Origin of the sequence: Mesorhizobium sp. LjNodule214 (assembly GCF_964252735.1) — a bacterium.
Classification (GTDB): domain Bacteria; phylum Pseudomonadota; class Alphaproteobacteria; order Rhizobiales; family Rhizobiaceae; genus Mesorhizobium.
In genome coordinates, this window is sequence record NZ_CAXUPE020000004.1 from 228,444 (window position 1) to 286,114 (window position 57,671).

Below are 57,671 nucleotides of genomic sequence, written 5' to 3' on the forward strand. Positions count from 1 at the left end.
CAAGGCCGGATTGATATAGAGGTTCTCGCGACCAGCCTTGACTTCTTGCAACAGGCCATTGTCGACGAGGGCCTTCAGATAGACCGATGCCGCCTGTCGTTTCGCTATGCCGGATGAAACCAGGTCGCCGATCCGGCAGTACGGATTGACGAAGATTATCTCGGCAAGCTCTCGGGAGTAGATTTTCGGGAGGTCTCGGCGCAAGCGCTCGGCGGTCTGGTCGAGCAGGTCGCGGATCGCGCGTATACGGGCAGTTGACCAGCCAGCAGTCTCAGTTACCGCGGCGAGCATGTAGAGGATCCAACTTTCCCACGCGCCCTCCGTCGTCACGGCGAGAAGGCGATCGTAGTAGGCTCCTTTGTTTCGGATGATATAGCGGCTTAGATAGAGCACCGGGATATCCAGGAGGCCCTTGTCAACCAGATAGAGCAGGTTCAGCACGCGGCCTGTTCGGCCATTGCCGTCGACAAACGGATGGATGGCCTCGAATTGGTAGTGCATCACGGCGAGGCGGATCAACGGATCGATGTCCTCGGCCTCATGGATGTAGCGCTCCCAGTTCGCCAGCTTGTCGCGCAGGAGGTTCTGTCCCTCGGGCGGGGTGTAGACAACCGCACCCGTCGCCTGGTTGACCAGGGCCGTGCCGGGCGTCGACCGAATGTCCAGTTCGACGCCCTTGATGGTGCGGCACACCGCGACTGCCGTTGATGTCGTCACAGGACGCTCTTGCAGAGTTCGGAAGCCCTGATTGAGCGCGGTGCGGTAGCGCAGCGCCTCCTTCGTGGCAGCATCAGCGAGATTTCCGGCTTCATTGGCGAAGCGAAACAAGCGGTCCGTCGTCGTGACGATGTTCTCTATTTCGGAACTTGCCTGGGCTTCTAGGAGCGGGATAGAGTTGATGAGGACTGCTTGGTTCGGGATAAGCTGACCCGATACCCTGAGCTCTGCCAGGGCCGCGCGCGCCACTATGCAGGCCTTGAGCACCACCTTCGTTTCAACATCCTCCTTTGGGGGCAGGGGAGGGAGGTCATTGTAAGGCCGGTCAGCCTGAAACGTCATGTCGCTGGTTCCCTGTTCGATCGACATGTCGGGGTTGATATGTCGTTGGCATCGACACATTGCCAAATCATGTCGATAGAACCGTAATCTATCGACATATTGTGATTGCAGCAAGGCGATCGCGCAAACGGAGTTTATTGGCCCTTGGTAGGGGCGGGCTTCCTCTAAAGGGGCGTTTACAGCCCGCTTGCCTTGGTGAGGTTGATCCGAAACCGGTCGCGCCGGCGCTGATAGCGACGGGTCATTTCCGCAGAAGCATGGCCGAGCTGCTTCTGCACGTAGCGCTCATCGACCTCGGCCGAGGAAGCGAGGCCGGCGCGCAGCGAATGCCCAGAGAATTTGGTCCCGCGCTCGCCTTCCGACAGATCGCCACGAACGCCGGCGGCGAGCGCGGTGCGCTTGACCAGCCGTGCCACCTCCTGGTCGTTCAATCGCTCGGCGCCCACTTTTTTGCCTTGCCCAGCCACCCTGCGAAACAGGGGGCCATGGCCGATCCGGGAAAATTTGAGCCAGGTCTGCAGCGCGACAACCGGGCAGGTGGCATCGGACGAGCCGCGGCCGATTTCGACCTCGCGCCAGCCGGTTTTGCCCCGCAGCGTCACCAAAATACCTTTGTCGAAAATCTCGACCCAACCGCGGCCGTCCTCCGTCTGATCCCTGGCAACGTCGAGCCCGACGATCTCGGAGCGGCGCAAGCCGCCGGCAAAGCCCAAAAGCAGCATGGCGCGGTCGCGCAAGCCACGCAGGGTTCCCCTGTCGAGGGTTTCGAGCATCGCAATGAGATCCTCGGGCAGGATGGCTTCCTTCTGCACCGGCGGTTTTGCGTGGCTGTTGCGAATGCCGGCCAGCACGGTGGCGATGTGGCGGTCTTTTCTATCCAACGGTTGGCCGCGTTGCGTATAATTCCACGTCAAGGAGGACAGACGGCGCTCGATCGTCGCCACGGAGTTCGGCTTCTTGTCCCCCGTTAGCTTGCCGGACGCGCAGGCGGTGATGTAGAGGCCGACGGTCTGGGGGTCGGGGGGCAACACCTCCAGATTCTGGCGGCGTGCCCAGGTGCAGAAATGCTTCCAATCGGCGGCGTAGGCGCGGCGGGTGTTGGCCGAACTCGCCGCCTCGACATAGTCGCGGGCACGATCGGCGAGTTTTTCCAGATGCGCCGGCACACGCCTCTGGCCGCTGATCGGCAGGGCAGGGGAGGGGGCTTGCGCAGGCTCGTCTTCCGGCGCCTGATCCATCGCCATGACGATCGAGACGATGTCCGGCAACTCGTTGTCGAGACCGCCGCTGTCGAGACAGTCGCCGGCAATCGGCGCTGACGGCGCGGCCGGCGTTGGGGCGGCGGAAAGTTCGACGGCGGCCGCCGTGCTATGGGACGTTGCGGAACTTCGCTGAGCGTGATTTCCGGGCTTGCGATCGATGAAAACGGCCATTTCCTCTATAGACAGCAAAACGAACGATAATGCAACATTATCGTTCGTTTATCTGGCACGACAGGCGCAGCGCTTTCTATCCATTTCGGTTGCCAAAAGCGCCGCCGTGATTCATCGTGCTTGCGATGATTCTGCGTCCCAAACCCTCTCCGCACCACTACATCGCGCTTGCCGGTGCCCCTTCGACCGCGCCGATGGCGACTGTGCCGGCCTGGCTGCGCCGCGCCGCGCCGGATGCGCAAAGCCTTGCGGGCAAAGATGTTGAAGACGTCGCGCTCACCGCTGGCGCCGCCATCGGCGCGCTCGATGCGGTGGTCCGCCGGCAGGAGCGGTGGGCCGGCGCCTGGCGGCAGCGGCTGGCGCTTTCGGCGGCCGCGGCAACGGCAAAACAGGCCGGCCGCGTCGAGGATGAAAGCGCGCTGCGCGACGCCGTGCTGCTCACCCGGCTCGGCGACAATGTCGGCCCCGCCGGCCGTTTTCTCCTCGCCTGGCGCCGGCTGGCAGCACGGCCCGCGGAGGAGCTGCTGACGAAGAAAAACCTCGCCGCCGTCCTGGAAGAGTTCGGCTACGCCCCGGACGATGAGGTGGTCAGCGAACTGGCAGATGATCTTCGACAGCTTTCCGCAGGCATCGGAATGGTCGGCATGTTGACCGGTGCGTTCACGGCCGCCGAACGCCGTGGCTTCGCACGCGCCGTTGGAGCTTGGCTCGCCGACGCCCTGCGGGCGCAGCGGCTGGGTTGGGCATACGCCATGCCGCTGCTGGGCGCCGAGGCAGCCTTGGGGACAGGCGCCCGCACGCCTCGACTGGCAGCCAGCTCCGTGGCGACAGGCATTGAGACAGATCCTGATGAGCGTGCGAAAGGCCTGCTGGCCGCGCAGGCGCGCGCCGCGCTGCGCGCCATTGATTTATCCGTCGAGCTCGAGCGCCGCGCGGACCGGCTGCTTGCGGTTGCGCCGAAGCTCAGGGCCAAGGCAGCGCAGGCCGTTGTCGAAAGACTCCTGTCCGACGATGCGATCGTGGCGTCGGAAAACATCGCAGGCATGAGTGACCGCGGTCTGCGCCGCCTGTTCGACCGATTGGTTGAACTCGGCGCCGTGCGCGAACTGTCCGGCCGGCCAACCTTCCGCTTCTACGGGATCTGAAAGCGATGGCGGAAGCAGCGCCCAGACGAGGGAAGGGGCGGCCAGATGACGGTCGATCAGCTGACCAGCTGTTTGACCGGGAGCTGGATCACCTGCCGCCGGAGGCCCGCTGGCGCGAATGGATGCATCGCGTCGAGGCAACGATTTTTGCGGCCAGCGAGCCGGTCAACCGCGAAACGCTCGCCCGCATCGTCGGAAAAAGCTGCAGCATTGATCTCCTCATCGACGACATCCGCGAAGAACTGCGCGGCCGTCCCTACGACCTCGTCGCCGTCGCCGGTGGATGGAAGCACCTGACCCGGCCCGCCTATGCCGATGCCATCCGCAGTGCATTTGGCACGGCCGTCGGCGGCAACGGGCGTGACGTCGAACTCACGCAGTCGGAGGTGCTGGTGCTGATGTGTGTCGCCTACTTCCAGCCGATCACTCGCGCCGAGTTGTCGTCATTCTTTGGCAAGGAGATCAGTCGCGATTTTATTGGTCATCTGCGCGGTGCTGGGCTGATCGCTTCCGGCCCGCGTAGCCCGACGCCCGGTGCGCCCTACACCTATGTCACGACCAAAGAATTCCTGCTGGAGTTCGGGCTTGATACGCTGCGCGATCTGCCGGACTTCGAGGCGCTCGAGGATGCAGGCCTGCTGTCGAAGGACAAGTTTCTGGGCGGTGACGTCATGCCCGACTTTGCCGCGGGCCAAGAGGACGTCGGAGACGAGACGAGCGAATAGCCGCGCGTTGACGACGGAACGACGGCAGCGTTTGCTGGTACCTGATCAACAGATCGATCGGCGGTATGCGGTGGGGAGGCCGACAGTCGTGTAGGCATTGTCCGAAATTTGTAGGCATATTTCGGATATGGATCGAAATTTCAGCCGGATCTCGTTGGGTCCGGCCTTAGGGCATCGTCGCTTAGCTGTGAGCTTGCAGAGGTTGTCCGTTCGGACCGGACCGAGGAGACTGGGGTCAAGACAAGATAGCGCTGGCGGGGATAGGAGGCGGTTTTCCAAAGACCATGCAGCGCGGGCGTATGGGGTATCGGCGAAGATCGTAGCTCGCTGGGTCGAGTGTTACGGAGCGGAGGGCAGCAAAGGCATGGCCGACCGCTCTTCGCGGCCCACCGTCATGCCTGGGCAAGACCGGAAAGGCCGTGGCCGTCGCCTTGCATTGTCTACTGCTGACTGGCAAGCACATCGCCATGGATATCGGCGTCTCGCCGCCACTGTCAGCCGAGTGCTCAAGCGTGCCGGGCTGTCGCGGCTGAGGGACATCGAGTCGGCCTAACCATCCGACGCTACGAACGCGAGAACCCCGGCGAGATGATCCATATCGACATCAAGAAGCTCGGCCGCTTCAACCAGGTCGGCCATCGCTTCACCGGCAATCCGCAAAAGTTGAAATCGACGATGCTTCCCGCGTCGCCTTCGCGCAGATCCTGCCCGACGAGAAAAAGGAGCGCGCCATCGCGTTTCTCAAGGCGGCGGTCGCCTACTACTCCAAGGTATCCACCCCGACTTCGATCTTGACGAGATGGGGCGTTTCATCGAGCTGACTGAGAGTCGGCAGAATGAGGTCGTTCATTGGTTGCGTCTTCTTCCCTCCATGAGATCAAGGACCGCACGCGCCGCGTCGAGCACGTTCGTGCCAGGGCCAAAGACGGCCGCCACGCCTTTGTCAGTGAGGAACTGATAATCCTGGCGCGGGATGACGCCACCGACCACCACAACAATGTCGTTGGCACCCTTGGCCTTTAGCGCCTCGACGAGTTGCGGCGCGAGCGTCCTGTGACCGGCCGCCAGCGAGGACACTCCCACCACATGCACCTTCTCCTCTATTGCTAGCTGTGCGGCCTCGTTCGGCGTCTGAAAGAGCGGGCCTGCCACTACGTCAAAGCCGATGTCGCTTAAGGCGGACGCGATAACCTTGGCGCCGCGGTCATGCCCATCCTGACCAAGCTTCGCCACCATGATGCGCGGCCTTTGTCCAAGGGTGCGAGTGAACTCATGGATTCGCGAGACAAGCGTTTGAAATTCCGGCTCGTGGTCATAGGCTGCACCGTACACCTTCGTGACCACTTCCGGCTTTGCCAAATGATCGCCAAAGGCCATGCGAAGTGCGTCCGAAATCTCACCGACTGTGGCACGCGCTCGCGCCGCTTCGACGGCTGCTTCGAGAAGATTGCCCTTGCCGTTGACCGCGATCTTGCCAAGTTCGGCAAGGGCAGCGTCGACGCGCTTGGGTTCGCGTTGGCGTTTTGTTGTTTCGATTCGAGCGATCTGCAATGAGCGTACGGCAGCGTTGTCGATATCAAGGATGTCGATATGGTCCTCTGTCTCCAAGCGGTATCTGTTGACGCCAACAATGACCTCTTCGCCCTTGTCGACGGCTGCTTGCCGGCGAGTCGCGGCCTCTTCGATCATGCGCTTGGGCAGGCCGCTTGCCACGGCCTTGGTCATGCCGCCGATGGCCTCGATTTCTTCGATCAGCGCCCACGCCTTATCAGCAAGTTCGGAGGTCAGGCTTTCGACGTAATAGGAGCCGGCCAGTGGATCGACGACCTTGGTGACGCCGGTCTCGTGCTGAAGAATGAGTTGCGTGTTGCGGGCAATGCGAGCCGAAAACTCAGTCGGCAGTGCGATCGCCTCATCGAAGGAGTTGGTGTGAAGCGACTGCGTGCCACCGAGAACCGCGGCCAACGCCTCGTAGGCGGTGCGCACGATGTTGTTGTAGGGGTCCTGCTCCTGCAGCGACACGCCCGATGTCTGGCAGTGCGTGCGCAGCATCAGCGATGCAGGCTTCTTCGGTTGGAACTCTTCCATGATACGCGACCACAGAAGTCGCGCCGCCCGCAACTTGCCGGCCTCCATAAAGAAATTCATCCCAATCGCGAAGAAGAACGAGAGCCGTCCGGCAAAATCGTCGACATCGAGGCCTTTCTTCAACGCGGCACGAACATATTCCCGCCCGTCGGCCAGTGTGAAGGCGAGTTCCTGCACCAGCGTCGCGCCCGCCTCCTGCATGTGATAGCCGGAGATGGAGATAGAGTTGAACTTCGGCATCTCCTTTGTGGTGTACTCGATGATGTCGGCGACGATTCGCATCGAGGGTTCGGGCGGGTAGATGTAGGTGTTGCGGACCATGAACTCCTTCAGGATGTCGTTCTGGATGGTCCCGGAAAGCTCGGCGTGCGAGCAGCCCTGCTCTTCGCCAGCGACGATGAAGCAGGCGAGGATCGGGATGACAGCACCGTTCATCGTCATGGAGACGGAAATGTCCTTGAGCGGTATGCCGTCGAACAAGACCTTCATGTCCTCGACGGAGTCGATCGCTACGCCGGCTTTGCCGACATCCCCCTCCACGCGAGGATGATCTGAATCGTATCCACGGTGGGTGGCAAGATCAAAGGCTACTGACAGACCCTTCTGGCCAGCCAGCAGCGCCTTGCGGTAGAAGGCGTTGGATTCTTCCGCTGTCGAGAAGCCAGCATACTGCCGGATGGTCCACGGACGCCCCGCATACATGGTTGCCCGCGGCCCGCGCAGGAAGGGTTTTATCCCGGGCAGCGTGCCGAGGTGGCCGGCCGTATCCAGATCGGCCTCGGTGTAGAGCGATTTGACCGCAATGCCTTCCGGCGTATTCCAGACCAAGTTGTCAGGCGACGCCTTGATTTCGTGCTCGGCGAGTTTTCGCCAGTCCCCGTAGGCTGCGCGGTTGGTCATTTGTCTTACCTTCATTCAAATTCCATGATCAGTTCATCGACAGCCATGTTCATGCCGGCAGTCGCGACGACGCGCTTCACAGTGGCCTTGCGTTCGGCGCGCAGCACGTTCTCCATTTTCATCGCTTCCACCGTTGCAAGAATCTGGCCAGCCTCCACCGCATCGCCCTCGCCAACGGCAATCGCGGTGATCACGCCAGGCATCGGGCAGAGCAGCATCTTGGACGTGTCCGGTGGGAGCTTCCTCAGCATTAGGCGCGCCAGTTCGGCCGCGCGCCGAGAGCGCACATGGGCCAATACGTCCATCCCGCGCCAGCGCAGGCGATGGCCGGTTCCGGACGTGGCGGTCTTCACGCCGATCGATGCGCCGTCAACCAGGAACCGCGCGTGGTGGCTGCCCGGCGCCCAGTTGCTGGTGACCCGCAAGGCAGGACCGTCGCTGAAATCCACCAGCATTGCGCTCGCCTGCTGCACCGTGATGATCGGTAGCGCAAACTCTGCGAGCGTCACAACCCATGTAGTTTCGATCTGGCGGCGATGATTGTCCATAGCGCCGGAAATCTGCACGTCGCGCCACTGCCGTCTTATCTCGACAAAGGCGGCGACTGCGGCAAGCACTCTTGCATCTGACTCGGTCGGCACAACGCCGGAAAATCCATCTGGATATTCCTCCTTGATGAAGGCGGTTGTCAGCCGGCCATCCCGAAAACGGGAATGGTCCATAACCGCCGACAGGAACGGCAGGTTGTGGCCGATGCCCTCGACTTCGAAATCGTCGAGCGCTTTGCCCATCGCATCGATCGCGGTCTGACGCTCGGGGGCCCAGGTGCACAGCTTGGCGATCATCGGGTCGTAGTACATCGAGATCTCGCCACCCTCAAAGACGCCGGTATCAATGCGCACGACGGTGCCGTCGTCGCGCCGTCCCTCGACAGGAGGTCGATAGCGCGTCAACCGCCCGATGGACGGCAGGAAGTTGCGATAGGGATCCTCGGCATAGAGCCGGCTTTCGATTGCCCAGCCGTTCAACTTCACATCATCCTGCTTGAGGCGAAGCGGTTCGCCGGCAGACACGCGGATCATCTCCTCGACAAGGTCGATGCCGGTGATCAGTTCCGTCACCGGATGCTCGACTTGCAGCCGCGTGTTCATTTCTAGGAAATAAAATTGCTTTTGCGCATCGACGATGAATTCGACCGTGCCAGCGGAGAAATAGCCGACCGCCCTGGCCAGCGCGACAGCCTGCTCGCCCATGGCCCTGCGAGTCGCGGCGTCAAGGAAGGGGGACGGCGCTTCTTCGATGACCTTCTGGTTGCGGCGCTGTATCGAGCACTCACGTTCGCCAAGATAGAGCAGGTTGCCATGCTGGTCGCCGAGCACCTGGATCTCGATATGGCGCGGCTGGGTGACGAACTTCTCGATGAAGATGCGGTCGTCGCCGAAGGAGGATTTTGCCTCGTTCTTCGATGACTGAAAACCCTCGCGTGCCTCGACGTCGTTCCAGGCAATACGCATGCCTTTGCCACCACCGCCGGCCGAGGCCTTGATCATAACCGGATAGCCAATCTGGGTGGCGATCTTCACCGCCTCGTCCGCGTCTTCGATCAGCCCCATGTGACCAGGCACCGTGGAGACGCCTGCGGCTGCCGCGATCTTTTTGGAGGTGATCTTGTCGCCCATGGCCTCTATGGCGACCGGCGGCGGGCCAATGAAAGCGACACCCGCCGCCTTGAGTGCTTCGGCGAAATTGGAATTTTCCGACAGGAAGCCGTAACCAGGGTGAACGGCATCCGCGCCGCTTTGCTTCACCGCATCAAGGATCTTGCCGATGACGATGTAGGACTGGTTCGATGGCGAGGGGCCGATATGCACGGCCTTGTCGGCCATCTTGACATGCAGTGCCTCGCGGTCGGCATCCGAATAGACAGCGACCGTGGCAATGCCAAGTTTTTGCGCTGTCTTGATGACACGGCAAGCGATCTCGCCACGATTGGCGATGAGGATTTTCTTGAACATCGAAATCTACCGCTCAACCGTGAATTTCTTGGAGTTGTGAGCCTGCTCTTATTTCAAGCCGGCCCGGTTCAGGGAGTTCGGTAAGTCGATGAGTGCAAAGGCACCGATCCATTTCCCCGACGTGCTCCAGCCAAACCAGGCCTTCCGGTTCGCCGATGACATCGGAAAGCTGTCTTGGCGTCGTATAAGTCCGCTCACCGCACGACACGTGATTGCACATCGTTTCACCTTTATAGCGGGATCGTGTCGTGCTTTTTCCAGCGCGTATCGACGCTCTTGCCGCGCAGCGCTGCGAATGCGCGGGCGATGCGCTTGCGCGAGGAATGCGGCATGATCACCTCGTCGATGAAGCCGCGCTCGGCCGCCACGAACGGATTGGCGAAGCGTTGCTCATAATCCTTGGTGCGGGCGGCGATTCTTTCCTTGTCGCCCAATTCCGATCGATAGAGGATTTCTGTCGCGCCCTTGGCGCCCATGACGGCGATCTCGGCGGTTGGCCAGGCATAGTTGACATCCGCACCAATGTGTTTGGAGGCCATGACGTCATAGGCGCCGCCATAGGCCTTGCGGGTGATCAGGGTGACCATCGGCACGGTGGCTTGGCTATAGGCGAATAGAAGCTTCGCCCCGTGTTTGATGACGCCGCCAAATTCCTGTGATGTACCCGGCAGGAAACCGGGCACGTCGACCAGTGTCAGGATGGGGATCGAAAAGGCATCGCAGAAGCGCACGAAGCGCGCCGCCTTACGCGAGGAATCGATGTCGAGGCAGCCGGCAAGGACCATGGGCTGGTTTGCGACCACACCCACTGTCTGGCCTTCGATGCGCAGGAAGCCGGTGATGATGTTTTTCGCAAAGGCCGCCTGGATTTCAAAGAAATCGTCTTCGTCGGCGATCGCAAGGATCAGTTCCCTCATATCGTACGGCTTTGCCGCGCTGTCGGGGATTAGCGTGTCGAGTCGCATCTCGATCCGCGAAGGGTCATCGTGGAACGGACGCAGCGGTGGCTTCTCGCGATTGTTAAGTGGCAGGAAGTCGAACAGCGCCCTGACCTGTTCTAAGGTCTCGACATCATTGTCGTAGGCGCCGTCGGCAACAGACGATTTCGTCGTGTGCGTGCGCGCGCCGCCCAACTCCTCTGCCGTCACGATCTCGTTGGTGACGGTCTTCACCACATCGGGCCCCGTCACGAACATGTAGGAACTGTCGCGAACCATGAAGATGAAGTCGGTCATGGCCGGCGAATAGACCGCACCGCCGGCGCAGGGGCCCATGATGACTGAGATTTGCGGAATTACGCCCGACGCATCGACGTTGCGCTTAAACACATCGGCGTAGCCAGCGAGCGAGGCTACACCTTCCTGAATGCGCGCGCCGCCTGAATCATTGAGGCCGATTACGGGTGCCCCATTCCGCACGGCCATGCCCATGATCTTGCAGATCTTCTGCGCATGGGTTTCGGATAGGGACCCGCCCAGAACGGTGAAATCCTGCGAAAACACATAGACTAGGCGTCCGTTAATCGTGCCCCACCCGGTAACGACGCCGTCGCCAGCCACCCTCTGGGCATCCATGCCGAAGTCCGTCGCACGATGCGTGACATACATGTCGTATTCCTCGAAGGAACCCTGATCGAGGAGTACGTCGAGTCGTTCGCGGGCCGTCAATTTACCCTTGGCATGCTGGGCAGCGATGCGTGTCAGACCACCTCCGAGGCGGGCTTCGGCTCGCCGCGCCTCGAGTTGTTCAAGTATCTCGCGCATCAGTGGCCAGCCCTGACGCGGTTTGCTCGCAACGAACCCGGAAATAACAGTGCGCCGGGGATCTCCTTAACGGCACCGCTGGCTATGAGAGAGTACAGGCCAAACTGCTGCGTCTGCTCGTTGAAGCCAATGACCGCGGCGAGCCCCAGGAGACCTGGCAGATAGATTATCGTGTCGGCAATCCGTGCGGACGCCATTGCCTTGCTTAGAGTAACGCGGCCTGCCGCAACACCGATTAAAGTCATCGACTGCCTCCCTAGCGCATTCTGCGATGCATTTAGTCAGGGACAACAGATAGAAAAGCCTTGATCGGGTGTCGCTGTGTAACGTACAAATTTGCAAATAGAAAACTGCGATTTTGCAAATGGCATCGACGAAGCTTTTTATCGGGCGTCGCATCCGCGAATTGCGTGAGGCCGGCAAAGCCACGCAATCGGTGTTTGCGGAACGGCTGGGCATTTCGACCAGCTATCTCAACCAAATCGAGAACAACCAGCGACCGGTATCCGCCACTGTTCTTCTCGCGCTGGCGGCGAAATTCCACGTCGACATCGCTTCGATCGCTGGTAGTGAGGCGGACCGGCTCCTGTCGGCTTTGAGCGAGGCGCTTGCCGATCCTGTTTGCCACGGTTTTTCACCAGGCCTACAGGAGCTGAAGCTCGTCACCCAGAATGCTCCAGATTTCGCTCACGCTTTGATCGCCTGTCACCAGGCCTATCGCAGGAACAGCGAGCAGCTTGCCAGCTTCGATGACCATCTGATCCGCACGAACGCGTTCGCAGAGCCGACGCCCTACGAGGAAGTGCGCGACTTCTTTCATTTCGTCGACAACTACATAGATGAGCTCGATCGAGCAGCAGAGCATCTGGCGATAGCGTTGGGCATTTCGGACCGGGACACTGCTGTCGCTTTGGCGGATCACATCGAGACGCGTCACGAAGTCCGCGTCGCTCGAGCCGCCAACGATGAGGGTATGATCAGGCGCTTCGATGCGTCTGCCCGTATTCTGTACCTGAATCGTTATTCACCTCCCTCAACACGCAGTTTCCAGATGGCATATCAGATTGGCGCGCTGGAGCAGAGGAAGGAGATCGACGCTATTGTCGACCGGGCTCGCTTTCGGACCGCCGAAGCGGGCGAGATATGCAAGATCGGGCTTCAGAACTACTTTGCAGGCGCATTGATGTTGCCGTACCGCCCCTTTCTCGGAGCGGCTAAGGAACTGCGGCACGATCTTCAACTTATCGCTGCTCGGTTTGGTGCCAGCCTCGAGCAGGTGGCCCATCGCCTCTCGACGCTGCAAAGGGCTGAGTTGAAGGGCGTTCCAGTCTTTTTCGCGCGTATTGACCGGGCCGGCAACATCACGAAGCGGCACAGCGCCTCCAAATTGCAGTTTGCCCGCTATGGTGCAGCGTGCCCACTATGGAATGCCCATCAGGCTTTCGAAGCCCCCGGGCGCATGATCTGTCAATTGGCCGAGACGCCTGACGGCGTGCGCTATCTCAGCATCGCGACCGAAGTCACCAAAGCGGCCGGTGGGTTTGATGCTCCTCACCGACGTTACGCGATCGCGCTCGGATGCGAAATTTGCTATGCGGGCGATTTTGTTTACGCTGATCGGCTGGATGTCACGAACAACTCAGCATTCGTGCCCATCGGAGTTTCGTGCCGCATTTGTGAGCGTTTGGATTGCATCCAACGCGCCGTTCCGCCACTGAAGAGCAAGATTGCCGTCGACCATGATCAACGTGGCGAATTGCCGTACAGCCTCTGCTAGTTATGATCGACCTTAGCCATTCGGGCCCCACGTTCAACTGGGGTCGAGCGCTGTCTTGACAGCCATTTGATTTTCCGTGGGAAAGGCCGACTGATCAGAGACATAGACTCGTCGGCGGCTGTGGCTGATCGCGGAAGGTCTCGCTCGTAAGGAGCGAGATCGGATCGTCTACCGTACTCGCTCCAGCGCAGCTGAGCCCGCGTCGCTTTTAAATGGATTCGGTTTGTCAATGCCGAAGCGCTATCCAAAAGAATCGGTGGCACATTGCGCGGATAGTTGAGCTCGCCAACGGCTTAATAACACTACCGCCGGACATAGCCGGCGGGTCCTCGAGCGACACATTGCAAACAGGTTTCCGGCAGGGAATTTCCCGGACAATAGGGCGGCATTCTCTCCCGTCGAACCGACGCCTCATACGCGACCTCGGCCAGAAAACCGACGCTTTCAAGGCGCGGTGAATGGACCCACAGTTAACTCGGTGCGCGAAGGCCGCATCCGCACTCCGTTGATGTCGTTGGAGAAACCAGACGCCATGATGATCTTAGACATCAAGGTAAATCGCGCATAAATTCCGAGCGCAAAAAAGTCATGCCTAATAACGTCCGCGCCTCGCGTCCCATCGCTGTCGGTGTCACCAAAAAATAGAGGCCATAGTGGATCCATCGCACAAACGTCTCCTCCAATTCGCGTCGGAGTGCCAATAGATTTATGATTGGCATCAAGCTTGAGTGTATGAGTATACGGGCAGCGTCTGAATCTTCTCAAGGCGCGCGTCTTCACGGCCATGGTCTCCCATTGATTATGTTTCCAAATTTTGCTTCTACAGTCAGATTTTCACGGTGCGATCAGCTGGTATGCATACAAGAAAAAATTGCGTTGGAGGCCTCGCCGACCAACGGTGTTAGTCATCGATGCCACTCGCGATTACCTCCCCTTCGACACCGGATCGCGTTTCTCGGAAAAGGCGCGGGGACCTGCCTTACTGTCTTCCGATAAATAGAGTTCGTCCACCGTCCGGAACTTTCACTTCTTATCCAGTTCATCGCGGTCTGAAACATCATTGTTCCGGCCTTTTGAACGACCCTCCTTGAGCTTCTCCTTCGGCAACACTTCGCTGACGATATGGGATGCGACAATCATCGCCCGGCGTGGAACTGCTAATTCTCCGCGAAGCGTGGGGTGTTAATTCGACGCAGCAGCTGAAAACAAATTTTCTATTAATATCGAAAGTAACTGGTGAAAGTGGAATATCAATTTCGATCTCATCGGTTCGCATAAATGTTGGTGAAATCAACTTATCCATGCTGCCCACCCTGTCTGTCAGCTTTTCACCTCTCAGCTTTGTCGATGCTTCAAGTTTTGTCCATTCAATTAAGCATTCTCTCTTGTTTAGAAACTTTCTGTCGAAAAGATATGAGAACTCCTCTATATTTAAGGCGCGATCCCATCTCTCACAGTCACAGCCAACCAGACAATTTCTGGAGGCGATGCAGCCGGCCAAGCCGATCGTGTGAGTTATGTTGAAGTGAAAGCAAGCATCGATTGAGTCAAAGTAAGGTTTTCCAGAATCGGGATCGTAATTAATGCGCATCTCACTAACATCGTGGCCCAGGGCTCTTCCTGCATGATGCAGAGCAGCTCTTCCTGCGATAAACTCTGCTCGTGAAAGGGGACTTCGAAGCCTAGAAAGGCGTTCTTTATCATCTTCGCCGAGGAAACTCCGACAGGGATGATTTTTGGTCGAAGACCATTCCTCGAACGCAATCACCACGTCGCCCAATCGCAGAACGGCCGGGGGCCGAAAACTTAGCGATGGAAGAGGCTCTATCTCAGTAGACAATTTTCTCTTCAACGAAGTTCTTGACGGCCGAGCTGACTTCATGCCGACAAGAAGTCCTGATCGCTGATCGGAAGCGGTCAACACTATCCTCGAGAGGTACGGCGGGCCGATGTACGGGGAGATGGAGCTCGGCGCTCCGCCAGGGACAAATGCTGGGTCTTGTTTAACTGGGCCCTTGTCAGAGCCAGGGGGCGAGGCAGCGTTCTTGTGATCGGCGATGTGTCCCCATGTCATGATCGTTTCAATCCCGAAAAGCCTATCTGCTAGCCAGATTTGCTCGTTTCGATCCGGATTAGAGATCGAGGAAAAAGCCCTGGCGCCTACTAGCAGGCCGATAGAAGCCCGCGAGCTGAGCTTAGGCAACTACCAACGTTGGTAGTTGCCTTGAGAGGGTGCCTTGGCCCTATCTTGGCGTACTCCGGCTCAAACAGAGGGATATTCAAATGATAGTTCGCAAGCTTGTGGATATCGAAGGGACCGAGCGTGACCTCGCCTGGGGCAACGGAAGGAGCCGCCGGTTTCTGATCAAAGCCGACGGCGTTCCCTATTCCCTGACCGACACGATCGTGAAGGCCGGGACCTCGTCCTTCCTGCAGTACCGCAATCACGTCGAAACCTGCTACTGTATAGCCGGCAAGGGGCGCGTTCGCGACGACCTCACTGGCGAGGAGCATCCTATCGTCCCGGGGACGATGTATGCACTGGATAAGCACGACGCCCACCACCTGATCGCCGACGAAGAAGACCTCCGTCTGGTCTGCGTTTTCCTTCCCTCTCTCAACGGGGACGAGGTCCACGACATCGCGTCCACAGAACTCTCGTCGGCCTATTGAGAGCAGAAGCCCGGGGGGCATCATGATAGACACGACCTTGAACGGACATCCGTTGTCTGCCGCGCCCTGCCGCACCGTGGCGCAGGAATTCATGGAGTGCGCGCGAAAGTTTCCTCACATGATCGCGGTTCAGTGCGGCGACGAGCGGCTCACCTATGAAGAGCTGTTGCGTCATGCATCGCATGTGTCGCGACAGCTTGAAATGCGCGGTGTTGGCGTCGCGGATGTCATCTTGATGAACCCCTCGCGTCACGTCGATACCGTGATCATCATTCTCGGGATCATGCTCAGCGGGGCGACGGTGTGCCCGCTCGACCTTTTTGCGAGCGATGCGAGAATCCGCAACATTTTGAGGGCCTCACGGGCCAGATCTATAGTCGCTACAGCCAAGACCCCCCTAGGGGCGACCGCTGCGCGGCTCCTGCGGTCCTTCGGTATCGAGACCATTCGTGTGAGGCGGGCTGGCAAAAAAATTTCGAGGGCTGAGAACCTCTCCACTCCCGAAACGGGCTGCTACCTGCTTTTCACCTCCGGCACGACGGGAACGCCCAAGGGCGTGCTCATGTCAAACCGTGGGCTTGCGAATCTGGTTCAATGGGACATCGTCTTCAGAGGATGCGAACCTGGCAGGGTCCATTTACAATTCGCCTCCTTCCACTTCGACATCGCGTTTCACGAACTGTTCTCCGCGATCAGTTCGGGAGGAACAGCGGTTCTGGCAACACAGCAGCAACGACTAGACGCCGGCACGCTCCTGGAGCTCCTGTCGTCATCCCGGATCGAAAAGGCATATCTGCCATACAGTGTACTCAATCAGTTGGCGATGGCAGCGCCCGCATTCGCCGAACAGCTTTATCTCACTGACGTCACCACCGCCGGCGAGCCCCTTAAGATCACCGGGGCTATCAGGTCATTCTTCCGGCGCATCGGCGCCGCGCTCTACAACAACTACGGCTCGACAGAGGTGCAGGATGTGACGTCTCTGGAACTCGCCGGAGATCCGGAACAATGGCCGGATCTGCCATCGATTGGCCTCCCCATCGCGGGAATGAAGGTGGGCGTCCTCTCGTCGAAAGGAATATCATCGGACCCGGGCTCTGAGGGGCGCATTGTTATCAAAGGGTGCCAGGTTGCCATGGGGTACATGCGTCCCGACACGAACGATCTGGTGCCCCTGCCTTCAGCCTCGACAGGTGTGCCAGATGAATACCTCACCGGAGATCTCGGCGTCATCCTCCCCGACGGCTGCATTGCAATCACCGGACGGATCGACCGGCAGGTGAAAATCCGCGGCAAACGAGTCGATGTCGCAGCCGTGGAAACGACGATGGAGCGTTCTCAATATGTGAACCAGGCTGCCGTCGTGGCAGTCGAGGTCAGCGGGCGAACGCAACTCCTGGCCTTCGTAACAGTGGCAGAAGACCCGAAGTGTGATGTGCTCGAGCAGGACCTCCGAACACTGATCACTGATGCATTGGATGCCACGGCCGTTCCCTACCGCATCCACACACTCTCAGCATTTCCGGAGACATCGACAGGCAAGGTTGATCGTCGAGCGCTAGAGGCAATGGCGTCCTCCGCTGTTGCCGCAGCGGCTCGCGTTCAGCCGCAAGATATTCAGCAGCACGTGTCTGAAATCTGGAATGACGTCCTTCCCGGAGGAAAGGATCGAAGCTTCAGGGCGGCCGGCGGCGACTCGCTGAGTGCGATGCAACTGGTGACACGATTGAAGCAGGAACTGCACATCGACATTTCTGTGTCCGCCATTTCCGATAAGACCACTTTGCAATCGATCCTCAAGGCTTCGGCATTCCGCGCCACCAGCGAGAACGAAGTGGCATCGACATTCGCGACGCCCTCTCCACGAAAGTCCGTCGCGATCATTGGCATGGCAGGCCGCTTCCCCGGCGCCGACTCCGTAGATGCTCTGTGGGAAGGCCTTATCAGCAATCAGATTTTCATTTCGGAATCCAAGAACGACCCACCGGCTCTATCTTCCTGCGAAAACTTTGTGAGAAGGGGCGGCTTCCTTGATCACCACGACCATTTTGACGCCGAGTTCTTCGGTATCAGTGATCGCGAAGCTTCGCTGATGGACCCGCAGCATCGGGTGTTTCTTGAGTGCTCCTGGCACGCTCTGGAAAATGCCGGCTATGCGCCGACGACGATTTCTTACCGGACCGGTGTCTATTCGGCGAGCGGTGCGAGCACATATCTAATCAACAGCATATTGCCGTCGGTCATGCATGCGGACGATGGGCCCTTTCTGAGCCATCGTCTCATTCGAAATGTCGGCGAGATTTTCATCGAACAAGGCAACTCTCCAGAGCACATTTCGATGAGGGTTTCGCACAAATTCAACCTGACTGGTCCCAGTCTCTCGGTAAGTTCCGCCTGCTCAGGGGGGTTGGTTGCTGTTCACCATGCCGTCCAGGCGATCCGCGCAGGAGAGGCCGAAATGGCAATTGCCGGCGGCGTCTCAATATCCACTCCGCAGCATGTCGGCTACTTTGCGCATGACGGTGTCATCCTGTCACCAACAGGCTGCTGCAGACCCTTCGATGCAGCGGCCGACGGAGCTGTGTTCGGGAACGGATGCGCGGTTCTCGTCCTCAAAGACTATGATCTCGCGGTGCGCGATGGTGACCAGATCATCGCTGTCATTGTTGGGTCAGCGGTCAACAACGATGGCGGCCGCAAACTGAGTTATACGGGACCGAGCATGGAGGGACAGATCGATGTCATCAAGGCAGCTCTAGCAGATGCCGGCCTGACCGCGTCCGACATCGACTACGTTGAGGCCCATGGGACAGGCACACCCGTCGGAGACTCAATTGAGATCACAGCTCTGGCGGCAACATATGGCGCTGCCGCGGTTGCCGAAAAATGCTTTGTTGGATCCCTGAAGGCGAACATCGGCCATCTTGACGAGGCGGCAGGTGCAGCGGGCCTTCTGAAAGCAGCTCTATGTCTCCACAGGGGCAGGATTCCAGCCATCCCGACGTTCCGAAATGCGAACGAGCGCATGCCGCTGCAAGCAACCCGCCTGAGAATTGTTAGCGGGCATGCGCAGGATTGGAATTATCCATCGGAGAGACCCCGGCGCGCAGCGGTCAGTTCCCTGGGAATAGGAGGAACGAATTGTCACATGATCCTCGAGGGCCGGGACCCCCTTGTCGGGCAGGCACAGGCCCCTCGCGATCTTCAGCAAATTGAACTGTTTGTGCTGTCGGCGGGTAGCTCCGAGCAGCTGATCAATCTGTGCCAGGAGGTCTATGACCTCCTCGCTGTCTCCGGTGAAGATCTCGGATTGCGGGATATTTGCATGACCTGCTGCGTGGGCCGCCGGTCGGAACGGTTCCGGGTCGGCTGGGCAGTGTCCAGCAGGGCCGATTTGTCCCAACTCCTCAACGATGTCATCACAGGAGTGTTGTCCCCCTCCGACAGTCTGGCCCCGAAAAAGATTGTTGGTCTCTTCACTGGTCAAGGATGCCAATGGACAGGAATGGGTAAGGAACTCTCCGCTGCGTTTCCCACCTTCAGGGAGGCGATGGAAGATTGCTTCGAGTGCATACGGAGCAGTCATGGGATCGACCTCAAGCAGGTGATCGAGGAAACACCTGACCGTGACGCAAGACTGAATCGTACCCAATTCACGCAGCCGGCGATCTTCGCGTTCGAGTACGCGATGACCCGCCTTCTTCGTTCCTTTGGGGTGCAGTTTGAGGAGGTCGCGGGCCATAGCTTTGGGGAGGTTGCGGCGCTGGTCGCCGCCAGTGCAATATCCTTGGAAGATGCGTGCCTCCTTGTTGCTGAGAGAGGACGACTTTCCGCGGAACTTCCATCCGGATCGGGCGCGATGGCCGCAGCCATGGGGAACGCAGAAGATGTTGCCGTTCTTGTTTCCGAGCTGAGCGATGGTGTCACCGTCGCGGCGTTCAACTCGCCGAACGCGGTCGTACTATCCGGTCAAGCCGACCTCGTGGCAGGGCTCGTTGCCGCTGGAGAAGTCTCGGGCTGTACGATCACTCCACTGCCAATATCGCATGCGTTCCACTCAGAGCAAATGCGTCCGATCGTTGATGAATACAGATCCGTCATCGCGAACCTGCGCTTCACCGACCCAATGATCCCCATTGTCTCTTCGGTAAAAGGGGCTCCTATTCAGCGAAACCTGGACTGGGTCGAGTATTTCACGGACCAACTCGTGGGACCGGTGCGGTTCCACGATGCGCTTCAGTATATGCTTGACGACAGATCGAAGGTATTTATCGAGCTCGGACCAAAACCCATGCTTCTCGGGCTCGGCATGGAGAATGACCCATGCGAGGGGAGAGCCTGGATCGCTTCTTGCCGCAGCTCCGACGAGTTGGGAACGTTTCTCAGAGCCCTTGCCGAGCTATTTATGCTTGGCGTGGATCCCCAATTCGACAGCCTCGCTCCTCGCGCTCCATGGCGCCGCGTCTCCCTGCCGACCTATCCATTTCGCAGGAAGCAATACCTCTGTGCGCCACCAGCGGTCTCTTTAGGAGACCAGACGATTCAGCAAGTATTTACGGATACAAACGCCAAGCTAATCAGCCGACACCGCAAAGCAATCCGGAAGGTCTGGTTCGGCGAACACATGGTTGATGGAGTGCGCGTCGTTCCGGGCACATACCTACTCGATATGGTTGCCGAAGCGTCCTCGGTAGCATTGGGGACATCATGCGTTGAGATATTGAACTTCCGCATCCACTCGATGGTTTCCGCAGATGTTACGCACGGAGCCATCCTGGAAATCGATCTGATACAGGGTCCGAATCAATCCGAATTCAGGATCGAAATGAAGCAGCTTGCGCCGACAGGCGAGGATCAAGCCATCCGGGTAGTCTCAGCCCGCGTCAAAAGAGGCACGCTGGCAGCCTGCGCCGCAGTTCCTCCGGAGGAGGGGTTATGTGAGGTATTGCCGGAGCATGTGTATCAGCGCTACGAGGCGCAAGGGGTTTTCCTCGGTCCGGCATTCAAATCTATCGCCTTTGTGTCCGCCGGGAAGACGTTTGGCACCTCACAGTGTCATCTCCCCCTGAGCCTTCGGGACGATGGCGAGTATTTCGGAGCCCACCCAGTCCTGATTGATTCAGCTCTTCAGGTCATCGAAGCGGTCTTCCGTGATGGTCATGTCGGAGGGGCCTTCGTCCCCGTAGGGATTGATCGTGTTGTCATGCTCCAGGAGGCGGCCACTACGACATTATGTGATGTGAAGAACTGCAGGCGAAGTGATGGCGAGAGCCTGTTCGACTTCACCATCAGGAATTTAGCCGGCCATGTCGTCATGGACGGAATAGGCTTCCGGCAGATTGAGATCGAACGCGCGAAGGGTGGCGATTATAATCATAGCGGGCCGGGCGCTGAGGGGCGCCTAACCATTCGCGAGGAGGTGCTCGTCCCTCGCGACCTCCCAAAAGCAGGTTCGGTCAGACGGATGCGCGGCGCAGTTGCTTCGTTTCTTTCCAACGATATTCAGGATGCCCCTCTGGATTTGCCAATAGTCGGCCTTTGGCAAGCGCGAGACGCCGCAGAAATTGCTAGGGATCTTATGGATGTCGACTACCTTGTCATTCCGGTCGATATATTTCTGCCCTCGGCTGCCCATGCAGGGCAGGAGCTAGAATGTGCCATAGCCAGTATGTCGTCGCTCTTCGCAAGAGTGGCTGGTGCCTTCGATCTTGGTACAAACATCCCAATCATCATGGTCTCCCGCAAGGATTGCGCGAATGGAACGTCGATAGGCATCGCAGAGGCTGCTTTCAGCTTCGCCCGGTCATTTGCTGCGGAAACAGCTTGCCCGCGCCTGCTGTGCATTCAGGTCGGGCGTGTCGAGCCAAAATCGCTACCTGACCTCATCTCCAGGGAGCTAGATTGCAGTCCGGAAGATACCGCCGATGTGGTGGTCTATGATGGAAAGCAGCGAGCTGTCATTCAACTGCAGGAGATTCCATCTGCGCTGAAATTCCCTCATCGACTAGACGGCACCGCGTCCTATCTCGTAACCGGAGGGCTCGGCAGCATCGGGCCTGTGATGGTCCAGGCGTTGAGCGAAAATGGAGCGAAGCACATCCATGTGCTTTCGCGCAGCGTTCCGACGGCAGAACGTCTTGCGGCAATCAAAGACGTGGAGGCAACGGGCTGTACCGTGTGCGTTCATACTGTGGATGTGTCGAACCGTGAGGCGCTCGCCTTTTGCCTTCGACAGATCCAGGCGGAACGTCCAATCAGAGGCATCATTCATGCCGCGGGCAGTGTTGCAGACGGAATAATCAGCTCAATCGATTGCGACGCCATAGCGCGCGTGGTGCCGCCAAAGGCGGGTGGGGCAGCCAATCTTCATGCATTCTTTGGTGAGCCGGGACTTCTTGAATTCTTTATCCTGTGTTCGTCGACTGCATCTTCTCGGGGGGAGGCGGGGCAAGCACTGCATGCAGCGACCTGCGGCTTCCTGGACGGCCTCAGCCGGTACAGGAACGAGATCGGACTCACGGCGACGTCTGTCAATTGGGGTGTGTGGAAGAATTCCGCTGCGTTTGCCGATAACGCGGAGCTGTTGCGGAGATATTTCGAACGCGGTGATGCGGGACTGTCGAACGAACAGGGCGCCGCAGCACTTGGGGTTGCTTTCACCCGGAAACCATCTCGCATGGAGGCTTTGAATGTTGCCTCAGATATAGGCCATGACCTGGGGGAGGCCAAAGCAAATCATACGATCGTATCGCTGCCCGCTAATGAGGTGACAGATCAAGTTCAAGGCGAAGCCGATGTACTGCGGCACGTTACGCAGCGGGTTGCTGCGCTTCTTGGAAGGCGGGACGCTGCAACCATCGATCCGGATCTCGAATGGCGTGACCTCGGCCTGGATTCATTGCTTCTCATCGAACTGCGAAACGACTTGCGCAAGCGTTTCGGGATGGCTGTCTCGTCCACAACAATCATCAGCAGCGGAACCTCGCGCCGCCTCTCGGTTGAGATTTCTCAGGCTGGGAGTCGTTCGCGTTCCAAGGGGGAGCCCTTACCCTTCAAAAACGGTCACCTGCTTCTCATCCCGGGGATTACGGGAGAGCCGATGGATTTCGCGGGGCTTGTTCCGCTGCTGGGGAATATTCCATTCGACATACTCGAATATCCAAAGGGTATCGATCCCTGGCGAAATTCACTTAAGCCACAAGATATCATCGCCCCCATGACAGCCCGTGCCAAGGATGCAGCAGGGGACAAAAGAGTGGTGCTGCTCGGTTATTCCTTCGGGGGGAAAATAGCCAACGAGGTTGGCATCGAGCTTCATCGGCAAGGGGTCGAAGTTAGTCGCGTGTTGATCTTAGATATCCCCGCTAGCGCATCCCCACGAGTGTCGGTGGAGGGCGTTGGTCGGCTGCTGGATCAGGAGACGTTCAACGTGATGTTGTCAGCAAACCCCACTGAGGCGTTCAAGGCGTTGGATCTTGCGTGTCATGGCGAAACGCTAGAAGTGAGTTTTAGGTGCAGCGCTTCCATCTACTGGGCGAACGCCATAATCGGGTCGCAGTTCGAGGCAAGCAAGACGCCCATCCCTGTCACCCTCGTTAGGGCAAGAACAGTAGGAGCACTTGGCAGCCTGTTACCGGGAGAGGATGTGTCATCCGCTGATCCGACATGGGGGTGGAACCAAGTAGGAGGCAACATCGAAGTTCATGTCATCGATGGAGACCACTTCAGCATTATGCGCCGAGACAAAGTCTCGCAAATAGCCGACATCACAAAGCATATATTCCATGTCGATTAAAAGGCCTCGCATCGTTGTTAGCCTGCAGCGAAAGTCTGAGGCGTCGGATCGATCTACATGGGTGGACCGCAACAGTCCGGATCGAGCTAAGAGTTGGCCTTGCGCAAGGTGCGGCGCGTGTATGCCGACTGGCTACGGATTTTATCCTCAACATGATAGAACTCGGCGATGCGTCGGAGAGCTTCTCGGGCGGTCGGCCGCTCGGTATTGCGGTCCGGCGCGTAAGCCGCGCCTTGCATACGCTTCCTCTGGATCACCGTAATGCCCTTCACCGCTGCCGCAACCAGCTTGGGCTCGCCAGCAAAGATGCTCACCAGGCTGCCCTTTACCACCTTCACAGTCTCTTCGATCACTGATGAAAAAACGTGACATCGCCCCTCCTGGTTGTGCCTTCGATCGCTCAACGGTCCTTCTGCGCTAGAGTTGCTCAGCGAAGCGGCAGTCAACGGTTCAACGACATTGCCCACTGACCCTCAAGGTGATGTGCGAATATCGGACCGATACTGGAAAGATTTTAAGCAGATGCGTTCAGAGCTGTAACGACAATCAGATTTAGGAGAACAATATGCGGTTGAATATTGAGGATGTCACCACTCAAGGGCTTTGCATGGGTTGCGGGGCTTGCGTTAGCTTACTTGGTCCGAACGCAGTAGACCTCGTGACCGCCGACGATGGACTTCAAGAGCCGGTGCGGCGGCGGGCTCTCACGGACGGCGAACTCAATCTCTTCAATACCGTGTGCCCTGGCGTAAACATTTCTGTACCAAGTCATGTGAATGCTTGCACAACGGACCCGATGTGGGGGCCTCAACGAATGCTTTGGAAAGGACACTCGGCTGAGCCCGAGATTCGCTTCCGAGCAGCGTCTGGCGGAGCGCTAACCAGCCTATGTCTTTTTGTCCTTGAGAGCGGCCTAGTCGATCAAATCGTCCACATCGCGCCCGATCCCAATCGGCCGCTGCTTTCGAAGCCCCATCGATCCTGTACTCGGGAGCAGATCCTACAGGCGATGGGCTCGCGTTATTCTCCATCGGCTCCACTTAGTGATATTGCGGATGTTTTGGCCGACAGGCGAACATTCGCCTTCGTTGGCAAACCTTGCGATGTTACGGCTCTTCACAATCTTAGCAGAACGGACGAGCGCCTGCGGGAGGTTTGTAAGTACACCTTTACCGTCTTCTGCGGCGGCTTCTCGGAGCTTGGCGAGTTCCACCCCCTGTTGCAGCGCTGGAAGATCTCGGAAGATGAGCTTTCCTGGTTTCGTTTCCGCGGACATGGCTGTCCAGGACCAACGGCAGCTGGTACGAAGGATGGCCGCAGTTTTGCACTAAACTTTTGGGAGCTTTGGGGACATGAATCCACTTGGAAGACCCCATTCCGGTGCAAAATTTGCCCTGACGGCATCGGCTTGTCGGCAGACATCGCCGTACTGGACTGCTGGGAGGGCGCCGATCCGAAGCAGGAGGATGAAGGCTGGAACGCTTTCCTTGCTCGCACCGAGGCGGGAGAACACATCGTAAAGGCCGCCCTCGCGGCAAATTACATTACATTTACGGAGCCTTGGACGTCTGACCACCTGGAATGGTCGCAACCGCATCATAGCCGTCGGCGACGCGCAATTCGAGCAAGGTACGCTGCTTTGGCTGACGCGGGAGTTCCTGTGCCCAAAGTTGAGGAACAGGCTCTTAGTGCCCTTTCTTATGATCCTGACAGCGACTCGTTTGCGGAGGAAGTGGCGGGGACGATGAAAAAGCTGTCTGCGGGGGTTAACCGACGTGCTTTACCCAAGCAAAGAGTGTGAGCCAGTCGTTCAAACGATTAGCAACTGTGTCTAGGTGATTGGATTTGATTGCCATGGAGTGGCGGTTTTCAGCACTGCGTTTGCGATTGTTACGAGCCTGCGTGCGATCGCGATTATGATGAGCTTGTGGGGCTTGCCACGTTCTTTGAGACGTTTGGCGAGGGGTTTCAGCGCCTGATTGTGACATGCTGCGGCGAGTGCGGCCTGGAACAGCACATGACGCAACGCCCGCCGTCCACCGACGATCCTTCTCTTGCCGCGCATTGTTCCACTGTCGTGTGGCATCGGAGCAAGGCCTGTCATGGCGGCGGCCTCGCCAGCGGTCATCCGACCGAGTTCCGGCATTTCGGCGATGAGCATGGCCACAGAGACCGGACCAATTCCCGGGATGGATCGCAGCAGCCGCGCTTTCGCTGCCAGACTGTCATCCTGAGCAATGGTGCTTACGATCCGGCGCTCGAGGTCCCCGATCTGATCGTCCAGCATGATCCGTAAGGCATTGTCCATATCGACGACATCTTCGGATATACCCTGCTTCTCGCGCGCGGAAATCTGTGCCGAGAGCCGCTTGCGCATATCGACGATCTGGGCCCGCCGGGTCGTTAAGGCTCTGAGAGTGCGCAGGTTTTCACTCGGCAGTGTCCGTCCGGCTTCTGGTCGGAACAGCATGAACCCTGCGATGAGTTCTGCGTCGATCCGATCTGTTTTAGCGCGTGTGCCTCGGGAAAGGGCGAAGGCCTTGATCTGCGCCGGAGGCAGTTGCACGGCCTCAATCTCCGCCGCAACAAGGGTGACCCAGAAAGCCCATTCCTGTCCGCCGGTCGCTTCAAAGCCAACCCGGACTGCAGCCGGCATGCGCCGGATCTGCACGAGCAACTGAGCATGACCTTCTGAGGTATTGGGAAGACGGAAGTGCTGACCGCCTGGGATGCAGAACCCGTCAAGCCAGTCGCGGGACACATCTATACCGATCACTGTTGCCGCTGCTATCATTTCACTCTCTCTTCCTTATGTTTCGCGGTCCCGTGAACAGGCCGCCGTGAACTGTTCGAGACGGTGAAGAGAGGCGGGATCAGCCTGCTAGCAAGCGTGGTCATGCCACGAGATGTTAAGCGCTGTATCCCACTTCGTTGCCGCTCCTGGCCGGGAGCGGCAACGAGGTTAAAGTAGCAGGCCCGAGACACATAAGGTGTTGGCTTAAGCAATTGTTTTGGCCGGTGGACGATTGCATGGCAGGCGCTACAGCTGCACGAACGCATCAAGGGTGGCCTTGGTCATGCGGCACGGGCTGCCAATCGACAGCCCGATTGGTCAAGTTCTCAAGATGCGAAAGCATCGCTGAGAGAGGTTCCGCGAATTGAAGAGGGGCGGCGGCGATGATCCCCATCCCCTCGCAGTTGGGGCGTGATCCTCTCCACCGTACTCGGGCCGTGCTGGATTAAAGACATCCATCGTCGCATTTGTCGAGTCCGGAACACAGCGCATCCGGCTCGTTCCCGCTTAGCTCTCAAGTCATTGAACAATATAGAGAATATTTTCAAGGTTCTCTCGCAGCATTTGGCATGACTTTTGAAGCTCCCTGGTCACAAGCCGTCAACGGCCGATTCGAGCAGGATCGCTCGGTCGAAGGAAAAAGGAAATTCGTCCGATCTGCGTCCGATAGGTACGGGCCAGCTTTCCGCAATGATGCATACCGGCTTTTACGACAGACCGAAGCTAGTGAAACAAAGCAGTGTCGCCCCCCGTAGACCGGGCAGATCGAGTTCGATGGACAAGATATCCGAAACAGAACGGGCGCCAGCTTCGCGGAAGGGATTGGATCGATCGGTGGATCGTCATCGCCTCGCTGTCGAGCTAATGGAAACTGCGAAACTCGCATTGCCGATGGTGCTCACGCAGCTGGGGCAAATAGCGATGATGACGACGGATCTTGCCTTTATCGGGCGCCTTGGCCCTGAGGCAGTCGCCGCGGCAGCGTTGGCCAACAGGGTCTATCTCGTTAGCGTCGCCTTCGCCACCGGCCTGCTAGCGGTAATCGCACCGTTGGCGGCGGAGGCGTTTGGGGCGGGCAATCTAGGCGTTGTGCGGCGCTCATTGCGCATGGGGCTATGGGCGGCGTTGCTGATATCGCTCCCGATTATGGCATTTCCGCTACGCGGCGAACAGATACTGCTCGCTTTTGGCCAGGCCCCACACGTGACGCGGCTCGCCCAACAATATCTGTTTGGGCTAACTTGGGGTGTGGCGCCGGCACTCTGGTTCCTGGCCATCCGCACTTTCATGGGCGCGGTCAATCGGCCGGAGCCGGCCTTGGGGATCACGCTCGCCGCCATCCCAGTCAACGCGTTGCTGGTCTATTTGCTGATCCATGGGAAGCTTGGTCTACCGCGGCTAGAGTTGTTCGGGGCGGGTCTCGCGACGACCTTGGTAAACTGTGCGACGTTTTTGGCCGGTTTATGGTTTACAACTATGTGCCGCCCTTTCCGTTACTACCACGGGCTTGCACATCTTTGGCGCTTCGATTGGCCCATGATGCGGCAGCTGATCGTGATCGGGATGCCGGTCTCTATTAGCTTTTTGATGGATGCTGGATTTTTCTCTGCTGCGGCGCTCCTAATGGGCATGATCAGCACTGCGGCGCTTGCCGCCCACCAAATCGCATTCCAAGTCTTCGTGATACTGTACATGATTCCTTCGGGCATCAGCATGGCGGCTGCCGTGCGCGTTGGCCATGCAGTCGGCCGCAGCGATGGCCCCGGCATCAAGCGTGCAGGTCTGGTCGCGATGCTTTTGGGTATCGTGGTAGCCGCGATACTGACTGTTGTGGTGATCGCTTCCCGGTTTGAGATCACCGCATTGTTTCTGGGAAAATCCGCGGATGATGCTAACGCGACGATCGGCCTCGCTGGAAACCTCCTTTTGGTAGGCGCACTCTTCTTTATCACCGAGGCAACGCACAGCATCGCATTGGGCAGCTTGCGCGGCCTGAAGGATACGCGGGTGCCGCTTCTGTTCGCCACCATAGGTTATTGGTTGATCGGCTTCCCGCTAAGCTATCTGCTTAGTTTTAAGATGGGCCCGATTGGTATCTGGATCGGCATGGCAATTGGGACGACTACCTCCACAGCGCTCCTCGTCCTCCGATTCAAGCTACTGGCGAGCAGACTGCTCTTCAGAGGCGGCATATGACCATATCGTCTACAGCTATTGCTGCTCCTACTCACTTAGACAAACCGTTCACCACAGGCAAGTTGTCTGACCAGAATAACGATGCCAGGATAATCTCACTCGACTGCGGCGCGTCAACCAACCTGGAGACAGCGCCAATACGCTCCTCAATCTACATTGTCGCGCCATACTCGACCCACGTGGCTTCTTGTCGCCTGGTTCGACAAGACGCGGCTGATCGACAATGTGGGCGTAATGCCGCGATGTTGTTCGAGTGTTCAAGCCGGCGCCGACCGCTGCTTAACGTTCGCCAATCCGAAGGCTCGAACCATCGCCCCTCTGCCGTCGCTGCGGGGTAGAAACGCAAGCGCGCGCAGCTTCGCCCAAATCGGCCAAACTGCCGCCATGCGAATGAGCGCTCGCTCGAATTCATCGGCGCCTTGTGGATGAAAGCGGTAGTCCTTATACCTACCGGGCGGCTTAACGGAGGATCGATTGGCAACGCCAGCAGACAATCATCTATCAGTATGGACAACCGAAAAACTGTGCTCAAGAATCTTCGAACGCCATCGCGATCACATCAAGGTGCAGAAGCAACATCTTGTTGTCGCTAACCTGTCGCGCATCGTCACGGCCTTCCTCCGGTTATCTAATCATAAGGGCTTTCACGCCACATCCCTGCGGGACCTCGCTGAAGGGTCGGGTATGAGTATGGGCGCGCTCTACAGCTATTTCGATAGCAAGGAGACGCTTTTGGTCATGGTGCTTGAGGAGGTGACAGCTACGGTCGTGGAAGTGCTGGACAATGCCCCCCAGTCCGTTAAATCCGACCCCCGCATGCACTTGCTGTGGGCGATCGACACTCATATCAGGCTTACAGAGACGATGCTCCCTTGGTTCGTATTTGCTTTCATGGAAGCGAAGAGCTTTCCGGCAAGCGCACGAAAAGCAGCCGTCGATTCGGAAGTTCAAACTGAGGACATTTTGGCAGCGATCATCGAGCGCGGCGTTTCCGAAGGTGCATTCCAGACGACAGACCCACGGTTCTTCGCCGCTCTTGTCAAGCCGCTGCTTCAGGACTGGTACGTCAAGCGCGCCAAGTATCGCAAGCGCGGGGTCGAGATCGGACGCTACATAGCGGAGGTAGAGAACCTTTTGCTGACATCACTGGGGTGTCCGACGTCAGTGCTTCGTAGCGAAAATGATCTCGTTCATCAGAACCGGAAAGCCAGCAGGATGGCAGAGATCAAGAACGCAGAACGAGGCAGTTAATTACGCTGCATCAGCAAACGATGGAAGGTCTGTTATCGGTTCGATTGGACCGGGCCGCGCGCAGCGACAAGGCAAATGAAGATCGGCCTCTTATCCTATTGATCAAAATGCTGAATTTTACAGCACCCGCGCGACCGTTTGCTGCTGCGGCGAGCCGGGTTGGTCCGGGGAGATGTCAGCCCCTCCTGTCGTCGCTTGCTGGTCAAATAGGGGCACAGTTAATGGCGCAAACGCAGTTTATTGAGACCCGTCTCAATTGACTTGGCAATTGTTAAAATGCGCCGATCATCGCCGTTCTTGCCGAGCACTAGCAGGCCGACGGGGAGCTCTCCCGGCCCTTGACACGGAACCGTTGCAGCACAGCAGCCGAAGAAGTTGGCGATCTCATTATTGCGGCCAATCAAATATCCCACCTTACCGGCCTCAACTGCATCTGTTAGCATCGAGGCGCGGGGAGCCAAGATCGGTACCGTCGGCATCAATATGGCATGGAAGCGCGAAATGACATCATGGGCTTCAGAAATGGAGCGTTCACGAAAACCCAGCGCTTCGGCCCGATCCTTCATGGTGAACGAAGCTCCAGACATGATAACTTCCTTCGCGACGCTTTCCACAAGCTGCGCCCGCTCTTTAGCTATTTCTCCATGGCTGCCATAGAATTCACTGCGCGCAATAATGGAGAAGTACTGTCTCCACCGATCAGGGTTTATTTCTGCCCAAGGGAATTCAATGATGATGGCACCTGAGCGAGTCAGGAAATCCAAAGTTGCAGCATAGGCCTGGGCGACTTGAGGTTCCAGATCGTCCAGAACCGTTGTCGTAGGCGCGCCGAAGACAAGACCTTGGAGCGGAAAGTCCGGAAGTGGACGCCATGGCTGATCGGCGAGCGCGGCATCCATGATGGCGCAACAGCTAATTGTTCGTGCAATCGGACCAATCGTGTCCAATGTCGTGGAGAGGGAAATGACCCCTTGGGCGGGTATGCGCCCCTCAGAGGGCTTGAAACCGGCGAGGCCGCAAAGCGCCGCCGGCCCTCGGATCGAACCTCCCGTGTCCGTTCCGAGTGCTGCGATTGCCGAACCGTCAGCCACGCACGTGGCAGCACCGGAAGAGGATCCACCGACAAGGCGATCGGGATCACATGGGTTGCGGGGAGTTCCGAAAGCCCGATTCTCGCCGGTGTTAGCAAAGGCGAATTCCGACATGTTTGATTTGCCAACAATAACTGCGCCTGCCCCTCTCAGTCGGGCCACGCACGACGCGTCTCGCGACGCCGGTGGCGCGCCCGCCAACGCTGCGGAACCGGCCTGGGTAACATCGCCACGCACGTCACAATTGTCTTTGACGACGATTGGAAGACCGGCCAGCGGGGAGGGCGTCGGAGTTCCGGCCGCGATCAACCTATCCTCCCGCTCGGCTGCCACCATAGCGTCCTCAGGCCACAAACGGGTGAGAGCGAAGCTACCTTGCTTCCGCAACTCTGCGGCGCGAGCCAGGGATCTGCCGACAAGATCGACGGATAGCGCCTCGCCCCGAGCCAGCGCCAGAGACTCGACCGTATCCCCTGCCTTGAAAGCGAAGTCTTCCTGAATCATCGAAGCGCCCGGATCACGACGAAGAATAATCGGCAGTTTCACGGATTTAGTCGGCGTGGTTGCTGGCCGACTCGGCCAGAAGGCACAGCAGTTCGAAGCCCAAATGCGCGGCATGCAGCGATGTGAGGTTGCCGACGTCAAGGTTCGGTGACACTTCGCAGATATCCGCACCGATGATGTCGATACCGCGCAGACCGCTCAGCATAAGCTGCGCATCACGCATTGAGAAGCCACCCGGTTCAGGAACGCCCGTGCCAGGACAGTAGATTGAGTCAAGGCCGTCGATGTCGAACGAGACGTAAGCCGGACCGTTGCCAACCACGCGACGCGTTTCCTCGATGATGGCCGCGCGACCACGAGCCTCGAAATCGTCCATCGTGACCAGGGTCATTTCCGAGTCCCTGGCCCACTTTAGATCGTCCTTGGTGTTCATCTGACTGCGCAGACCAATCTGGATGGTGCGCTTCGGATCGATAAGGCCTTCCTCTACGGCTCGGCGGAACGTCGTCGCATGGTTGACTTTCACGCCGCGCCACTGATCGCTCGTGTCGCTGTGTGCGTCGTAATGGACCAGACCAACTGGACCATTACTTACGAGACCACGAAGAATCGGCAGAGGGATGGTGTGATCGCCGCCGAGTGCCAGCGGACGCACGCCCTTTTCAGCCATGTCGCGGAAAGCGTTCGCAATGGTGGTCAGGCTGTCATCGAGATCCAGCGGGTTGACGTCGACGTCGCCGACATCTGCGATACGTGCCGTTTCGAAGGGAGCGACGAGCGTATGGCGGTTGAGGAACCGCAGGGAACGGGACATGTCGCGAATGGCATTGGGCCCCTGGCGGGTGCCGGTGCGGTAGAGCGTTCCGATATCAAAGGGCACCCCGACGACCGCCACGTCAATGTCGCCGACCTGCTCCAGAGGGAGCCAGCGGGCGCGCATAAACGTTCCTATTTGGGAGAATTTCGGAGAATGAGTGGCATCAACCGGGGCGAAGTCCGTGATGTTTCTGGTCACTTGAGTATCCTTGCTTTATTGAGGGGCCACCGGCGACGTTCAGGCGCGGGGAATGTATTTTTCTTGCGTATCCTTGATACGCGGGAAACCGATGAAGGCGGTGAAGTCGGCGTAATGCTCCCGCGACAGGGGCAAGTCGCTCGTCTTGTGCAGTTTGGCGAGGACCTCGAGATTGCTTTTCAGCGCGTGCCTTACTGTCATCAGCGGCACAAAAGTAAAGGTCGCAAGGGCGGCTATTTCCTCCACCTGTTCGGGAGTCAATTCGGTCTCGAGCCAGCTCAGAAGCTGCAGCGACAAGGGTGCCCCGACTTCGCGCCTGAAAGTCCTCAGCGCCTCGAACGATGAAAAGCATCGGCTCACAGGTTGAACGATGTCGGCGCCGGCCGCCACGTAAGCCTTGGCGCGCCTGACTGCCTCTGCTGGATCATTAACGTCCGTCCGCGCGATGATCATCAGTTCCGGATCTCGCCGCGCGTCAACGGCTGCACGCACTTTGCCGACGGATTCCTCGATGGGTAACACAGCGATCTCGGTATCGCCGAGAGGACACCGCTTCGGACTCACCTGGTCTTCGAGGATTAGCGCGGCAACTCCAGCCCCCTCGAACTCACGAACCGTGCGGATGACATTGATGGCGTTGCCGTAACCGCTGTCAGCGTCAGCGATCAGTGGCACGCCGAGGGCGTTTACAATGTTTCGAACCACTGCCACGTTTTCGGTCAGCGTGTACAATTCGGCATCCGCTTCGCCGAGCATGGATGCCGATATACCGAAACCTGTGGTGGTGACGGCGTCGAAACCTGCTTCCGCAATACACAGCGCGGACAGGCAGTCGTAAGCGCCTGCTGCCCAAGCGGTCCGGCCAGAGGCCACCCGCTGCTTGAACGTCGATCGATTGAGCATCACGCGCCCTTGCTCTTGAGGTAGTTGATGAGGCCGCCTGCTTCCAGCATGGCAAGGTCCGGCCCTGCGATCGGATCGAAGGGTGCTTCCCAACCAGTGTCCAGGTTACGCACGATGCCCTCTGCCCAGTTCACCTCCAGCCGTTCCCAGCGCCGCACGTTGCGGAGGATCCCGGGACAGGCGACTTGCGGGAATCCCATACTGATCTCGCCGCGCCAGTAGCCGGGGGAAAAGGACTCGGCGATGACCGCGCTGATGCCGAGATATCGCAGGCCAATCATTGGTGGATAGTGGGGATGACCGTACCCGAAGTTTTCGCCGCCGACGATGACATCGCCAGGCTTCACCGAGGCCACGAAATCGGGTTCGAAATCCGCGAACGCAAGCTGGGCAAGTTCCTCGGGATCCTTGAGCTTGATGTTGCTTACCCCAATGATGAGGTCCACATCAAAGTTGGGCTCGACGATGACGAATGCGGCTCGCCCACTAATTGGAGGAAGTGTCATCATTTCCACCCCAGAAGCGGCGAGGGTCTGCGATGTATCCCTCCAAGGCACTGGCTGCCACCGTTGCCGCACTTCCCAAATAGATATCGGAGCGCACGCTGCCCATTCGCCCCTTCACGTTAAGCGTGCCTGTCGAGATAGCACTCTGGCCGTCGCCAAGCAGCGGCAGATGCCCGTAGCAGTGGTCGCAAGTAGGCTGCGAGATTTGCGCGCCCGCGGCCGCTAGCACAGCAAGGTAGCCCTTCGCTTCCGCCTGGCGCCTGATCTCCTCACTGGACGGCACGACGATCAGATCGAAACCGTCGTTGATGCGCTTTCCCTTCAGGATGCGCGCCGCTATTTCGAGGTCTTCGAGCCGGCCGGATACGCAAGATCCAAGATAGCCCTTCTGCACTCGCAATCCCTCGATGTCACGTATGTCGCGTACGTCTGCAGGAGTTGGCGGCACCACCACTTGAGGCTCGATGCTGCCCAAGTCGATGGTGTGTCTGGCCGCATAGATGGCATCGGGATCGCTCGCTACGGGGGAGAGCGATATGCGGGCACGCTTGACAGCTGCAGAAAGCCGGTTGGCATCCAGGTCGACAAATGCCGTGAGCGCACCGGTAAACATGGCTAGTCCGGTTATGGTCTGCAGGCCATCCAGACTCAAGCTGGCCGTTCCAGGGCCAGCGATCTCGAGCACCTGGAACCGGCAGGACGCTGGGCCAAGCTTTCGCAACATGTAGTTGAAGACGTCCCTTGCCATGACGCCAGGAGCCAAACCCCCGTGGAAATCCACCCGGACGGTCTCAGGTACCCGGATTGCAACGGTTTGTCTGGCGAAGGCCGCAAAAACGTTGCGTCTCAAGCCTATTGCGAGAGAGCCGTACGTCCCCAACTGGCTGATGTGGCCATCGAAATGGACGATAAAGGCACCGGGAGTGGCGTAGCCTTGCTCAACCGCGACCTGATGACCGATGCCAACCCGGTCATACAGAGCAACGCCGTTGCGCTTACACCAGGCGCGCGTCTGGCGTTGTTGCTCAAGCTGTTTCGGCGAGGCGTTTTCGAGCAGATGGTCAATGAAAATAGCGTAGCGGTGAGGTTCCTTGAGGCGGTTGATACCGAAGTCCTCCTCCAACTGTCGAAAGTAAACATCGGTATAGTTGGGAAAATCGTATGCAAGAACGAAATCCGGCTTCGCCTCGATGTCTTCTCCCGCCCGCACTGCCGGCAATCCGGCGGCCCGTGCGAGAATCTTCTCGGCAGCTGTCGAGCCCATGGCATATCTCCCTTAAGCCGCGGCCGTAGACGCCTGCATGGCTACTTTCAACGTACCTTGAGCGGCGATGCGTTCATCTCCTCGATGGTAATGTCGGCTAGGCTGTCTGCCAGAAGGTCAATCTCGTTCGCAGTCATTGGAACCGAAAGAGCGCCTGAACAGAACGGCGTCAGCAAGATATCACGTTCAAGCATGCCACGATGGATGTTGCGAAGCACGACCGCTTGTTCCTTGGTTGCAGAAGAGCTTCGGTAGTCGACCACGCTCGACTTGCCGACATGAAGGCGGAACAGTGAGCCGACACCGCTGACAAACGCCTGCACGCCCGCAGCAGCAAACCTTGCGCTGGTCTTGTATCGCAGGTCGTCCCCCAGCGCATTCAATCTTTGTACCGCAGCTTCATCAAAATGCTGAAGGGAGGCAATGCCGGCACTCATGCTCAGTGGGTTTGCGCTGAAGGTTCCGGCCAGCGCCACCTTCGGCTTGCCCTCGGTATGGTTATACACGGCCATGCGTTCGGTAGGCCCAGAAACGGCGCCGATCGGTAGCCCGCCGCCAATGACCTTGCCCAGCACCACAAGATCAGGTTCGAGGCCATACATCTTCGTCGCGCCTGCTACAGCTAGGCGGAAACTAACGATTTCGTCCACGATAAGCATGATCCCGTCGCGACGGCAGGCCTGATTCAATAGGTCGACAAGGACTGGCGAAATAGCGATCGTCCCTGGCCGAGACGGATGGGGGTCTACTATAATTGCTGCTAGTGTCGGCCCTTCGCGACGCAGGATTTCAGCACAGCGCTCGGGGTCGCCAAAGGGCAGGATCACGGTCTCGGCGAGTACGGAGGCAGGTGTGCCGGTGTTGTAAGGGACGGAGGCCGGATTTCCGAGCGCGTCGTCCCAGTTTTCTGGCGACGGATCGAGACTTACCTCGACCCAGTCATAGGCTCCGTGATAGCAGCCTTCGAATTTTGCGATCCTATGCCGTCCCGTGAGCGCACGTGCGCCCTTGATCGCATGGAGTACCGCCTCGGTTCCGGAATTGGCGAACCGGGTTTGCTCAAGCCGCGGGTTACGCTCCGCGATTGTTTCGGCCAGCAGAATCTCGCTCTCGGTAGGCACGCCAAATGCCGTTCCCTTTTCCAACTCTTTGCGGACAGCCTCTAGGACTGGCGGAAAGGCGTGACCATGAATCAGCGAGAAGAAGTTATTGAGGCAATCGAGAATACGGTTGTCGTCGAGATCGATCAGCCAGCAGCCCTCACCGCGGGCCGCATAGGGGGGGTGCGGCTTGAACCAAGCAGACGCGCGCATCGAGCCGCCCGGAACCACACGCTGCTCACGAAGATAAGCCGCCATCGAGCGGGGCTTGGCGGCCTCGTCAAAGCTTGCGCTGTTGTGCCCCTGACCCGTGCTGTTCATGCCATTTCCCGAATTCGCGAAGGCCATTCAGACCATCCACATCCAAGTGATCAATTTCATTGGCTGAAGAAGCGGCGCCACCATCACCGTCCTGCCGGCTTGCCCCTGGAAGCGGGCCGAAGGCGGATCGATCAGTACCCCTGTCTCGCATGCCGAAAGCTATAGAGGCCAAGGATCGCCTGTCAATACAAAAAAACGAGCGCTCGCTTGACAAATGATGATTGCGGGATAAGAAATGAGATGAACTGTCGTCCATAAAGGGGAACTCAGATGACAAGTACGACTCGCAGGAATTTTTTGGCCCTCGGCGCAGGTGCGCTTTCGATCCCATTCGTCGCCAAACCATCATGGGCACAACGCGTGCCGCCAATCAAATCGAAGTCCGTAGTCTACGCCAATTGGGGAGGAGATTTTGCCGCCGCAACAAAGGAAGCTATGTTCGATAGCTTTGAAAAGGAATACGGCATAAAAATTTCTACTCCCTCCGCAAATTACAGCAAGTTCGAAGTAATGGCGGACAGTGAAACCGCGCAGTGGGACGCTATCGATGCCGACGGCTTTGCGGCGTCCCAGTTTAAGGAAAAAGGCATTTTACAGCCGCTTCCAGATTGGGTGACGCGGGTGGAGGGCGTACCGGAACAACTCCGGTCACATATGTCTGCCGGGTATATCTATTCTTGGGCTCTTGGCTATTCGAAGGAAAGCTTCCCCTCGAAAGCACCGCAAGACTGGAAAGATTTCTGGGACGTCTCCCGTTTCCCAGGTCGTCGTGCCCTACCGGCGTATTGGACAGGTGTCCTTGAAGTCGCTCTGCTAGCTGATGGCGTGGACAAGGACAAGCTTTTCCCACTCGATATCGAGCGTGCGCTAAAGAAGCTCGACGAAATCAGATCCAACACGATATTCTATGCGAGCTTGGGCGAAGGGCAGCAACTTCTCGGACAAGGCAGTGTGGCAATGATGATGAACACTTCGTCGCGCACGATCCTGCTTGCTCAGCAGGGTCTCCCCGTGGAAGTGCAGTGGAATCAGGCCGTCGTGTACTCCTCGTTCTCGGCTGTCATTAAGAATGCTCCCAATCCCGATGCTGCCTTTGCACTCATTGACTGGATGTCCGATCCTGAAAGGCAAGCCGACCTTTCGCGGCGCACTCTTACAGGACCTACCAACCAGGCAGCGCTCAAATTCATGTCCGACAAGGACCTAGCTTCACTTGCCAATAGTCCGGAGCATATCAAGGTGGCAGCGGTGGTCGATCAGGTCGCCCTGGCAAAACAATCAGACGAAATATCGAAGAGATACACCGATTGGCTTGCGAAAAAGTAAGGTTGGGTGAATGCGGCCTTCTCGCACCGAAGTCCTGACCTTGATCTTCACGCCAGCAGCGTTTTATGCGCTGCTGTTCGTGGCGCCTCTGATCACGGTCTTTCTGTACGTCATAGCGCGACCAGAAAGCCTTGACGTTCTCTCGGACGTTTTTGTTTTGAAGGTGTTTGGCATGACGACGATCATGGCTGCCGTCGTGGCGGCAGCCTGCGTCGTGCTGGGCGTGATCTACGCGCTAAGCATGGCGATGATGTCACCCCTTTGGCGATCGATTTCCCTCAGCATCCTTGTCCTCACGTTCTGGGTCTCGCTCCTTGTGCGCACTTATGGCTGGATACTCCTTCTCCAGCCGAACGGTGCGATCAAGAAGGCACTCGAACTCATTGGTTTGGTCAACGAACCCATCATGGTTCTGAAGACAGCGTTCGCGAGTTATCCCGCGATGATCCACATAATGCTGCCATTTGCCATCCTGCCGGTTTGGGGGGCGATCAGTTCTCTCGATCCCGCAACCTTGCGGGCCGCCGAGAGCCTGGGCGCCGGTCCCATTCGCGTGCTACGCACTGTTGTTCTGCCGCACGTGCGTCAGAGTGCGCTCGCCGGCGGTTCGCTCGTGTTCATATTGTCCTATGGATTTTATGTGACTCCAGCTTTTCTGGCCGGTCCAGATTCGCCGACTGTCGCCATGCTTGTTGATCAACAGTTCAATGAAATGCGCAATCCAGCCGGCGCTGCGGTGCTAGGAGCTGCCCTGCTGATTTTCAGCATTGTCACCTATATGGTCGCCGACCGGTTTTTCAAAATCACGGCACGGTTCGAACATCTATGAAGGACTTGAGTACAGCCCTGCGTGGAAGTCTTGGGTGGCTTGCGCCCCTTTTCGGCGCAATAGCATTCGTCATTGCAGTTTTCCTGCTTTTGCCTGTTCTCGCGATCATTCCGGCGTCGGTCACGTCCACAACATTCATCACGTTTCCGCCAATTGGGTTGTCGTCGCGATGGTATACACTCGTCATAACGGACCCGATGTGGACCGGACCTATCGCCACGTCGCTAATCTTCTCTGTATTTGGCAGTATCGTTGCGCTCTGCGTTGGAGTTCTTGCAGCATTGGCCGTATGGCGCTCTGGTCGGTTCGCTCCTTGGCTATCGGCTCTGTTTCTTGCGCCGACAATTATACCGTCAATTGTCTATGCACTAGGCCTTTACTTCCTCTATGAGAGGTTCGGTGTATTGGGCTCTTCTGCCGGTGTGATTGCTGGCCAGGCACTCTTGGCAGTGCCAGTCGTTTTTGCAGTTTGCCTGGACGCTCTGAGGCGCGTCAGTCCAGAGGTGCGTCAAGCAGCCGTGAGCCTTGGTTCCGGGTGGCTAGGCGTCATGTTCCGGGTGGAGCTTCCCATAATCAAAACAACGATTGTCGGAGCCGCAATCTTCGCTTTCGCGTCCTGCTTCGATGAGGTGGTGGTCGCTCTTTTCGTAACACGCCCCGACCAATTGACCCTTCCCGCCCAGATTTGGTTGGCGGCCCGAAGTTCCGTTTCGCCGGCGATTGCAGCCGTATCGGTCATTATCATTCTCTCCCTGGTTGGGCTTATGCTTGCAGCATATGCGGTACTGCGTGCCAGCCGCATTCGTTCGGAGTAAGCTGTGGCAATCGACGTCGACGTCCAAAACCTCCATATCCGTCTCGGTTCGGTGAGCATCGTCCAAGACCTCACATTCGGCCTTCCAGCTGGTGCATTCTTGTCAATTCTTGGCCCCAGCGGCTCAGGAAAGACGACAACACTCAACGCAATCGCGGGTTTCGTTCCCGTGCATGCTGGTTCGCTTCGTTTGGACGGCGTGGCTATGGAGTCCGTTCCAGCCCACAAGCGCGGGATAGGAATCGTTTTTCAGAGCTATGCCTTGTTTCCGCATCTATCGGTCGGCGACAACATCGCTTACCCACTTAAGGTGCGCGGCGTGTCCCGGGAAGAATGTAGCCGACGCGTTCGGCAAGCTCTGTCTCTCGTTCAACTGCCCGGCACCGAGAACCGAGCCACTACCGCCATTTCGGGCGGTCAACGGCAGCGCATCGCGCTTGCGCGGGCGCTCGTGTTCGAGCCGACACTTCTTCTGCTGGACGAGCCTCTCGCTGCACTCGACCGGAACCTGCGAGAGGCGATGCAACTGGAACTGAAACGCATCCAGCGCGAGAGCGGAGTCACGACGATCGCAGTGACCCATGATCAAACAGAGGCTCTGACCATGTCAGACTTTGTCGCGGTTATGGACAAGGGCCGCCTCTGCCAGTTTGGGACACCTGAAGATGTATACTTCCGTCCGAATTCGCGCTTTGTGGCTGACTTTCTTGGTGGTGCCAACATTGTCGACCTGAGCCGTGTTGCGCCAGAAGAGCCAGGTCTCACTGTCATTCGCCCCGAGGCGTTCGTGCTCGAGGCGATCGAAGGTTCGATCGGGATAGAAGGTGTCGTGCGCGGTGTCGCCTTCCAGGGCCCGGTCTCGCGGGTCGTCCTCGAATGCAAGGCTGCTCTAAGTGGTGAGGTGGTCGCGTTGTTGCCCAGCTTGCGGTCCGTTTCGCCCGATTCGATCGGAATGCCGCTTCGCCTGCACGTCTCGCGCGCGGCTCTTCATAAGCTTCCATAGGTGTCCGGTCGCGACGTAATTTCTGTTGGCCAACGGAAGCTATTTGGCTCTGGTTACTGATGGCTGATCCGCTTTCGAATCGCGGTTGCTGATAGAAAGAAAACTTGATAAAAAGCGAGCGCTCGCACGGAAAATCGGTGAATAATGAAAGCAGTTGGCAAGACAGTGCTGGTCACGGGAAGCTCATCGGGACTGGGTGAGCATTTCGCGCGCATGCTGGCTCGAGCTGGCTACCATGTTGTGCTGGCGGCACGTCGCATTGACGCGCTGGTAGCGCTCAAGGCCGAAATCCAGGCTGACGACGGCAAAGCCGACATCGTTGCAATGGATGTTGCGGATGCGGACGCGGTCGACGACGCTTTCGCCAAAATAGACGGCCTTGCATTGCGCATCGATGTCCTGGTCAACAATGCCGGTCTCACACATTCCAAGCCAGCCCTCGAGATTTCCGCCGCGGAATGGGATCGCGTTGTCGACACCAATCTACGCGGTGTCTTTCTCGTCGCACAGGCGGTCGCCAGGCGCATGAAGGCGGATGATAAAGGAGGATCGATTGTCAATGTCGCTTCCATCCTGGGCCATCGCGTTGCGGGCGCCTTGTCAAGCTATGCGGCAAGTAAGGCAGGTGTGGTGCGGCTTACCGAAGCGCTGGCACTCGAATGGGCTCGCTACGGCATTCGCGTGAACGCCCTATGTCCTGGCTACATCGAGACCGACCTTAACCGCGATTTCTTCGCCACGGATGCCGGAAAGGCGTTGGTGAAGCGCGTTCCCCAGCGACGTCTCGGGCGACCAGAGGAACTGGACAGCGCACTGCTTTTGCTCGCCTCCGATGCCGGAAGCTTCATCACCGGCTCCTCAATCGTCGTCGATGGCGGTCACCTCGTCTCCAGCCTTTAGTTTCTCACCGGAGCCACATCATGGATTTCACCATATCGCCCCGCTTAGAAGAATTTCGGTCGCGCATTGGCGCGTTTGTCGAGGAAAAGATCATTCCGCTGGAAGCGGACCGTGCGAACTATGATCCGCATGAGAATATCCGGCTGGAGATCGCGCACCGCTTGCGGGCAGAAGCACGGGCGGAAGGCCTGTGGTGCTTGCAATTGAAGCCGGAGACCGGCGGACAGGGGCTGGGCCGGATAGGCATGGCGGTCTGCTACGAGGCCATGAACCGTTCGATTTTCGGACCGGTGGTATTTAACTCCGCCGCGCCCGATGACGGCAACATGATGCTGCTGGAGGCCGTTGGCACCGACGCGCAGAAGGAGCGCTGGCTAAAGCCGATCGTGGAAGGCAACGTGCGTTCATCATTCGCCATGACCGAACCGATGCCGGGGGGCGGTTCCGATCCGTCCATGATCCAAACCCGCGCCGTGCGGCGCGGCGACACCTACACGATCACTGGCCGGAAGTGGTTCATCACCGGCGCGGACGAGGCACAGCACTTTATCCTCATTGCCAAGACGTCGGACGATGCACGCAAGGGCCTCACCGCCTTCTTGTTCGACCGCAGCCAGCCAGGCTGGAGAGTCGAACGCCGCATCGAGATCATGGGGCCGGAAGAGCATGGCGGACATTGCGAACTGGTCTTCGACGGTCTCGAAATTCCGGTCGCGGACGTCCTGATGGCCGAAGGCGAAGGGCTAAAGGCCACGCAGATCCGGCTTGGGCCAGCGCGCCTCACCCACTGCATGCGTTGGCTAGGCCTATCAAAACGATGCGTCGAGATCGCACGAGCCTATGCAGGGGAACGGACTAGTTTCGGCCAGCGCCTGGCGGACCGCGAGTCGATACAGATGATGCTGGCGGACGTCGCTATGAAGCTAGAGATTGGGCGACTTCTGGTCATGAAGGCGGCCTGGGCGCTTGAACAGGGTTCATTCGCCCGCAAGGAGATCTCAATGGCCAAAGTGCATGTGGCGAACCTGCTGCATCAAGCCGCGGACACAGCGCTCCAAATCAATGGCGCGCGCGGATACTCGAGGGATACGGTTGTTGAGTGGATCTATCGATATGCCCGTCAGGCGCGCCTGGTCGACGGTGCTGACGAGGTGCACAAGATGGTGCTGAACAACCAATTGGATGCCGAAGGAGACGAATTCTGGAAATGGGCCGTCGGGCAATAGCGGAAAAGAACATGCAGCTGGAAAGCCATCTCAAACCGCAGGCGGCCAACTATGTCCCGCTCACGCCCGTCGAGTTCCTGGCGCGCTCGGCCGAAATTTATTCAGGGCGGCCGGCGATTGTCTGGAACGAGCAGCTCTTCACTTACGCGGGATTTGCACAGCTGGTAACGCGTTTTGCCCGCTTTTTGAAAGCCCGGGGCGTCACGGCTGGCGATGTTGTATCTGTCATGTCCTTTAACCGCCCGGAAATGCTGGCCGCCCATTACGCGATCCCGATGATCGGCGCAGTCCTGAACACGATCAACACCCGCCTCGACGCCGAAACCGTTAGCTACATATTGCGTCATTCTCAGAGCCGGCTTTTTCTCGCCGATCGCGCGTGCACCGAAACGGCTCTGGCAGCAACGACGACACAGGACGTTCCACTTTTCCGGTTCGGCGGCGGAGCCGACGAGGGTAGGTCGCCAGCAGACGTTTCGACGGTAGACCTACTGGCCAATGACGGAACCAACCCGGCGCTCGATCTTTCCGCCATAACAGACGAATGGCAGCCGGTCTGCCTCAATTATACCTCCGGGACGACGGGGCGACCGAAGGGTGTCGTGTATCATCATCGCGGCGCATATCTCAACGCGCTCGGCAACGTCATGTCGCTCGGTCTCGGTGCCAGGTCCGTATATTTGTGGACGTTACCAATGTTCCACTGCAATGGCTGGTGCCACACCTGGGCCGTGACGGCCGCTGGAGGCCTGCATGTCTGCCTCGACCGTCCCGAACCGTCCTTGATTTTTCCCGCCATCGAACGGTACGGCGTGACGCACCTCTCATGCGCGCCGGTCGTTCTCTACATGATGCTGAACCATCCTGCGCGCGAGCAGCGCGTAGCCGCAAATCGGATCCTGGTCGCTACTGGAGGCGCGGCCCCCACCAGCACGTTGATCGCCGAACTGGACGCGCTTGGATTCGACCTGACACATCTCTATGGCCTGACAGAATCCTATGGCCCTGCCACCTTGCGCGAACTGAGCAAAGACGAGCGCGCCTTGCCGCCCGAAGCCAAGGCAGTCGAACTGTCTAGACAAGGAGTCCGTCACGTTACGGCCGGGCGTGTGCGGGTAATCGACGAGCATGGGGTAGACGTGGCAAGCAACGGCGAAGCCATGGGCGAAATTGTCATTGCGGGCAACACGCTGATGGCGGGCTATTTTCGCGATGCCAACGCAACCGAGCAGGCGTTTCGCGGCGGCGTCTTCCACACCGGTGACCTGGCTGTCAGGCACTCTGACGGCAATATCGAAATTCGCGACCGCTCGAAAGATATCATCATTTCGGGAGGCGAAAACATTTCCAGCCTCGAAATTGAAAGCGTCCTACACAGGCACCCGGCCGTGCTTTTGGCGGCTGTGGTTGCCGCACCGCATGAAAAATGGGGTGAGACGCCGATGGCCTTTGTCGAATTGCGACCAAGCGCAACGGTTACTGCTGAGGAGCTGCGCGTTTTTTGCCGGGGCCATCTGGCAGGTTACAAAATACCGGCGCACTACATTTTTGCCGAGCTGCCCAAGACTGCGACCGGTAAGATTCAGAAGTTCCGTTTGCGGGATCAGGCGCGGCTGATGCGGGCCGAACAATGACGGCTGACCTGATCACGGAATTCCTGCCCGAACGGCTGGGATCGTTTCTCGATGGGCGGTTCGGCAAGGCGCATCTGTCAATCGAACGTGTCGGCGGCGGGCAGTCCAATCCGACCTTTTTCGTCGATCACGGTCTCCAGCGCATGGTGCTGCGCAAGAAGCCTCGCGGCACCATCTTGCCTGGGGCCCATGCGGTGGAGCGGGAGTATCGCGTCCTGAAGGCTCTAGAAGAAACCGATGTGCCGGTACCAAGAGCCCTGCTCTTGTGTGAGGATACCTCGGTTGTCGGCACACCATTCTACCTGATGGAGCGGATGGAGGGCCGCATCTTCCACGACTGCTCGCTCCAAGATGCCGCGCCTCAGGACCGGAGGAGCCTCTATTTCTCCATCGCAGATGCGATGGCTAGGCTGCATGCGATTGATCCGGCCGCGATCGGCCTATCGGACTACGGCAAGCACGGTGACTATTTTGCCCGACAAATTGCACGCTGGTCCCGCCAGTACGATCAGTCACCTTCCGAACGTGTCCCGGCCCTGGACCGCGTCATAACATGGCTGACCGAAAACACGCCGGCCGACGACGGTCGCGTGTCGATCGCTCATGGCGACTTCCGCCTCGGCAATATGCTGTTTCATCGCACGGAACCAAAAGTCATCGCAATCCTCGATTGGGAACTCTCGACGTTGGGTCACCCGCTCGCCGATCTCGGCTTCTGCTGCATGCCATGGCATACGGCGCCGGATGAGTACGGCGGCATACTCGGCCTTGATCGCGCGCGAATGCTGATCCCGGAAGAGCACGAGTTTATCGCAGCCTATTACAGCTCCTCTATCCCAACGCCGGACCTAACGCCGTTTCACATAGCCTTCGCGCTTTTCCGCTTCGCCGTCATCTTTATTGGCATCGCCGACCGTGCAAGAGCTGGAAACGCGGCTTCCGGAGATGCTGCGGATGTTGCGCCCCTGGCGAGCAGGTTCGCAGCGCGGGCCGCGGCTGTGGCCGGACTTTCGTAGGGACAACTGAAAGAACAGAACGGAGAAGTCATGAGCAACAATCCATCCATCGTCATCGCCAGTGCCGGGCGTACTGCCGTCGGGTCCTTCAACGGTGCCTTCGCAGACACGCCGGCTCACGAACTGGGCGCGGCCGTCATTAAGGCCGTGCTCGAACGGGCGGGCGTCGATGCGGGGGAAGTGGACGAGGTGATCCTCGGCCAAGTGCTGCCCGCCGGCGAAGGCCAGAACCCGACCCGCCAGGCCGCGATGAAGGCCGGCATCCCGCAGGAAAAGACCGCCTGGGGTATGAACCAGCTGTGCGGTTCAGGCTTGCGCGCGGTCGCGCTCGGCATGCAGCAGATCGCGACCGGCGACTCGAACATCATCGTGGCCGGCGGCATGGAGTCGATGTCGATGGCACCGCATTGCGCGCATCTGCGCGGCAGCGTGAAGATGGGCGACTTCAAAATGATGGACACGTTGATCAAGGATGGCCTGACCGATGCCTTTTACGGCTATCACATGGGCCTCACCGCCGAGAACGTCGCTCGCAAATGGCAGCTGACCCGCGAGGAGCAGGACGACTTCGCATTCCGCTCCCAGAACAAGGCGGAAGCTGCCCAGAAGGCCGGCAAGTTCGCCGATGAGATCGTCCCCTTTATCGTCAAGACACGGAAGGGCGACGTCACCGTCGACCAGGATGAATATATCCGCCATGGCGCCACGCTCGATTCGATGGCGAAGCTCCGGCCCGCTTTCGACAAGGACGGCACGGTTACCGCCGGTAACGCTTCCGGCATCAATGATGGTGCTGCCGCCACGCTTCTGATGACTGAGGCGGAGGCCGGAAGGCGCGGCATCCAGCCGCTCGCCCGCATCGTCTCCTGGGCGACGGCCGGCGTCGACCCGCAGATCATGGGGACGGGACCCATCCCCGCCTCGCGCAAGGCACTGGAAAAGGCTGGTTGGTCCGTCGGGGACCTCGACCTCGTCGAAGCGAACGAAGCCTTCGCGGCGCAGGCTTGCGCCGTCAACAAGGATCTCGGCTGGGACCCGTCGATCGTCAACGTCAATGGCGGCGCGATCGCAATCGGCCATCCGATCGGGGCGTCGGGCGCACGCGTTCTCAACACGCTCCTCTTCGAGATGAAGCGGCGCGGCGTCTCCAAGGGGCTCGCGACCTTGTGCATCGGCGGTGGCATGGGGATTGCCATGTGTGTCGAATCGTTGTGAGCGCGCAGAGCAAAGTCGATGGCCGGCGTCCCACGATTAGACTTGGGGCGCGCGACCGCGGGCAGCATTAGGCGGTCGGGATAGATGGTGATCCTATCGAATTCAGCGGCGCGATGCGACCACAGCGATTGGGCAAACGCCAAGCGTGCCGCACGACCTGCTCCGAGATAGCTCCCTGTACCTTCGACGGTCCAGAGGACGTTCGATTTCGGTAGTTCAGCTGTCGCGTGGTCTCCCGCATGGATTTGAGAGCTTTCGCACTGACCGCCAGAGTGAAGCTCGACCGTTTCGATTCTTCACGACGCGCGACCGGAAGGTATATGCGAGGAAGTCGAACTTCGTATTCGGGTAGCCGCCAATAGGCTCGCAAATCTCCAGCAACATTGGCAAAACGGAACCGTGGGCGCGTTTGCTTGATGGGAGCGGCGTGAGTCGAGAGGCTCCCGCACCGTTCTGAGAGAGGCCGGACGTGCAATCCTTCCGGCCTACTCACCACTCCCTGCAACGGGTGCTCGATGTCGTCTTCAAGGAGGGCCGGTGGCGCCCAAAAAGCACCATAGCACCCACAGCATGGGCATCGTCCTCCACTTCGCCATCAACGCCGTGCGCATGGCAAAGGCAAAATACTCCATCAAAACAACGCGAAAGCTCGCAGGGCGAGCCCCGATGAAGTCGCTAGAATCCTCACCCCGCCTCGCTAACTTGGACTCATTGCCCTGACTTATCCTCCTGGTCAAAAAACTCGGCCTGTTGCAAGGCAATCGACCAACGGACAGTCCATTCGGAGATGGATGTTGGGTTTAGATGTCGACAATTCCGAGTTTTGATGCTTTTACAGCCGCGGCCGTTCTGCTGCTACAATTCAATTTGTTCATAGCTTTTTTTATATGAAAGTTGACAGTGTTTTCGGAAACACCTAGAATAGTCCCTATGACAAAGGACGATTTCCCTCTCGAAACCCAGGTAATACACTCTATTTCTCTTGTAGATAGAGGGATGACTTCTTGGTCAAGGCGCCGATAGGCCTCATATTTGTCAACACTAAGACGGAAATTAAATGCAGATAACTCTAAGTATTTTACGATTGTACTCGGCATGTCGTAGTTTGAGCTTTGAGCAAAGCTCATCATGGCCAATTTTCCGTTGGGACCGTGTAATGGAACCGTAACGCCGGCCCTCAGGCCAAACATGGCAGCCTCGTCGAATATGCGTCGTTGATCTTCAGTGGTGGTAGCGTCATCGTACACGTCCTTCCAATGAAGGGCACCGAATCTCTGTCGGATTTTCTTTATGATCGGATCTATCTTATAATACCTCATATCGAAATACCGCTTCCGCCATTCGTTAGGATAATTTAGCATAGTCGTTGGATCGCGGAAGAGCTGTTCTAAGGTTTCTTGGCCGGATGTTAGAGGGCAATAAGCGATCCACGGGAAGTCGATATTCTGCGCAAAATCAACCAGCAGATCGAATAATTCTTGAGGTTGAGCAATGCCATGAGTCCGGTCTAGATATCGACAGAATTCAATCCCGGCGCCTTCTTTGGCAGTGATCGGGAAATGCATTTTGGGGGCACAACAAAACTGTTCGGACACTCTATTTCGGCTCTCCAACTACATTGACTGCAGCTCCCCGCGAGCGATCAATAGCCACTCCTCGGTTGGAAATGTCGTATCGTTTCGTCAACGCGAACAAAGCGGTCGCTGGAACAAGCTTTGTGCGCAATCGGTCGGAAGTTCTTGCCGCCACCCGACGAGGGGTACTCAAAAGTCGTGCCAAATTCGCAGATTGGAGATCCTCCGGATTGTTGCGACTTATCAACGGCATAAGTCAATGCCGTTGATTTGTCATACAGATCGTTGTCACACAGTCGACAATCCTGACAACGTTGGTCGTGTCCGCCGAGTTCTCTTGTCGTCTGTCAATGAGCTCCTTTCTCTTCGCTTATGGGGTCGGAACAAGATGGGGTGCTTGCCGCCCACGCGCGCGCAGCGTTGCAAGCGATCGACTTGTCGGCGGATCTTGGACGTCGCGCGGAAAAGCTGCTCGCCGTCGCGCCGAAACTGCGGGCGAAAGGGGCAGACACCATCGTCGACAGATTGCTGTCGGAGGACGCTATCATGGCATCCCGCGGAGACAGAAACATCGGGATGAGCGACCGTGGCCTGCGTCGCCTGTTCGACCGGCTGGTCGAGCTCGGCGCCGTGCGCGAGCTGTCCGGCCGCACCACGTCCCGCATCTACGGGCTTTAGGAAATGGCTGAAGCGGTGCGCAAGGTAAGCGATGCGCCAAGGCACCTTGCAATAGGCCGATGAACATGGAGTTTTCGAGCCATGACATTGGAACATGCAAGCGGCGATACGGTCACCGAGTTAAGCGGCGCCGCGGCGGCCGAAGATCTTAAAACGGCGCCCGGGCGCGTGCGGCAACGAAGGCTGTGGAGTTGCACGGAGAAGCGCGCGTTGGTCGATCTGGCGAGCGCGGCGGGGTCGTCGGTGACCGAGGTCGCGCAAGCGTTCGGCGTAGCTCCTTCGCAGCTCTATACGTGGCGCAAGCAGATGGCCGGCGGCGAGCTCAATGTCGACCAGGCGATGGCCACCTTCACGCGGATCGAGGTGAACGATCTGTCCGAGGTCGAACGCGCCGTCGCCGATTGCCCGGGCCCGGCCGGCCGGATCGTCGTGGCCTTTGCGAACGGCGCGCGATTGCGGATCGATGGGACCGTCGATCCGGCAGCGCTGCGCATCGTCCTGGCGGAGTTGAGCAGGTGATCACGGTGGTGCCGACCGACCGGATTTACCTGTGTTGCGGCGCGACCGATATGCGCCGCGGGATCAATAGCTTGGCGCGGATGGTGCAGCAGGTGCTCGCGCTCAATCCACACACCGGCGCGATCTTCTGCTTCCGTGGACGCAAGGGTCATATCATCAAGATTCTGGCGCATGACGACCAGGGGTTCTGCCTTTTTACAAACTAACTGGCTTCATACTACAGCCCTTTCCTCGAGATCGGAGCATTTTGAGGAGTTGAGTCGGCGGATGGCCTCTGCCCGATGGGCAAGCTGGTTCCATCGGCTGCACTGTTTGGCTGGGACGTGCGGTCCTGGCAGTTCATAGAGGCCGATATAGCCGTTGTAGGCATGTCTTTTCACGATGCCGTACTTCGCCCATCTGACCAGGGTGCATTCGGTGATTCCAAGTTTTGCGCAGGCTTCTGCTTTTGTCAGCATTCCCCGCTCGCGCAGCCGGTCGTAGCGCGAGCGCAGACCATATTGCTTGACGAGATAGATGACGCGCAAGTCGCTGAACTGGGCGTCAGCCTTGCCGCGCCGCGCTGAGCCGCCGGGGCGGATTCCCCTTGCATTCAGGATGTCGGCGATTTCAGCGCAGATATGATCGTCGAGAAGCTTGTCGACCAATTCGACCACCTCGGGCCGGGTCTTTACCTGCTGTGCGGAGGTTTTCGGGTTCTGGGTGATCAATGTTTCGGTCTTTCCGCCTCTGAAGCGGATGTGCATCCGGGTCTCTCCCTCGGCCTGGAACTTGAGCAATGTGACGTCTTCGACGAGATAGGCAAGGAGCCGCTTGCGTTCTCGGTTCGGCAAGGTGGGGTCGCGCCAGACCGTTTTGAAGTCGGCCGTCATGGCGATCAATCGATCGCGGATTGCATCGTCGAGTGTCGCTCGGTCTTCGCGTAGAGCGCTCTCTCTTTCTTCTCGTAGATCAGCCAGCATGCGCAGTTTGTCGTTCCATTCGCGTTCAAGGGTGCCGGCAACCAGGCGGTTGTTCGGATCGACCAGCATAAACCGCCGCTGTGCAAGATCGGCATCGATTTGGGCGCGTTCGACGGCACGGAGCCGGAGTTTGTCCGCTTCGTCATAGCGCGCTTCGATCTCTTTTCGGATCTCCAGAGCTAACTCCACGGCCGCGGGCGTCATTTCCGCGGCGATCAGTTCACCGATCGCCGCGTCGACGGGCCAGCCTGCGATCGACTGGCAGTGCGGCTCACCCCGAGAGACGTAGGCGCGGCTGCAGACGTACCAAGTGTCCACCTGACCGCGCCTGGTGACGTAACGGGCCCTCATGTGACAGCCACACCGCCCGCATATGACGCGCCCCTGCAACAAAGCCGCGCCTTCGCGCGGTGGCGAGACGCGCGCGGTCTGGTAGCCTTGGCCATTGGCCTCGAGCGCCTTGAGGTTGTGCTGGAACTGCTCCCAGCTGATATAGCCGGGATGGGCGTCCGGGATGCATGCGAGCCATTCATTGGGCTCCCGCTTGCGGAACTGTTTCTTTCCGTCGACGGTTCTGCGGTAAAGACGCTGACCATAGGCATAGACGCCCGCGTAGCGAGGATTGTGCAGCGTGCGTAAGGCCGCCGATGTGGTCAGCGGTTGGAAGACCACCCGCTTGCTGTTGCGGAACCGGGATGGGAAGAGCAGACCTTCCCTGGCAAACGCCTTGACGGTCTGCGTAGCCGACCCGACCCGCGAGAACGTCTCGAAGAAGTGGGTGATCATCTCCCGGATCTGAGCGTCTGGATCAAGGACCACACCGCCAACCTCATTGTAGATGAAGCCGGTCGGAAGGGGACAGCGATATTCGCCGCGGCGTGCTTTGTTGAGAATGCCACCGCGCAACCGGGCTTTGATAACGTGCAACTCGGCCTCGCTCATCGTGCCCTTAAGGCCCAGCAGAAGCCGGTCATTGAAGTTAGCCGGATCGTAGACGCCATCTTCGTCGAGAATGAGCGTGTCGGCCAAAGCGCAGATCTCCAGCAGCCGATGCCAGTCCGCGTTGTTTCTGGCGAGGCGAGATACTTCGAGGCCCATGACGATCCCCGCGCGCCCCATGCCGACATCGGACACCAAGCGCTGGAAGCCTTCGCGCCACGACGCTGAAGCGCCGGATTCGCCCTGGTCGCTGTCGATGACGGTGATCTGGTCGTCGTGCCATCCAAGCCCGATCGCGCGACCACGAAGATCGTATTGACGCTTGGCGCTTTCGACATTCTCCATGACCTGTCGCATCGATGACTGTCGGATGTAGAGGTAAGCGCTCCGCTCGAGATGATGCGATTGGACCTTGAGCTTTTCGTTCATGCTGTTCTCCGTTCAGGGTGTCGCGCTGCATTTAAAGGTGAGACTTCTCGCCTAATAATATCAAGCTCTTAGCCTTGTATTTAATTTGAGAATTTGCATTTGATTTGAGATTCGCGTTTGGCTCGCTGCAGTTAATGTGAGATTTAGACGGTCTAACGTTAGCTTGAATTGTTCGCAGGCGGCATGGGCGACGACACCAATGATGATGACGGAGAACGAGCGCGTTGGAACGAGGCGTGCCGGCGCGAAGAGGCAATCCGCAAGCTCGTGGAGCGCTATCCAAAAGGCCTGAGCGGGCAGGCTGTAGCGGATCTGGCGTGGGAGCTAGACCTCAGCCGGGCCACTCTCTACAGAATGATCAGGCTGTTTCGAGCGGGTGGCACTGTAAGTTCACTGATGGACCGAAAGCGCGGTCGGCGCCAGGGACATCGCGCCCTCGATAAAGATCGAGAAGGCCTCGTGCGTCGAACGATTGAAGGCTTCTTTCTCAAGCCGACACGCCCGTCATTTGCGCAGTTGGTTCGCCAGGTCCAAATCGCCTGCGCAGCGGCCGGCCTTACTCCACCAAACTGGCGCACCATCAAATCCCGGGTTGAAGAGGTCGATCTACGGGTGAGGGGGCGTAAGCGCGGCGAGAGCGAGATCGTCAAAGCTACAACGGCCACGCCAGGTGCCCTTTCGGCGTCGCGGCCGCTTGAGCTTGTGCAAATCGATCATACCAAAGTTGACGTTTTCGTAGTCGACGAAGAAACGCGTCTGCCGCTCGGACGGCCCTGGCTGACACTAGCGTTGGACGTCTTTTCTCGGATGGTGACGGGCCTCTATTTGACCATGGAGGCGCCCTCGCGACTATCAACAAGCCTCTGCGTACTGCACTCAGTATTCGATAAGACGCCATGGTTGCAGGAGAGGGGTATCCATGAAGCGTGGCCAGTGGCCGGTTTGCCGGGAACGGTACATGTCGACAACCGCGCGGGTTTTCGTAGTCATGCATTCGAACGTGCTTGCCGGGACAACGGCATACAGATCGATTGGCGTCCGCCGGGGACGCCCCATTTCGGCGGCCACATCGAGCGGTTGATTGGCACGCAGATGGGCGCGGTTCACCTGCTGCCAGGATCGACCTCGAGCAACATCGAGGAACGGCGCGAGTATGATGCCAAACGCCATGCGACACTGACGCTTCGAGAGCTTGAGCGCTACATCGCACTCGAGATCGTTGGGCAATACCATCATGCTATCCATGGCGCGCTCCGTCGGCCACCGATTGCTGTTTGGCGGCAGCAGGAGAGCGAGTTGGTGTTGCGCCTGCCGAACGATCGAATGCAATTCTGGATCTCCTTCCTGCCGGAGGCAGAGAGAACGTTGCGCCCGACCGGCATCCATCTTTTCAACATTCGCTACTGGTCTCCCGCCCTGGCCGCCGATATCGGAAGGGCCAAGGCCCGCCTGATTGTGAAATACGACCCCCGCGATTTGTCGCGCGTTTTTGTTAGGCGTCACTCCGGCAGCTTTGTTGAGGCTCGCTATGCCGATGTGACACTCGCGCCCATTACGCTGTGGGAGGCGCAGGCTGCCCGGCGCAAACTCAACGCTCAGGGCAAACGCGAAATTGACATGCACGTCCTTGTTCGTACTGCGCTTTCGCAGCGCGAACTGATCGAGGAGGCGAAACATAAGACACAAGGACGCCTGCGGCTTGCGAAAACGAATGTGGATGACGATGAAGTGGGCTCGCTTCGGGGCGTCGATTCAAGCAAACCTGTCCCCTCCGTTGAAGATCTGGACTGAGCCCCTTTGAGCACGGATAATGTCCATCTGACGCAGGCCGCCAAAGACCTACTAGGCGAGGCTGATATCGTGCGAGTTCGCGCAATTCAGGCTCGCCGATGGATTTTTTATCCGCGCGCCAAGCAGGCGCTCGATCGTCTCAACCTGCTGGTCGACCATCCTCGCGGCACGCGCATGCCCTCGGTGGCCATCTACGGCGACAGTGGCATGGGCAAGACGATGATCCTGGAAAAATTCTGCGACAACAACCCCTCCCGATTTGATCCGACGACCGGCGTACAGGCTATACCGGTCCTGGCAATCGAGATGACCGGGAAGCCAGGTGAGCGCCGTTTATATGCCGGGATCCTGGCTGCGCTTGGCGCGCCACAAGCACCCCGCGCCGACATCGTGCAGATGGAGCAAGCGGCGTTGCGGTTTCTGAAAACGGTCGGCGTCCACGTTCTTGTGATCGATGAAGTCCATAACATTCTCGCCGGCTCGTACCGCGAACAGCGGGTCGTGCTGAACACGTTGCGATTTCTCAGCAATCGGCTTCAGATCTCCCTAGTTTGCTTCGGCGTAATCGAAGCGCGCGAAGCGATAAGTGGCGACGTACAGCTTGCCCGCCGATTCGGCGAGCTGACCTTGAATAGGTGGGCGGCCAACGAACAGTTCGAAGCACTAGTTTCGTCCATTTTGCGGAATATGCCGCTTCGCCGACCGACGGTGCTGACGCCGAAATCTCTACGCCGAATTCTGCAGATCAGCGGCGGCATCACTGCAAATATTTTCCAAGCGATCACGAGCCTGGCAGCCGAGTCGATTGAGAGCGGCTTAGAGCATATCACCGATGAAGCAGTGGAAAGTTGGCGACCACCAATTAGCGCCGAAACAGCGTACGCATGATCCGAGAGCTCAGCGGCACAAGGCCGCTTTCAGTCATTCTCAAACCCGTCCCAGATGAGCTCCTGTCGTCGTGGATCACGCGTCATGCCGATTTCTATGGCGTCCCACCGCTCACGATGCTTCGCCATGCCATTCCGGAGGCAACATCTTTGTGGCAAGCCGATACACACCTGAGGCCAACCGCCGCCGTTCACATTGCGAGGCTGTTTCGATCCGAATCTTCGACAATCTTGGCAATGACAACGTCTGGGTTCCCACAATCGGCAGCGCGGTTCGTCGCGCCAAGAGCCATTCAATGCTGCATCGCATGCTCCGAGCAAAACAGCTTGCGAGGAGCCGCAACTGCGGTACAGCGAAGCTGGATCGAGGGTTGGCGAATAACCTGTCCAGTTTGCAGGCAACGGCAGCAAGATAAGAAGGAGGGAGCATCTGCCCCCACAAGCAGCTTATCGCCGTTCGAGGATCTTTGGGTAGATGCCATCCAGTGAGTCGCTGAGGGGAGCATCTGTCGGTGGGGTATCGCCAATCGATATCGCCCGATTACTGCTCATCAGACGATGCCCAAAGCCCTCCCGTCATAAGGCATCGATAGGCAACTCCACCATCCTTGGCGCCGTCGTTCAAGGTTTCGATGAGCTTGTAGCCGAACGGGGTCTCCCAAGACCCAGGATTGCAAGACCCATCTTGCCTATCGGACTTCGCATGGCGCTGCTCGCTGGTATCTCAATCGTCTATCGAGCAGGGCCCACGTTAGTCTCAGAACTCAAGCGTCAAACGCTTGGCCCCCATTACACGCGATTCGTTGCAATCGGCGCCGGCATGTCCGCTTCGAGAAACTCTCAGCCGCTGCAGGTGAATTGAGACTCAGGGGCATTGAATCTCATCATTAGGTACAGTGGTCGCGAGAGGTCGGCGCAATCTTACATTTAAGTGCAGTGCGACATGCATCGTCCTGATCGAAACGACCCTTACACGGGGCGGGTCAACATTTTTTGAAAGCAGCTCGCGAAGGGCGGCCGCGTCGAGCATCTGCTCAGCCAGAAGCTTCTTCAGCTTCGCGTTCTCCTTTTCCAAGGCCCTCAGCCGCTTCGCCTCGGAAACGTCCATGCCGCCGAATTTGGCCTTCCAATTGTAGATCGTCGCTTCGGAGATCCCATGCTTGCGAGCCAAGTCCAGCATGTCCGATCTATCCATATTACGAGTGTAACCCGTTTCGACGTTGACGCTTCAGAATTTTGGATCTTCATTAAAGGACACGCTCAAATCGGCGCATTCGATATTGAACGGAGGTCCACGTGCCGCTCGGAAAACTTACATCATCTCACCCGAGGTTCAGTCAAAGTGGAAACAGCGTTCGGCTATCACGTGGATTGAGTACGCTTCTTGATAACGGCGGGTATTTTGCCGCTTGTGAAGCAGATACTTCCCCCCCCGGATCCCATTGCTCTCGGTCACGGCGAGAAATATCTCGATCTTGCCGATCAGGATCAGTGTCGGGTCCAACATGAAGCCGGAACTTCAGCTCCGGTAGAGGAAGCGCAAACTGGAGCGGCCGATGAGAAGGAGCAGCCATGGCTACCGTGAAAGTCGATATAAATAACTTCCAGTCGGAAGTTCTGGAATCCGCAGCACCCGTCGTCGTCGATTTCTGGGCCGAATGGTGCGATCCCTGCAAGATGATTGCTCCGAGCCTCGAGGAAATCTCCGTCGAGATGGAAAGCAAGATCAAGGTCGCCAAGCTCAACATCGATGAAAACCCGGAACTCGCCGCCCAATTGGGCGTGCGCTCCATTCCGACGCTCGCGATCTTCAAGGGCGGCGAAGTGGCCGATTTCTTGGTCGGCGCCAAACCGAAGACAGCTCTTTTGAACTGGATTTCGAACGCTGCCTGATCGATATCGCTCAATCTGTACCGCAATGAAAAAACCGTAGATTCTCCCCGTAAAGCGGTAGGGTTCACAGTGATTTACGGGCCTTTGTACAGGGCTCAGCCCTTTGAGCTTCAGCCTGATGTCGAAGCGATCGAGTGGCGAAGAAGCTTTTCATTGCGGCGTTGTCGAGGCAGTTGCCGCTGCGTGAATGCTGCGGCTTTCAAGCATGCCGTTGCAGTCTCGCGTGACCGCCCTCAAACCAATGATGCCCTGTTGTTCACAGGCTTTAGGCGATGCGTTTTGCTGGATCGGAGAGGGAATATGGGCAGCACCGGAGAGTTGGTCGGACAAGAAGGGCGTCCTGATAGCGAAGGAGGCCCGCATCGCATCTCCGACGCAATGTCGGACCAGCATAAGGCGCGCGAAGAGACGCTTGCCATCGCCGGCGCGGTGGTTGCCCGCGACGGCAATCTCGACGGATTTTCGGATTCAGAGTTGGCCGATTTGGTGAACGGCTTCAGCAGATGGCCGGACCAGCAGAAGACGCGCGAAGCGACGGTTGCCATCGCCGGCGCGGTGGTTGCCCGCGACGGCAATCTCGACGGATTTTCGGATTCAGAGTTGGCCGATTTGGTGAACGGCTTCAGCAGATGGCCGGACCAGCAGAAGACGCGTGAAGCGACGGTTGCCATCGCCGGCGCGGTGGTTGCCCGCGACGGCAATCTCGACGGATTCTCGGATCAAAAATTGGCCAATCTGGTGAACGGTTTCGGCAAGTGGCCGGAAGAAGAAAAAGCACGCAAGGGGATCGTTGCCATCGCCGGCGAGCTCGGTTCCAAGGGCCGTCGCTTCAGTACTTTCAGCACGCCTGCGCTAGCCAGGATCGCCAACGGTCTGTCGCGCGGTATCGAGGAGGGAGAGACCGCCGGCGAGGTCGCGGAACCCGCCTTGCTGAAGGACCGGCTGCATCAGCTGGCGCACTACCTCCAATATGCTGAGGATCGGCTGCAGCAGGCCGATGTCCATGCCATCGCGAGCATATTCAAGGCGTTGGGCAAGGCGCAGTTGTCGGACGATTTCGGTGCGCTGGCACAGCCGGGGCTGGACAGGCTCGAGGTGTTACGTGCCGCTCCCGGGTTTAAGCTCGACAACAACCTCGAGACGATGGGCAATCTTTGCGCCTCCCTGCTGCCACTAGCTCGCAGCCCGAAGCCGGTGTTGCGCTGGCACCGCAAATCGACGCTGAACCTGCTCAACGCCATCCAGCCGGTGGTGGAACACAAGATCGATGCCCATCTCAAACGAGGCCAGGCCGAGCGCACCAGCGACGCCAATTCAAGCCGCTGCCCGGCGCTTTCGATCTATCAGGTGCTCAAGACCCGGGCGGTGCTGGAGACGCTCTATCGGCGGCCCTATGTCGACGGCGACGAGCGCGCCTTGCAGGCCAGGCAGGAAGAGCTGCACGGCAAGACCAGGCAGATCCTGGACAGTTCCCGCGCCCTCATCTACGCCGACCTTTCCCACATGAGCTGGAGCGTGATCGCCGAGATCGAGGCGAAGGAGCCGCTCGAAGCGCTCGACACCTTCATGGCGCAGAACGCATCGATGATCCAGGCCCAGCATGCAGCCGCCAGCTTCGATGTCCATGGCGTCCTTAAGGCCATGGACCACGAGCCGAAACCGCCGCAAGGCGATGCCGGACTGATGCGGCTGCCGGTGGTCGACATGCAAGGCCGGCC

General features: G+C 58.4%; 41 protein-coding genes and 3 pseudogenes (2 of these 44 cut by a window edge). 26 read left to right on the forward strand and 18 right to left on the reverse strand.

The window, feature by feature from the left end; all coding sequences use genetic code 11:
• Positions 1-1,059: the 5' portion of a protein adenylyltransferase Fic gene (fic, locus tag ACSQ3Z_RS32770; RefSeq protein WP_436175446.1), read on the reverse strand. 45 nt of this gene lie to the left of the window's left edge; 1,059 of the gene's 1,104 nt are visible here — the first part of the coding sequence; the start codon lies at positions 1,057-1,059; its stop codon lies off the left edge, out of view.
• Between the two features lie 176 nt (positions 1,060-1,235).
• On the reverse strand, positions 1,236-2,492 hold the full coding sequence (locus ACSQ3Z_RS32775) for a site-specific integrase (protein ID WP_436175332.1): 1,257 nt from the start codon (positions 2,490-2,492) through the stop codon (positions 1,236-1,238).
• A 194-nt stretch (positions 2,493-2,686) separates the two neighbouring features.
• Here ACSQ3Z_RS32775 and ACSQ3Z_RS32780 point away from each other — a divergent pair, with 194 nt between their 5' ends.
• From ACSQ3Z_RS32780 to ACSQ3Z_RS32790, 3 genes and pseudogenes are all read left to right on the forward strand, one after another.
• On the forward strand, positions 2,687-3,637 hold the full coding sequence (locus tag ACSQ3Z_RS32780; RefSeq protein WP_436175333.1) for a DUF1403 family protein: 951 nt from the start codon (positions 2,687-2,689) through the stop codon (positions 3,635-3,637).
• Between the two features lie 5 nt (positions 3,638-3,642).
• On the forward strand, positions 3,643-4,362 hold the full coding sequence (scpB, locus tag ACSQ3Z_RS32785) for an SMC-Scp complex subunit ScpB (protein ID WP_436175334.1): 720 nt from the start codon (positions 3,643-3,645) through the stop codon (positions 4,360-4,362).
• A gap of 187 nt (positions 4,363-4,549) precedes the next feature.
• Positions 4,550-5,135: pseudogene (locus ACSQ3Z_RS32790) on the forward strand (helix-turn-helix domain-containing protein); the annotation flags it as partial.
• Positions 5,136-5,208: 73 nt separating this feature from the next.
• On the opposite strand, the gene scpA reads toward ACSQ3Z_RS32790, so the two are convergent.
• From scpA to ACSQ3Z_RS32810, 4 genes are all read right to left on the reverse strand, one after another.
• On the reverse strand, positions 5,209-7,350 hold the full coding sequence (gene scpA / locus ACSQ3Z_RS32795) for a methylmalonyl-CoA mutase (RefSeq protein ID WP_436175335.1): 2,142 nt from the start codon (positions 7,348-7,350) through the stop codon (positions 5,209-5,211).
• Positions 7,351-7,361: 11 nt separating this feature from the next.
• Entirely contained in the window at positions 7,362-9,365 is a 2,004-nt protein-coding gene (locus ACSQ3Z_RS32800; RefSeq protein ID WP_436175336.1) for an acetyl-CoA carboxylase biotin carboxylase subunit, read from the reverse strand.
• A 230-nt stretch (positions 9,366-9,595) separates the two neighbouring features.
• Positions 9,596-11,128 carry an acyl-CoA carboxylase subunit beta gene (locus ACSQ3Z_RS32805; protein ID WP_436175337.1) on the reverse strand — a complete coding sequence of 511 codons (1,533 nt, stop codon included), beginning with the start codon at positions 11,126-11,128 and terminating at the stop codon, positions 9,596-9,598.
• Complete coding sequence (locus ACSQ3Z_RS32810) at positions 11,128-11,373, reverse strand: hypothetical protein (protein ID WP_436175338.1); 246 nt, start codon at positions 11,371-11,373, stop codon at positions 11,128-11,130. Before ACSQ3Z_RS32810 ends, ACSQ3Z_RS32805 begins: the two co-directional genes overlap by 1 nt.
• 119 nt (positions 11,374-11,492) lie before the next feature.
• Here ACSQ3Z_RS32810 and ACSQ3Z_RS32815 point away from each other — a divergent pair, with 119 nt between their 5' ends.
• Positions 11,493-12,905, forward strand: a complete 1,413-nt coding sequence (locus ACSQ3Z_RS32815) for a helix-turn-helix domain-containing protein (RefSeq protein ID WP_436175339.1) — start codon at positions 11,493-11,495, stop codon at positions 12,903-12,905.
• A 1,057-nt stretch (positions 12,906-13,962) separates the two neighbouring features.
• Here ACSQ3Z_RS32815 and ACSQ3Z_RS32820 read toward each other — a convergent pair.
• Positions 13,963-14,685 (reverse strand): 4'-phosphopantetheinyl transferase family protein, encoded by a 723-nt coding sequence (locus ACSQ3Z_RS32820; RefSeq protein WP_436175340.1) that lies wholly within the window; start codon positions 14,683-14,685, stop codon positions 13,963-13,965.
• A gap of 503 nt (positions 14,686-15,188) precedes the next feature.
• Between ACSQ3Z_RS32820 and ACSQ3Z_RS32825 the strand changes: the two genes are divergently transcribed.
• Both ACSQ3Z_RS32825 and ACSQ3Z_RS32830 read left to right on the forward strand, forming a co-directional pair.
• On the forward strand, positions 15,189-15,578 hold the full coding sequence (locus ACSQ3Z_RS32825; RefSeq protein ID WP_436175341.1) for an ectoine synthase: 390 nt from the start codon (positions 15,189-15,191) through the stop codon (positions 15,576-15,578).
• A 22-nt stretch (positions 15,579-15,600) separates the two neighbouring features.
• Positions 15,601-23,373: a beta-ketoacyl synthase N-terminal-like domain-containing protein gene (locus ACSQ3Z_RS32830; protein ID WP_436175342.1), complete on the forward strand. Its 7,773-nt coding sequence runs from the start codon at positions 15,601-15,603 to the stop codon at positions 23,371-23,373.
• Between the two features lie 86 nt (positions 23,374-23,459).
• Here the strand turns inward: ACSQ3Z_RS32830 and ACSQ3Z_RS32835 are convergent, their stop codons facing one another.
• Positions 23,460-23,840, reverse strand: a complete 381-nt coding sequence (locus tag ACSQ3Z_RS32835) for a hypothetical protein (protein WP_436175343.1) — start codon at positions 23,838-23,840, stop codon at positions 23,460-23,462.
• Between the two features lie 347 nt (positions 23,841-24,187).
• Here ACSQ3Z_RS32835 and ACSQ3Z_RS32840 point away from each other — a divergent pair, with 347 nt between their 5' ends.
• Positions 24,188-25,174, forward strand: a complete 987-nt coding sequence (locus tag ACSQ3Z_RS32840; protein WP_436175447.1) for a Coenzyme F420 hydrogenase/dehydrogenase, beta subunit C-terminal domain — start codon at positions 24,188-24,190, stop codon at positions 25,172-25,174.
• Between the two features lie 30 nt (positions 25,175-25,204).
• On the opposite strand, the gene ACSQ3Z_RS32845 is transcribed toward ACSQ3Z_RS32840, so the two are convergent.
• Complete coding sequence (locus ACSQ3Z_RS32845) at positions 25,205-26,167, reverse strand: IS110 family transposase (protein ID WP_436175344.1); 963 nt, start codon at positions 26,165-26,167, stop codon at positions 25,205-25,207.
• Positions 26,168-26,941: 774 nt separating this feature from the next.
• Here ACSQ3Z_RS32845 and ACSQ3Z_RS32850 point away from each other — a divergent pair.
• Positions 26,942-28,363: an MATE family efflux transporter gene (locus ACSQ3Z_RS32850; protein WP_436175345.1), complete on the forward strand. Its 1,422-nt coding sequence runs from the start codon at positions 26,942-26,944 to the stop codon at positions 28,361-28,363.
• Positions 28,364-28,837: 474 nt separating this feature from the next.
• Positions 28,838-29,614, forward strand: coding sequence for a TetR/AcrR family transcriptional regulator (locus tag ACSQ3Z_RS32855; protein WP_436175346.1), 777 nt, complete (start codon positions 28,838-28,840; stop codon positions 29,612-29,614).
• Between the two features lie 218 nt (positions 29,615-29,832).
• Here ACSQ3Z_RS32855 and ACSQ3Z_RS32860 read toward each other — a convergent pair whose 3' ends face one another.
• Genes ACSQ3Z_RS32860 through ACSQ3Z_RS32885 form a run of 6 tightly spaced genes read right to left on the reverse strand, consistent with a single transcriptional unit; the run spans position 29,833 to position 36,345 of the window.
• Entirely contained in the window at positions 29,833-31,251 is a 1,419-nt protein-coding gene (locus ACSQ3Z_RS32860; protein ID WP_436175347.1) for an amidase family protein, read from the reverse strand.
• 4 nt (positions 31,252-31,255) lie between these two features.
• Complete coding sequence (speB, locus tag ACSQ3Z_RS32865; protein ID WP_436175348.1) at positions 31,256-32,224, reverse strand: agmatinase; 969 nt, start codon at positions 32,222-32,224, stop codon at positions 31,256-31,258.
• 39 nt (positions 32,225-32,263) lie between these two features.
• Positions 32,264-33,127: an isocitrate lyase/PEP mutase family protein gene (locus ACSQ3Z_RS32870; protein ID WP_436175448.1), complete on the reverse strand. Its 864-nt coding sequence runs from the start codon at positions 33,125-33,127 to the stop codon at positions 32,264-32,266.
• Entirely contained in the window at positions 33,127-33,636 is a 510-nt protein-coding gene (locus ACSQ3Z_RS32875) for a 3-isopropylmalate dehydratase (protein WP_436175349.1), read from the reverse strand. The genes ACSQ3Z_RS32870 and ACSQ3Z_RS32875 overlap by 1 nt, the downstream gene beginning before the upstream one ends.
• On the reverse strand, positions 33,614-34,897 hold the full coding sequence (locus ACSQ3Z_RS32880) for a 3-isopropylmalate dehydratase large subunit (RefSeq protein WP_436175350.1): 1,284 nt from the start codon (positions 34,895-34,897) through the stop codon (positions 33,614-33,616). The genes ACSQ3Z_RS32875 and ACSQ3Z_RS32880 overlap by 23 nt, the downstream gene beginning before the upstream one ends.
• 47 nt (positions 34,898-34,944) lie before the next feature.
• Positions 34,945-36,345 (reverse strand): aspartate aminotransferase family protein, encoded by a 1,401-nt coding sequence (locus ACSQ3Z_RS32885; protein WP_436175351.1) that lies wholly within the window; start codon positions 36,343-36,345, stop codon positions 34,945-34,947.
• A 243-nt stretch (positions 36,346-36,588) separates the two neighbouring features.
• On the opposite strand from ACSQ3Z_RS32885, the gene ACSQ3Z_RS32890 reads away from it, so the two are divergent.
• The 9 genes from ACSQ3Z_RS32890 (at position 36,589) to ACSQ3Z_RS32930 (ending at position 46,281) form a co-directional block, all read left to right on the forward strand.
• Positions 36,589-37,644, forward strand: coding sequence for an ABC transporter substrate-binding protein (locus ACSQ3Z_RS32890; RefSeq protein WP_436175352.1), 1,056 nt, complete (start codon positions 36,589-36,591; stop codon positions 37,642-37,644).
• 10 nt (positions 37,645-37,654) lie between these two features.
• The gene (locus ACSQ3Z_RS32895) at positions 37,655-38,473 is read left to right on the forward strand and encodes an ABC transporter permease (protein WP_436175353.1); all 819 of its coding nucleotides are present in this window, start codon (positions 37,655-37,657) and stop codon (positions 38,471-38,473) included.
• A 5-nt stretch (positions 38,474-38,478) separates the two neighbouring features.
• Positions 38,479-39,288: an ABC transporter permease gene (locus ACSQ3Z_RS32900; protein WP_436175354.1), complete on the forward strand. Its 810-nt coding sequence runs from the start codon at positions 38,479-38,481 to the stop codon at positions 39,286-39,288.
• A gap of 3 nt (positions 39,289-39,291) precedes the next feature.
• Positions 39,292-40,290: an ABC transporter ATP-binding protein gene (locus ACSQ3Z_RS32905; protein WP_436175355.1), complete on the forward strand. Its 999-nt coding sequence runs from the start codon at positions 39,292-39,294 to the stop codon at positions 40,288-40,290.
• A 144-nt stretch (positions 40,291-40,434) separates the two neighbouring features.
• Entirely contained in the window at positions 40,435-41,190 is a 756-nt protein-coding gene (locus ACSQ3Z_RS32910; RefSeq protein ID WP_436175356.1) for an SDR family NAD(P)-dependent oxidoreductase, read from the forward strand.
• Between the two features lie 20 nt (positions 41,191-41,210).
• Positions 41,211-42,416, forward strand: coding sequence for an acyl-CoA dehydrogenase family protein (locus ACSQ3Z_RS32915; RefSeq protein ID WP_436175357.1), 1,206 nt, complete (start codon positions 41,211-41,213; stop codon positions 42,414-42,416).
• Between the two features lie 11 nt (positions 42,417-42,427).
• Entirely contained in the window at positions 42,428-44,050 is a 1,623-nt protein-coding gene (locus ACSQ3Z_RS32920) for an AMP-binding protein (protein WP_436175358.1), read from the forward strand.
• Positions 44,047-45,066 (forward strand): phosphotransferase family protein, encoded by a 1,020-nt coding sequence (locus tag ACSQ3Z_RS32925; protein WP_436175359.1) that lies wholly within the window; start codon positions 44,047-44,049, stop codon positions 45,064-45,066. Before ACSQ3Z_RS32920 ends, ACSQ3Z_RS32925 begins: the two co-directional genes overlap by 4 nt.
• 30 nt (positions 45,067-45,096) lie before the next feature.
• Positions 45,097-46,281, forward strand: coding sequence for an acetyl-CoA C-acetyltransferase (locus ACSQ3Z_RS32930; protein ID WP_436175360.1), 1,185 nt, complete (start codon positions 45,097-45,099; stop codon positions 46,279-46,281).
• 800 nt (positions 46,282-47,081) lie between these two features.
• On the opposite strand, the gene ACSQ3Z_RS32935 is transcribed toward ACSQ3Z_RS32930, so the two are convergent.
• Positions 47,082-47,876, reverse strand: coding sequence for a LuxR family transcriptional regulator (locus ACSQ3Z_RS32935; RefSeq protein WP_436175361.1), 795 nt, complete (start codon positions 47,874-47,876; stop codon positions 47,082-47,084).
• Between the two features lie 369 nt (positions 47,877-48,245).
• On the opposite strand from ACSQ3Z_RS32935, the pseudogene ACSQ3Z_RS32940 reads away from it, so the two are divergent.
• The 3 genes and pseudogenes from ACSQ3Z_RS32940 to tnpB form a co-directional block, all read left to right on the forward strand.
• Positions 48,246-48,533: pseudogene (locus ACSQ3Z_RS32940) on the forward strand (DUF1403 family protein); the annotation flags it as partial.
• Between the two features lie 81 nt (positions 48,534-48,614).
• The gene (gene tnpA / locus ACSQ3Z_RS32945; protein WP_436175362.1) at positions 48,615-49,052 is read left to right on the forward strand and encodes an IS66-like element accessory protein TnpA; all 438 of its coding nucleotides are present in this window, start codon (positions 48,615-48,617) and stop codon (positions 49,050-49,052) included.
• Entirely contained in the window at positions 49,049-49,258 is a 210-nt protein-coding gene (tnpB, locus tag ACSQ3Z_RS32950) for an IS66 family insertion sequence element accessory protein TnpB (protein ID WP_258580929.1), read from the forward strand. Before tnpA ends, tnpB begins: the two co-directional genes overlap by 4 nt.
• A 6-nt stretch (positions 49,259-49,264) precedes the next feature.
• On the opposite strand, the gene ACSQ3Z_RS32955 is transcribed toward tnpB, so the two are convergent.
• Positions 49,265-51,382 carry a recombinase family protein gene (locus tag ACSQ3Z_RS32955; RefSeq protein WP_436175363.1) on the reverse strand — a complete coding sequence of 706 codons (2,118 nt, stop codon included), beginning with the start codon at positions 51,380-51,382 and terminating at the stop codon, positions 49,265-49,267.
• Positions 51,383-51,565: 183 nt separating this feature from the next.
• Here ACSQ3Z_RS32955 and ACSQ3Z_RS32960 point away from each other — a divergent pair, with 183 nt between their 5' ends.
• The 3 genes from ACSQ3Z_RS32960 to ACSQ3Z_RS32970 are packed head-to-tail and all read left to right on the forward strand — an operon-like array spanning position 51,566 to position 54,549.
• Positions 51,566-53,173 (forward strand): Mu transposase C-terminal domain-containing protein, encoded by a 1,608-nt coding sequence (locus ACSQ3Z_RS32960; protein ID WP_436175364.1) that lies wholly within the window; start codon positions 51,566-51,568, stop codon positions 53,171-53,173.
• A gap of 6 nt (positions 53,174-53,179) precedes the next feature.
• Complete coding sequence (locus ACSQ3Z_RS32965; protein ID WP_436175365.1) at positions 53,180-54,061, forward strand: TniB family NTP-binding protein; 882 nt, start codon at positions 53,180-53,182, stop codon at positions 54,059-54,061.
• Positions 54,058-54,549: a TniQ family protein gene (locus ACSQ3Z_RS32970; protein WP_436175366.1), complete on the forward strand. Its 492-nt coding sequence runs from the start codon at positions 54,058-54,060 to the stop codon at positions 54,547-54,549. Before ACSQ3Z_RS32965 ends, ACSQ3Z_RS32970 begins: the two co-directional genes overlap by 4 nt.
• Positions 54,550-55,041: 492 nt before the next feature.
• Here ACSQ3Z_RS32970 and ACSQ3Z_RS32975 read toward each other — a convergent pair.
• Positions 55,042-55,234 (reverse strand): annotated as a pseudogene (locus ACSQ3Z_RS32975) (transposase); the annotation flags it as partial.
• Between the two features lie 398 nt (positions 55,235-55,632).
• Between ACSQ3Z_RS32975 and trxA the strand changes: the two are divergent.
• Positions 55,633-55,953 carry a thioredoxin gene (gene trxA, locus ACSQ3Z_RS32980; protein WP_136620859.1) on the forward strand — a complete coding sequence of 107 codons (321 nt, stop codon included), beginning with the start codon at positions 55,633-55,635 and terminating at the stop codon, positions 55,951-55,953.
• A gap of 300 nt (positions 55,954-56,253) precedes the next feature.
• A protein-coding gene (locus ACSQ3Z_RS32985) for a shikimate kinase (RefSeq protein WP_436175367.1) crosses the window boundary here: on the forward strand, positions 56,254-57,671 show its start. It continues 3,775 nt past the right edge of the window; only the first 1,418 of its 5,193 coding nucleotides appear in the window; its start codon is at positions 56,254-56,256; its stop codon lies off the right edge, out of view.

Bases quoted from the DNA above. Each gene is read 5' to 3' on its own strand.
- scpA (WP_436175335.1), bottom strand. From the start codon at position 7,350: ATGACCAACCGCGCAGCCTACGGGGACTGGCGAAAACTCGCCGAGCAC.
- ACSQ3Z_RS32825 (WP_436175341.1), top strand. From the start codon at position 15,189: ATGATAGTTCGCAAGCTTGTGGATATCGAAGGGACCGAGCGTGACCTC.
- ACSQ3Z_RS32970 (WP_436175366.1), top strand. From the start codon at position 54,058: ATGATCCGAGAGCTCAGCGGCACAAGGCCGCTTTCAGTCATTCTCAAA.
- ACSQ3Z_RS32840 (WP_436175447.1), top strand. From the start codon at position 24,188: ATGCTTTGGAAAGGACACTCGGCTGAGCCCGAGATTCGCTTCCGAGCA.
- ACSQ3Z_RS32780 (WP_436175333.1), top strand. From the start codon at position 2,687: ATGGCGACTGTGCCGGCCTGGCTGCGCCGCGCCGCGCCGGATGCGCAA.
- ACSQ3Z_RS32870 (WP_436175448.1), bottom strand. From the start codon at position 33,127: ATGCTCAATCGATCGACGTTCAAGCAGCGGGTGGCCTCTGGCCGGACC.
- ACSQ3Z_RS32815 (WP_436175339.1), top strand. From the start codon at position 11,493: ATGGCATCGACGAAGCTTTTTATCGGGCGTCGCATCCGCGAATTGCGT.
- ACSQ3Z_RS32805 (WP_436175337.1), bottom strand. From the start codon at position 11,128: ATGCGCGAGATACTTGAACAACTCGAGGCGCGGCGAGCCGAAGCCCGC.
- ACSQ3Z_RS32895 (WP_436175353.1), top strand. From the start codon at position 37,655: ATGCGGCCTTCTCGCACCGAAGTCCTGACCTTGATCTTCACGCCAGCA.
- ACSQ3Z_RS32960 (WP_436175364.1), top strand. From the start codon at position 51,566: ATGGGCGACGACACCAATGATGATGACGGAGAACGAGCGCGTTGGAAC.
- ACSQ3Z_RS32885 (WP_436175351.1), bottom strand. From the start codon at position 36,345: ATGGCCTTCGCGAATTCGGGAAATGGCATGAACAGCACGGGTCAGGGG.
- ACSQ3Z_RS32915 (WP_436175357.1), top strand. From the start codon at position 41,211: ATGGATTTCACCATATCGCCCCGCTTAGAAGAATTTCGGTCGCGCATT.
- ACSQ3Z_RS32800 (WP_436175336.1), bottom strand. From the start codon at position 9,365: ATGTTCAAGAAAATCCTCATCGCCAATCGTGGCGAGATCGCTTGCCGT.
- ACSQ3Z_RS32925 (WP_436175359.1), top strand. From the start codon at position 44,047: ATGACGGCTGACCTGATCACGGAATTCCTGCCCGAACGGCTGGGATCG.
- ACSQ3Z_RS32920 (WP_436175358.1), top strand. From the start codon at position 42,428: ATGCAGCTGGAAAGCCATCTCAAACCGCAGGCGGCCAACTATGTCCCG.
- ACSQ3Z_RS32775 (WP_436175332.1), bottom strand. From the start codon at position 2,492: ATGGCCGTTTTCATCGATCGCAAGCCCGGAAATCACGCTCAGCGAAGT.
- ACSQ3Z_RS32875 (WP_436175349.1), bottom strand. From the start codon at position 33,636: ATGATGACACTTCCTCCAATTAGTGGGCGAGCCGCATTCGTCATCGTC.
- tnpA (WP_436175362.1), top strand. From the start codon at position 48,615: ATGACATTGGAACATGCAAGCGGCGATACGGTCACCGAGTTAAGCGGC.
- ACSQ3Z_RS32830 (WP_436175342.1), top strand. From the start codon at position 15,601: ATGATAGACACGACCTTGAACGGACATCCGTTGTCTGCCGCGCCCTGC.
- ACSQ3Z_RS32880 (WP_436175350.1), bottom strand. From the start codon at position 34,897: ATGGGCTCGACAGCTGCCGAGAAGATTCTCGCACGGGCCGCCGGATTG.
- ACSQ3Z_RS32910 (WP_436175356.1), top strand. From the start codon at position 40,435: ATGAAAGCAGTTGGCAAGACAGTGCTGGTCACGGGAAGCTCATCGGGA.
- trxA (WP_136620859.1), top strand. From the start codon at position 55,633: ATGGCTACCGTGAAAGTCGATATAAATAACTTCCAGTCGGAAGTTCTG.
- ACSQ3Z_RS32930 (WP_436175360.1), top strand. From the start codon at position 45,097: ATGAGCAACAATCCATCCATCGTCATCGCCAGTGCCGGGCGTACTGCC.
- ACSQ3Z_RS32845 (WP_436175344.1), bottom strand. From the start codon at position 26,167: ATGATAGCAGCGGCAACAGTGATCGGTATAGATGTGTCCCGCGACTGG.
- ACSQ3Z_RS32810 (WP_436175338.1), bottom strand. From the start codon at position 11,373: ATGACTTTAATCGGTGTTGCGGCAGGCCGCGTTACTCTAAGCAAGGCA.
- ACSQ3Z_RS32850 (WP_436175345.1), top strand. From the start codon at position 26,942: ATGGACAAGATATCCGAAACAGAACGGGCGCCAGCTTCGCGGAAGGGA.
- ACSQ3Z_RS32955 (WP_436175363.1), bottom strand. From the start codon at position 51,382: ATGAACGAAAAGCTCAAGGTCCAATCGCATCATCTCGAGCGGAGCGCT.
- ACSQ3Z_RS32890 (WP_436175352.1), top strand. From the start codon at position 36,589: ATGACAAGTACGACTCGCAGGAATTTTTTGGCCCTCGGCGCAGGTGCG.
- scpB (WP_436175334.1), top strand. From the start codon at position 3,643: ATGGCGGAAGCAGCGCCCAGACGAGGGAAGGGGCGGCCAGATGACGGT.